Annotated in this window: 40 protein-coding genes (1 of these 40 only partly in view); 11 read left to right on the top strand and 29 right to left on the bottom strand. The window is 55.0% G+C overall.

Features of this window, described 5'->3' with window-relative positions; genetic code table 11:
- The 14 genes from CMO10_RS11680 to CMO10_RS11615 form a co-directional block, all read right to left on the bottom strand.
- The coding region (locus CMO10_RS11680) for an ABC transporter ATP-binding protein (protein ID WP_297022211.1) at positions 1 to 1,789 on the bottom strand (1,789 nt) is incomplete at its 3' end.
- A 2-nt stretch (positions 1,790 to 1,791) separates the two neighbouring features.
- A complete protein-coding gene (locus CMO10_RS11675; RefSeq protein WP_297022209.1) occupies positions 1,792 to 2,463 on the bottom strand; it encodes a hypothetical protein in 672 nt (223 codons plus the stop codon).
- Complete coding sequence (locus CMO10_RS11670; RefSeq protein WP_297022208.1) at positions 2,454 to 3,212, bottom strand: polysaccharide deacetylase family protein; 759 nt, start codon at positions 3,210 to 3,212, stop codon at positions 2,454 to 2,456. Before CMO10_RS11670 ends, CMO10_RS11675 begins: the two co-directional genes overlap by 10 nt.
- A complete protein-coding gene (locus tag CMO10_RS11665; RefSeq protein WP_297022206.1) occupies positions 3,209 to 4,351 on the bottom strand; it encodes a glycosyltransferase family protein in 1,143 nt (380 codons plus the stop codon). Before CMO10_RS11665 ends, CMO10_RS11670 begins: the two co-directional genes overlap by 4 nt.
- Positions 4,348 to 4,953, bottom strand: coding sequence for a histidine phosphatase family protein (locus CMO10_RS11660; RefSeq protein ID WP_297022204.1), 606 nt, complete (start codon positions 4,951 to 4,953; stop codon positions 4,348 to 4,350). Before CMO10_RS11660 ends, CMO10_RS11665 begins: the two co-directional genes overlap by 4 nt.
- Positions 4,950 to 6,092 carry a glycosyltransferase family 4 protein gene (locus CMO10_RS11655; protein WP_297022203.1) on the bottom strand — a complete coding sequence of 381 codons (1,143 nt, stop codon included), beginning with the start codon at positions 6,090 to 6,092 and terminating at the stop codon, positions 4,950 to 4,952. The genes CMO10_RS11660 and CMO10_RS11655 overlap by 4 nt, the downstream gene beginning before the upstream one ends.
- Positions 6,093 to 6,103: 11 nt before the next feature.
- The gene (locus CMO10_RS11650; protein ID WP_297022201.1) at positions 6,104 to 7,381 is read right to left on the bottom strand and encodes a glycosyltransferase family 4 protein; all 1,278 of its coding nucleotides are present in this window, start codon (positions 7,379 to 7,381) and stop codon (positions 6,104 to 6,106) included.
- A 19-nt stretch (positions 7,382 to 7,400) separates the two neighbouring features.
- Entirely contained in the window at positions 7,401 to 8,603 is a 1,203-nt protein-coding gene (locus CMO10_RS11645) for a glycosyltransferase family protein (RefSeq protein WP_044828796.1), read from the bottom strand.
- Between the two features lie 133 nt (positions 8,604 to 8,736).
- Positions 8,737 to 10,311 carry an MBL fold metallo-hydrolase gene (locus tag CMO10_RS11640; RefSeq protein WP_297022197.1) on the bottom strand — a complete coding sequence of 525 codons (1,575 nt, stop codon included), beginning with the start codon at positions 10,309 to 10,311 and terminating at the stop codon, positions 8,737 to 8,739.
- 87 nt (positions 10,312 to 10,398) lie between these two features.
- Entirely contained in the window at positions 10,399 to 11,652 is a 1,254-nt protein-coding gene (locus tag CMO10_RS11635; RefSeq protein ID WP_297022194.1) for a molybdopterin molybdotransferase MoeA, read from the bottom strand.
- A gap of 82 nt (positions 11,653 to 11,734) precedes the next feature.
- Positions 11,735 to 13,444, bottom strand: a complete 1,710-nt coding sequence (locus tag CMO10_RS11630) for an ABC transporter permease (protein WP_472910360.1) — start codon at positions 13,442 to 13,444, stop codon at positions 11,735 to 11,737.
- Between the two features lie 133 nt (positions 13,445 to 13,577).
- Positions 13,578 to 14,603, bottom strand: a complete 1,026-nt coding sequence (locus CMO10_RS11625) for a Fe(3+) ABC transporter substrate-binding protein (protein WP_297022188.1) — start codon at positions 14,601 to 14,603, stop codon at positions 13,578 to 13,580.
- Between the two features lie 236 nt (positions 14,604 to 14,839).
- Positions 14,840 to 15,856, bottom strand: a complete 1,017-nt coding sequence (locus CMO10_RS11620) for a Fe(3+) ABC transporter substrate-binding protein (protein WP_297022185.1) — start codon at positions 15,854 to 15,856, stop codon at positions 14,840 to 14,842.
- A 182-nt stretch (positions 15,857 to 16,038) separates the two neighbouring features.
- Positions 16,039 to 16,872 carry a 3'-5' exonuclease gene (locus tag CMO10_RS11615; RefSeq protein ID WP_297022183.1) on the bottom strand — a complete coding sequence of 278 codons (834 nt, stop codon included), beginning with the start codon at positions 16,870 to 16,872 and terminating at the stop codon, positions 16,039 to 16,041.
- Between the two features lie 354 nt (positions 16,873 to 17,226).
- On the opposite strand from CMO10_RS11615, the gene CMO10_RS11610 reads away from it, so the two are divergent.
- A complete protein-coding gene (locus CMO10_RS11610) occupies positions 17,227 to 18,258 on the top strand; it encodes an ABC transporter substrate-binding protein (protein ID WP_297022180.1) in 1,032 nt (343 codons plus the stop codon).
- A 79-nt stretch (positions 18,259 to 18,337) separates the two neighbouring features.
- On the opposite strand, the gene CMO10_RS11605 is transcribed toward CMO10_RS11610, so the two are convergent.
- A complete protein-coding gene (locus tag CMO10_RS11605; protein ID WP_297022176.1) occupies positions 18,338 to 18,709 on the bottom strand; it encodes a thiol-disulfide oxidoreductase DCC family protein in 372 nt (123 codons plus the stop codon).
- A 195-nt stretch (positions 18,710 to 18,904) separates the two neighbouring features.
- Here CMO10_RS11605 and CMO10_RS11600 point away from each other — a divergent pair, with 195 nt between their 5' ends.
- Both CMO10_RS11600 and CMO10_RS11595 read left to right on the top strand, forming a co-directional pair.
- On the top strand, positions 18,905 to 19,768 hold the full coding sequence (locus CMO10_RS11600) for an ABC transporter permease (protein ID WP_297022172.1): 864 nt from the start codon (positions 18,905 to 18,907) through the stop codon (positions 19,766 to 19,768).
- Positions 19,768 to 20,790 carry a quaternary amine ABC transporter ATP-binding protein gene (locus CMO10_RS11595; RefSeq protein WP_297022170.1) on the top strand — a complete coding sequence of 341 codons (1,023 nt, stop codon included), beginning with the start codon at positions 19,768 to 19,770 and terminating at the stop codon, positions 20,788 to 20,790. Before CMO10_RS11600 ends, CMO10_RS11595 begins: the two co-directional genes overlap by 1 nt.
- Before the next feature lie 18 nt (positions 20,791 to 20,808).
- On the opposite strand, the gene CMO10_RS11590 is transcribed toward CMO10_RS11595, so the two are convergent.
- Both CMO10_RS11590 and CMO10_RS11585 read right to left on the bottom strand, forming a co-directional pair.
- Positions 20,809 to 21,294: a M67 family metallopeptidase gene (locus tag CMO10_RS11590; protein WP_297022167.1), complete on the bottom strand. Its 486-nt coding sequence runs from the start codon at positions 21,292 to 21,294 to the stop codon at positions 20,809 to 20,811.
- Between the two features lie 44 nt (positions 21,295 to 21,338).
- A complete protein-coding gene (locus tag CMO10_RS11585; RefSeq protein ID WP_297022165.1) occupies positions 21,339 to 21,710 on the bottom strand; it encodes a hypothetical protein in 372 nt (123 codons plus the stop codon).
- Between the two features lie 218 nt (positions 21,711 to 21,928).
- On the opposite strand from CMO10_RS11585, the gene CMO10_RS11580 reads away from it, so the two are divergent.
- Positions 21,929 to 22,900: an RluA family pseudouridine synthase gene (locus tag CMO10_RS11580; protein ID WP_297022164.1), complete on the top strand. Its 972-nt coding sequence runs from the start codon at positions 21,929 to 21,931 to the stop codon at positions 22,898 to 22,900.
- A 119-nt stretch (positions 22,901 to 23,019) separates the two neighbouring features.
- Positions 23,020 to 23,886, top strand: a complete 867-nt coding sequence (rpoH, locus tag CMO10_RS11575; RefSeq protein WP_044828785.1) for an RNA polymerase sigma factor RpoH — start codon at positions 23,020 to 23,022, stop codon at positions 23,884 to 23,886.
- A 109-nt stretch (positions 23,887 to 23,995) separates the two neighbouring features.
- Here the strand turns inward: rpoH and CMO10_RS11570 are convergent, their stop codons facing one another.
- The 10 genes from CMO10_RS11570 to CMO10_RS11525 form a co-directional block, all read right to left on the bottom strand.
- A complete protein-coding gene (locus CMO10_RS11570; protein WP_044828784.1) occupies positions 23,996 to 24,490 on the bottom strand; it encodes a hypothetical protein in 495 nt (164 codons plus the stop codon).
- Positions 24,491 to 24,499: 9 nt separating this feature from the next.
- Complete coding sequence (locus CMO10_RS11565; RefSeq protein ID WP_297022159.1) at positions 24,500 to 26,635, bottom strand: serine/threonine-protein kinase; 2,136 nt, start codon at positions 26,633 to 26,635, stop codon at positions 24,500 to 24,502.
- 249 nt (positions 26,636 to 26,884) lie between these two features.
- Entirely contained in the window at positions 26,885 to 28,180 is a 1,296-nt protein-coding gene (locus CMO10_RS11560; RefSeq protein ID WP_297022156.1) for an adenylosuccinate synthase, read from the bottom strand.
- Positions 28,181 to 28,215: 35 nt separating this feature from the next.
- Complete coding sequence (locus CMO10_RS11555; protein ID WP_297022154.1) at positions 28,216 to 29,382, bottom strand: ATP phosphoribosyltransferase regulatory subunit; 1,167 nt, start codon at positions 29,380 to 29,382, stop codon at positions 28,216 to 28,218.
- A 156-nt stretch (positions 29,383 to 29,538) separates the two neighbouring features.
- Positions 29,539 to 30,720, bottom strand: coding sequence for a phosphoserine transaminase (locus CMO10_RS11550; RefSeq protein ID WP_297022151.1), 1,182 nt, complete (start codon positions 30,718 to 30,720; stop codon positions 29,539 to 29,541).
- A 175-nt stretch (positions 30,721 to 30,895) separates the two neighbouring features.
- Positions 30,896 to 32,767, bottom strand: coding sequence for an SLC13 family permease (locus CMO10_RS11545; protein ID WP_297022149.1), 1,872 nt, complete (start codon positions 32,765 to 32,767; stop codon positions 30,896 to 30,898).
- Between the two features lie 268 nt (positions 32,768 to 33,035).
- Positions 33,036 to 33,860, bottom strand: coding sequence for a PhzF family phenazine biosynthesis protein (locus tag CMO10_RS11540; protein WP_297022146.1), 825 nt, complete (start codon positions 33,858 to 33,860; stop codon positions 33,036 to 33,038).
- Positions 33,861 to 33,938: 78 nt separating this feature from the next.
- Positions 33,939 to 35,369 (bottom strand): pyridoxal phosphate-dependent decarboxylase family protein, encoded by a 1,431-nt coding sequence (locus CMO10_RS11535; protein WP_297022144.1) that lies wholly within the window; start codon positions 35,367 to 35,369, stop codon positions 33,939 to 33,941.
- The gene (locus CMO10_RS11530; RefSeq protein ID WP_297022141.1) at positions 35,366 to 36,328 is read right to left on the bottom strand and encodes a threonine dehydratase; all 963 of its coding nucleotides are present in this window, start codon (positions 36,326 to 36,328) and stop codon (positions 35,366 to 35,368) included. Before CMO10_RS11530 ends, CMO10_RS11535 begins: the two co-directional genes overlap by 4 nt.
- Before the next feature lie 109 nt (positions 36,329 to 36,437).
- Positions 36,438 to 36,722 carry a DUF1127 domain-containing protein gene (locus CMO10_RS11525; RefSeq protein ID WP_297022139.1) on the bottom strand — a complete coding sequence of 95 codons (285 nt, stop codon included), beginning with the start codon at positions 36,720 to 36,722 and terminating at the stop codon, positions 36,438 to 36,440.
- Positions 36,723 to 36,801: 79 nt separating this feature from the next.
- Here CMO10_RS11525 and CMO10_RS11520 point away from each other — a divergent pair, with 79 nt between their 5' ends.
- The 3 genes from CMO10_RS11520 (at position 36,802) to CMO10_RS11510 (ending at position 41,885) form a co-directional block, all read left to right on the top strand.
- Positions 36,802 to 38,274 (top strand): aminotransferase-like domain-containing protein, encoded by a 1,473-nt coding sequence (locus CMO10_RS11520; protein ID WP_297022136.1) that lies wholly within the window; start codon positions 36,802 to 36,804, stop codon positions 38,272 to 38,274.
- A 444-nt stretch (positions 38,275 to 38,718) separates the two neighbouring features.
- Complete coding sequence (locus CMO10_RS11515) at positions 38,719 to 41,103, top strand: Lon protease family protein (RefSeq protein ID WP_297022133.1); 2,385 nt, start codon at positions 38,719 to 38,721, stop codon at positions 41,101 to 41,103.
- A 2-nt stretch (positions 41,104 to 41,105) separates the two neighbouring features.
- Positions 41,106 to 41,885: an SPOR domain-containing protein gene (locus CMO10_RS11510; protein WP_297022130.1), complete on the top strand. Its 780-nt coding sequence runs from the start codon at positions 41,106 to 41,108 to the stop codon at positions 41,883 to 41,885.
- A gap of 8 nt (positions 41,886 to 41,893) precedes the next feature.
- Here the strand turns inward: CMO10_RS11510 and CMO10_RS11505 are convergent, their stop codons facing one another.
- A complete protein-coding gene (locus CMO10_RS11505; RefSeq protein ID WP_297022127.1) occupies positions 41,894 to 42,202 on the bottom strand; it encodes a DUF5818 domain-containing protein in 309 nt (102 codons plus the stop codon).
- 146 nt (positions 42,203 to 42,348) lie between these two features.
- Here CMO10_RS11505 and CMO10_RS11500 point away from each other — a divergent pair, with 146 nt between their 5' ends.
- On the top strand, positions 42,349 to 43,053 hold the full coding sequence (locus tag CMO10_RS11500; protein ID WP_297022125.1) for a GGDEF domain-containing protein: 705 nt from the start codon (positions 42,349 to 42,351) through the stop codon (positions 43,051 to 43,053).
- A 33-nt stretch (positions 43,054 to 43,086) separates the two neighbouring features.
- On the opposite strand, the gene CMO10_RS11495 is transcribed toward CMO10_RS11500, so the two are convergent.
- Entirely contained in the window at positions 43,087 to 44,466 is a 1,380-nt protein-coding gene (locus CMO10_RS11495; protein ID WP_297022124.1) for a flavin monoamine oxidase family protein, read from the bottom strand.
- Positions 44,467 to 44,809: 343 nt separating this feature from the next.
- Here CMO10_RS11495 and CMO10_RS11490 point away from each other — a divergent pair, with 343 nt between their 5' ends.
- Complete coding sequence (locus CMO10_RS11490; protein WP_297022122.1) at positions 44,810 to 46,678, top strand: sensor domain-containing phosphodiesterase; 1,869 nt, start codon at positions 44,810 to 44,812, stop codon at positions 46,676 to 46,678.
- Positions 46,675 to 47,894: the 5' portion of a sensor domain-containing diguanylate cyclase gene (locus tag CMO10_RS11485; RefSeq protein WP_297022119.1), read on the top strand. 517 nt of this gene lie beyond the right edge of the window; the window shows 1,220 of its 1,737 coding nt (coding positions 1-1,220); the start codon lies at positions 46,675 to 46,677; its stop codon lies off the right edge, out of view. The genes CMO10_RS11490 and CMO10_RS11485 overlap by 4 nt, the downstream gene beginning before the upstream one ends.

The following is a 47,894-nucleotide window of genomic DNA, read 5'->3' as shown; positions in this document are numbered from 1 at the left end:
TGATCTTTTCAAAATCAAGCAAGTGGTCCAGATCCGCAAACGGCACAGCATGCAGCAACGCCTGGGTGTACGGATGGATCGGATTTTTAAACAGCAACTCACGCGGTGCAGACTCAACAATGCGCCCGGCACACATCACTGCAATCCTGTCTGCCACATAATCCACCACCGCCAGATTGTGCGATATGAACAGATACGTCAAATTAAGATCACGCTGCAAATCCCTCAAAAGATTAAGTATTTGCGCCTGAACCGACACATCAAGAGCAGATGTCGGCTCATCAAAAATCAATAAGTCCGGCTTCAGGCCAAGCGCACGCGCGATGCCGATACGCTGCCGCTGCCCGCCCGAGAAACTGTGCGGATAGCGGTTCAGGAAGCGAGGATCAAGCCCGACCAAATCCATCAGTTCCAGCACCATTTTCTGGCGATAGGCACTGTCCCCGACACCGTGAATAAGCATCGGTTCCGTAATGATATCCTGAACCGTCATCCGGGGATTAAGCGACCCGAACGGGTCCTGAAAAACAAATTGTATCCGTTTTCGGTATGGATTTAGCTGATCTTCATCAAGCCCGGTCAATTCTGCCATCTGACCGCTTTCACCGCGGAACATGATGGAACCTTCGTCGGGGTTCATGGCGCGCATGATCAGCTTGGAAAGCGTCGTCTTGCCACAGCCACTCTCGCCCACCAACCCGACGCATTCCCCGCGATTAACCGTCAGCGAAACGTCGGAAACAGCCGGTATCAAACTTTCTTCGGATTTCAGCCAGTTACCCTTGCGCGTGGTGAAGCTTTTGCTGAGATGGCGAACAGCCAGCACCGGTTCGCTCGCCATTGCCGGATGCAGCGCCAAGGACGCCGGGCGTTCAGGCGTTTCGCGTTCTGCCGGCGTATCGCCCACACTGGCAAGCAAACTGCCGGTTTTGGGCTTGATTTCACGCAGCGGACGCAGCCGCTCATCCGGCCCCATATCAAAGTGCGGTACTGCCGCCAGAAGCGAGCGTGTGTAAGCATGGCCAGGATTGATAAAGACATCCTCGGTCTTACCAGATTCAACAACGCGGCCGTCATAAATCACCACCATCCGGTCCGCCATATTGGCAACCACACCAAGGTCATGGGTGATCAACAGAACCGACATTTGCAGTTCCGACTGCACTTCCTTGATTAGACGCAGGATTTGCGCCTGGATCGTGACATCAAGGGCTGTCGTCGGTTCATCGGCAATCAACAGAGCCGGTCGGCAAACCATGGCCATTGCAATCATCGCGCGTTGGCGCAACCCACCGGAAAGTTCGAACGGATAGGTTTTCAGTGATCTTTTGGGCTGCGGGAAGCCAACCAGTGTTAGCATTTCAACGGCAAGCTCACGCGCCTCTGCCGCGCCGACCTTGCGATGAAGCTGCACGGCCTCGCAAATCTGGTCACCGATGGTATGAAGCGGCGACAGGGAACTCATCGGTTCCTGAAAAATCATTGAAATCCGGCCACCGCGGATGGCACGCATATCTGAACCTGATCGATCCAGCATGGCGATATCAACACGTGTACCCGGCTTCTTGGGATCGGCAAAAATGATTGAGCCGTTGGTTACCTGGGCCACCTTGGGCAGAAGCCCCATAATCGCCTGCGAGATCGTGCTTTTGCCCGATCCGGACTCCCCAACCAAGGCGACGGTTTCCTGCGCACCGATGCGAAAGCTTACATTCTCGACTGCCTTGACGCGCATATGCGGCAGCACGAACTCAACCTTCAGATCCTTGATACGCAGAATATCGGTCATCTCTAGCGCGTCCCACCCCCGAGCCGTTCGGATGCTGCAGCCTTGACCAGAGTGTCGGCCTCATCCATCCGCATCAGATTTGTTCTTGTGACATCATCAACCAGCAGCTGGTTATCCTTCGCCCAATCGCGAGAAATTTCAAGGAGATCGTCAAATCCGTCCAGTGTCGATTCTGCGACAATTTTTGCTTCACCTGCCTGCAGGGTCAGTTCGAACCATCCCTTGTTGCCATCACGCTTGGTACTGAAGTAACGCAAACGGAATTTGGAAAGTTCCGGCCAGGCAAAAGCTGTCCCACCGCGCATGCTTGAAAGACGAATACCGTATTCCGAAACATAGATCTTTGATTGGAACCGGATGATCGTGCGCGCGAAATAGAACACGAACAACAATGCCAACCCGGCCGATGTCCACTGGATGATCTCAAGCATCTCGGGGATCAGGGCAATAACGCCACAAATCAGCAACCCGACAATAGACTTCGCCAAATCCGGCGCCATCAGTTTCGACGGGTAACCCATTGTCTGCACCTGGCTGTCGCCAACCCCGGCCGGTTTGACAGGGTCTATGGTGCTCGGCACGCTAGCGACCTGCTCAGGCGCGGCATCCATAGGCGTCACCGGTTCGGGTGCTACCTGCGCCGGCTCACGGCGTCTTCTGCGATTTACTGCCATGGAAATACTCCGGGTATTCTCAACCAGCTCAAAGCTGAATGGTCCATAGAAAACAGGTTATCAAGGAACTTCGTGGTGGCGTCGTCATGGACAAGATGATGGGTCAGAATGCCGGTCGGCTCATCCGCATCAACCTGCCCTGTTCGTCTTGCAGCAAGGTGGGCAATCATTGCGCCAAGGGCTGCGTCTTCGCCAACGAAACCGCGTGTGCCGCGCCAATCGATGACATCGACATGGGTGTTGACTTGCATGACACCCTTATAGGGCTCTGCGGCCTTGCGTGCGTTGAACGTACTGATCCCACAAAAACCAAGCGAATGCAGGGCGGCAACAACATCCTCGGCCACCCTGTTCCATGGCGGCACCAGAACCGGCAGGAAGCGATTGCCAAAGCGCGATTGCAAAACAGAAAACCCGTTGCGCAGATCGGCAACGACATCGCCCAAATCCCGAACGTCATCAAGTTCCTGCTTCTTGCGGCCTTCCGGCATATGGTTCTGATGCGACCAGCCATGTTGAAGCACACGGGTGTCCAATGTCTCGACCAGACGTTCGACAAGATTGTCCTGCAAGGTGGCGGGAATAACAGCAAGTGCGAGCGGCACCTTGTAGTCCTGCTCAAACGCCAAAAGCGTCTCAAGTGCCGGGGTGACAGATACAGCGTCATCATCACGCCACCATGCTGTAGCGGTCCGTCCCTCGGACTGCCACAGATCAAGCTCTGCGCGTAATTGATCCCAGCTGCTCATGAATTCCCTTTGATCTTATCTGCGATGATTGACGCAGTTTTTTCCGCCCCGTCCAGCGCGATTTTAATCCCGCTTGGCTGTCTGGCGTTATCTATTTGTTTTGCTAATGATTGCGCAGACAGGCCATCAAGATCAAGCAGGGAAATAACCCCTTCTTTTGAAAGGACTTCTGCACGTTCAGTTTGCTCACTTTCCCCGCCTTCGGCGAAGGGCACAATGACTGCTGGTGTCCGCGTCGCCAGCACATCCATCAGGGTGTTATATCCAGCCTGTGAAACCGAAACGGCTGCACCGGCCATCCTTTCACGAAAATCAGACAAGAACCGATGCAACACCACGCCATCCGGCAACTGGCTGCGCAGTTCCTCGAACTGATCGGACGGGAAATGCGGCCCGGTGACAATATCCCAAGTCGCATCATTGTATTTTTGCGAGAACGGGCGGGCTGCGATCGCAAGCCTGATAAGCTCTGCCCCGACAGCGCCGCCACCTGCGGACACAAGAACACCATGACGATGCGCATCCCCCCGCACTGCAAGCGCCTCGTCAATCGTCGGCGCTACATAGCCCGTATAGGTGATCAGGTCCGAAATATCGTCGGTGAACTCAAAACTGCGATCAAACCCGAACAACTGCGGGTCGCCATGCACCAGAACCGCATCGAGATATTTACGCGCTGTATCACGCATCCATTCCGTCTTCTTGATGTCCTTTTTACGTACCAAAAGGTCTCTGACAGAACAAATGACGGGGATACCTGCTTCTTTCGCAGCGTTAAAAAGCGGGATCAATTCAAACCGAAATGCCCGGCGTCCAAACGGGAACATTTCAATCAACAGCAATTTTGGTGCGGTTTCCCTGAACGCCTCCAACAGTTGCTTTTTGCGTGCCTGTTTCCAATCATCACCAACGGCATTGCCATCCGGATCAACGAGACCGGAGAAACCGGTATCGGATGTCTTGCACGGGGAAAGCTGAATAACGTTGCTGGCCGCGAAATCAAGGCCGTCATCCGGAACACCACCACTTGCGACCGTGACGCTTATACCCCGGTCACGAAGCGCCTGATTGATCAGCGCCATCCGGCGTACGTGACCAATGCCAAGCAGGTGCTGCACATAGACCATGACGTCGCTCATCCAAAAATCTCCTGCGCGTCAACGAGCGGGACATTCAGGGCCTCAATCGATAACTCTGCATCATCCGACCAGTTAAACACCTGTAGGCAATGCCAATCGAGCTTATCGGGAATTTTTCCCATCATGTCCCATCCACGTGCGGCCGCGTAAACAGCCCGTATCACGCCCTTATGCGTGACAGCACCAAACTGCAGCAGATCACAGCCTTTCAGAAACCCTTCAACGCGTCCTAGAACATCGCGCGGGCTTTCGCCACCTTCCGGGCGGAAATCCCACCCACGGTCTTCGTTTTCCTGAAGTCTGTCACCCAAGCTTGCGCGAAGCTCTGGCAGCTTTGCGCCTTCCCACGCGCCCCAGTCCATCTCGACAAAGGCAGGCTCGGAACCGATGGGTGCAATCCCCAAGGCATCCGCTGTCTCACGCGTGCGCGTCAAGGGTGACACCATCCACGGCACATCACGCCAAGCAGTCGGCAAACGATGCTGACGATACCAGGCCGCCGTTTCCGGGGTTATCGAAATGTCGGTGCGTCCCTGAATACGTTTTTCCGTATTCCACATCGTGACACCGTGGCGCAGCAATGCAAAACGGATCTGTTTCATACCGCCCCCTGCCCGCCGTAAGCATCTACAACTTTATGGATGGTGGCGGATAACAGGCTAGCCGCAGCCTCCACCGTGTGGTGCTGTACGGCTTTTGATGCCCCGGACTGACCAATCCTGCGCAACATCGCGATATCTGCTGCAACACACTCACCCAAGCGGTTGGCGAATGCTCCAACATCACCGACCGGAACCAACCATCCGGTGACGCTTGGTGACACAATGCCCGAAACGCCACCTGTTTCACCGGCCAGAACCGGCAATCCGGCCGATTGCGCTTCAAGCAAAGCCATGCCGAATGCTTCATTGATTGCGGGCCAAACGAACATGTCGGATTTGGCTAGGACATCTCTGGTTTGCTCGGGTGTTTTCAGCCCAACGAGCGAGACCGCGCTTTCGCCAAGTTCCTGTTCATCAAACAGGTCCTCGACCTTTTGGCGCGCGGGGCCATCCCCAATCACGGTCAGGTGCCAGTTATCCACGCCGTCACGCTGTAGCTGCGCAAGTGCCTTTGCCAGAACCTCATAGGATTTAAGCTTGTCGCCATCGCGCATCATCGCGGTTGCTACCAACTGCACGCAGTCGGGGTCAATGTCCGGACGTTGCGCAACGTACCAGTCCGAAACTCGGGTAAAGGGCGGCAAGAAATGCAGACGATCTTGGGGGCAGACGTTAGCCAGGCATTCCATATCAACACGGTTAAGCGAAAAGACGGCATCCGCCTGCTTAAGCGCAGTCTCAACTGCCGCGTGACTTGGGGCCCATGGACCATCAGCACGCTTGGGTGCAAAGGATGCTTCGGCTACGACATAGGGAATACCAAGTGCATCAGCGACAATCGGCCCGATCCAGTCAGGCGCCTTGTAATAGAGATGGTAGGTGAACCAGACATCGGGCTTGGGTCGCCCACCCGACTGATACTGACGAAGCAGCCTTGCCGCCAGTTTTGTACCGAGCTCCGCCAAGCGTGCCTGTTTCAAAATATTGCCCTCGGCATCCCGGCTGCGCAGGCGTGCGGCGATATCGACTTTCATGCCTGCCGTTTGAAGTGCCTCACAAAGCATGCGGGCAATCAATCGATCCCCGGATGGCACGGGATGATCAATCGGCTTTAACGGGGCGTAAAAGGCAACCTGCAAATGTGTGCCTCCTACTCTGCCGCGGGCTGCTTTACGGAGCTGTCCGCATGTTCGTCAGTCAGCTCCATAACACCAAAGCGTTCCGCCAAATCCTTCATCCCGCGATAGAACGAGAAATCACGTCGAACGATTTCATTACCCTTGCGCCCCATGGCGTCACGAAGCTTGGGATCGACCATCATATCGTTCAGTGCGGTTGCAAGCGTATCCGGATCACGTTCTGGAACAAGTTTCCCATTCACCCCATCCTCGATCAGCTCAGGAATGGCGGAAATCGCGGTTGAGACTGCGGCAAGTCCACAAAGCTGTGCTTCCATCAGGACGTTTGGCAGACCATCACGATCACCGTCCTTTTCGATGCGGCTGGCCAGCACGAACAAATCAGACGACTGGCAGGCAGCAATTACTTCCTTCTGATCACGCGGCCCCTGCCAATCACACCGGTCCGAAATGCCCAGTTCGGTCGCAATTTTCTGGTATTTGTCACCGTCACCTCCCCCGATATGGGTGAACCGCCAATGAAGGCCGTCGGGCAATTTCGCCAAGGCGCGCAGAAGATCGTCATAGCCCTTCTTGCCCACCAGACGGCCGACCGACAGGATCTCTACCGGGTTTTCCGGATCGCTGCCGTCCCGAACGGGGCGTTTAGGCAATTCTTCCGGGAAGCGGGAGAAATCAAGACCGTGATAGAGGAGATTAACCTTGGTCGGGTCTTCGGCAAGGTTGCGCAGATAGTCGACATTGGCCTTTGTACAGGTAACCAGCCAGTCCATATCACGCAGCTTCTCGCGCATATCCCAGTCCTGGCTGGTATAGATATCCTTGGCGTGCGCAGAACAGGACCACGGCAAACCACGCATGATCGCGCAATAGCGGGCCACGGATGCCGGGGTATGCAGGAAGTGGGCGTAAATGCGCGTGACATCTTCAGGCAGTTCGGCTGCCATCACCATTGCCTGGGCAAAGCGCCGGGCACGGTTGGCAGTGCGATCGCGGCGATAATCCTGCCACCAGATATTCACCGAACGGCGATATCCCGGCATCTTGCGGGCCTTGAGCCAGCCGCGCAGAACCCGCATCGGTTCCTGATAGGCATATTCTGGTAAATAATCGACCGCACCTGTGATGCGTTCATTGATGGGATGGCGTTTCTTGTCGGTCGGATGACGCAGCGAGACGATCCGATACGGAATACCTGTCTGCTGAATGCCAAGAATTTCCTGCGCTATAAAGGTCTCCGACAATCGCGGATATCCCTTTACCACGATTGCCAGATTATCGCGTGCCATCAACTTTGTTCCCGATGATTTATTCTGCGGCCATTTGCGGCGGAAGCCAGCGGTCCACAAGCTCCCCAACGCGATCAAGCCCGCCCATAAGGTTCGGAACGGTCACATGCGACGGTTTGGGCTGATGGATAAGCCCCCGAAGCGCATCGGCCATTTCGCGCGGATCACGCCCGCCATCCTCGGTCAGCATCTTGATCAGACCAAGCTTCTCAGCAGCCGATGCACGAACATACTGCTCAAGACGCGGCACAGTGCGCGGCACGATGACGGCAGGCTTGTCAAAGGACAGGATTTCACAAAACGTGTTGTAACCGCCCATGCCAATTACGCCCGCTGATTTGTGCATCAGCACCTCGACATTGGCATCAAAGGTGATGACTGAAAGCTTGTCGATCTTTTCCGCACGTTTCATGAATTCGTTTTGCTGGTTCGGGCTCATGAATGGCCCCAACACCACAAGTGACGGCACCGGGATATCCGGATCGGTTTCATAGGCACTGATCACCCAATCGACCAGATTGACCCCGTCACCACCGCCACCGGTCGTCACCAGATAATATGGCTCTTCCAGCCCCAGCGCACCGTGTTCGGGTGCGGGACGGCGCGTCGCGGTGCGTGGCAGATAGCCGGTATAGGACATCTTTTCTTCAACGCCCGGCGGCAAATCAATGCCTTCGAGCGGATTGCAGATGTCCTTCAGACCATAAACCCAGATTTCATCATAAAGCTCAGCCAGTGCCGGAACGCATTGTTTGCGATCCCATTCTTCACGCAGATTGACCGGGTCATCCATCACATCGCGCAAACCCATCACAAGGCGCGTACGGCGATGGCGGAGCATCTGTAACGTGGACTCGACTTCGCCCCGCAAACCAAGCGGTTCCTTATCGACGATAAAGATGTCCGGGTTAAACACATCGGCCGTGTGTTGAATTATGGATTCCCGCATCGCCAGAATCTGGTCGACATCGATATTGAGATTGAGCGAGGTGTATTCACCATTCGACAGCTTGATCACGCCCGGAATGCGGACAAAGTCAACGCGTGAGCGGAACTCGAAACTGCCAATGATCGGCGAGCCGGACAAAATCAGAACAGAAACATCATCACGGCGTGACACCAGCGCATGCGCAATGGTGCGGCAACGGCGCAAATGCCCAAGCCCGAAAGTATCATGGCTATAAATCAGAACCCGATAACCGGAATTCCCTACGATTGACATATACCCGCCCGTCTGCGTAGTGGTCTCACAGGCCTGCACAACCCGTTTTCAGGGTGACAGGTTCTCTCTTCTTGGCAACTGAATCCGTGAATGCGGGTTTTACGCCCTTCTTTCGGCTCCGGGATAATTGCTCTCATACTGACCCGATATCGCGCAAGACTTTTTCGAGCATCTCTTTTCTTTCTTCTGCCGTTTCCAGCGACCGGAGCTTCTCGGAAAGTGCCGTAACCGTCCCGGCATAAAGATTGTGCCAATCATCACGCGAAAGCTCCTCACCCGAAAGACGTGCTTCGGGAATGGACGGCTTGGCTTCACCCTTCTTGAGCGTAACGGTGTCATCAAGCATTGGCATGGAAATCAGCTTTTCGGCAATTCCGTGCGCCATCAGAACTTCGCGGAAAGCCGCACGCGCGCCTTCCTCGCCATGAGTCAGAAAGATCCGGCGCGTGACCGGCAGGCGGTTCTTCGTCCATTGCAACAGCATGTCCTGATCAGCATGACCGGAATAGACATCGAGTGTGCGAATGCGCGCGCGCACTTCGATTTCATCGCCGTGTATCCGAACATGTTTAGCCCCACCCTGCAAAACGCGGCCAAACGAACCGGCAGCCTGGAAACCGACCAGAAGCACAGTGCTATTCGATCGCCACAGATTGTTCTTCAGATGGTAACGAATGCGCCCGGCATCGCACATGCCACTTGCCGAAATAATGATCGCGCCGCTTGTGACCTGTGCGAGCTGTTTACTGGCCTGCACATCGGGCACCATGTGGAATTTCGGGTGCGACAAGGCCTGCGCATCGCCGCGCTTTAGGTGTTTGGCAAAAACATCGGTTGCGCGCTGTGCCAACGGGCTATCGACAAACACGTTTGCCGGGGGCAGCTCACCACGATTGAAAAGATGAGCCAGATCGACAAGCAGCTCCTGTGTTCTGGCAACCGCAAAGCTCGGAATAACCAGATTGCCACCATTGCCAAGCGCTTCACGCACTTCCTCGCGCAGCAACGCACGACGTTCTTCATCCGTGATTACCGGACGCGTGCGATCGCCATAGGTGGTTTCGACAAACAGGTAGTCGATATCCTTTGGCGCTTCGGGGGCTTCGTTAAACACGGCTTCCCCGGTTCCAACGTCGCCAGAAAATAGCAAACGGGTCGGTTTGCCGTCTTCATCACCGTTTTCAATTTCGACCTCGATCGATGCCGATCCCAGAAGATGACCCGCATCCCAGAAACGGGCGCGCACGCCTTCGATCACCGGCAGCCATTCGTGATATTCCACCGTTTTAAGCTGCGAAAGCGTGTTTTCGGCATCTTCACGGGTATAGATCGGGGTTACTTCCGGGCGCCCACGGCGTGCATTACGTCGGTTAAGGCGCTCAACCTCGCTTTCCTGAATGTAACCTGAGTCCGGCAGCATATAGGTCAGTAGATCACAGGTCGGTTCGGTTGCGTAAATCGGTCCGCCGTACCCTGCCTTGACCAGTTTCGGCACAAGGCCGGTATGGTCGATATGCGCGTGTGTGAGCAAAACAGCCGAAATCCGATCCGCTTCAAACGGGAACTTGCCATAGTTCAGTTCCCGAACCGTCTTGCTGCCCTGGAACATGCCGCAATCGACAAGGAAATTGCCGTGATCGGTCTGCAGGAAATAGCAAGACCCCGTCACACCACCAGCAGCACCACAAAACGTTACCGATATCGTCATTCTATTCACTTTCGCGGATTGGAACCGATCCAACAGTCTTGCAATCCTTGATCGACTGCCATGATGTGGATCACATTTCAGATGAATTCACTGCAGGCCCGTTAGCGGCAGATAAAGCACCTGATCGCCCTTGGAGACCTGCCCGCAATCTTCGGGCACTTCAATCAGACCTTCGGCCCAAACCATGGAGGACAACATCCCCGAACTGGTTGAGGCAAAGGCGATTGCTTCGAATTCACCATCATCATTTTGCACCAGCCGTGCGCGCAGCCATTCCCGCCGGCCAGTCATACGTTTAAAATCAAACCCGGACCGAACCGGAATGCGGGTGGGTGCCAATTGGGACCGATCCGCCCCCATGGCATGGCGCAATAAAGGCATCACATACAACAAACCCGAAACCAGCACCGAGACCGGGTTACCCGGCAACCCGACAACCAGACAATCGCCAATCTTGCCCCGCATCAGCGGCTTGCCCGGCTTGATCGCCAGTTTCCAGGCGGTGATTTCACCCAGGCTTTCGACCACCGGCTTTAGAAGATCCGCCTTGCCGACCGAAACCCCGCCAGAGGTCATGATTACATCATGGGACTTTGCGGCATCGGCCAATGCGCCTTGCAGCACATCAAAATCATCAGCCAGCAAGCCAAGGTCGGTAACGTCGCATCCAATGGAGCGCAGCATCCCGATCATGGCAAAGCGGTTGGAATCATAAATACCACCGGGCGGCAAAGGATCACCGGGAATGGCCAGCTCATCACCGGTCGAGAAAACGGCAACCTTCAAGGCCCGGGCAACCGACAAGGTCCCGCAGCCCTGCCCGGCCGCAATCGCAATGTCTTGCGGGCGCAGGATCGCACCAGCAGACAGGACCGTATCACCGGCCTTGATGTCTTCGCCCTGCCAGCGGATATTCTGATGCGAGCTGGTGCGCGCAATCACGTCAGCATCAATTTCGATGACGCTTTCATCTGCGTTGGCAGTGACATTTTCCTGAATGATCACGCAATCGGCCCCATCCGGGATCGCAGCCCCGGTCGCAATACGAATAGCCGCCCCCTTGGGCAATGTCCCGTCATAGGGATGCCCGGCCAGCGAAACGCCCACAACCGAAACCGGCACCTCAATCGCGGCAAGGTCTGCATGACGCAGGGCATAGCCATCCATGGCCGAGTTGTCGACGGAGGGCACAGAAACCTTCGCCACCACATCCTGACGCAAAACCGCACCATAACAATCACTGATCGGGCGGTCTTCGGTCGGCGCCATCACCGGCACCTCGGCAAAGGCGGTATCGAGCGCGTCGGTAAGTGTGGTCAATCCCGGTTTGATACGTTGCATCTGGATGGTTTCCTGCTGGCCTTTGGTCTTGTTTTGGTTTTGAAATCTGCAATCAGGATAACGTGATCGCAGACACGGCGCATCAGGATTGTCCGCTGTGTCCCGGGCGGGATTTCGAAATTGCACGGCTCAGCATGATTACCGGCACGACACCTACCAGCACGATGGTCAGCGCGCCAAGGGCGGCGTGTTCGATCATTTCATCCTTGGCAAACTGATACACATGGGTGGCCAGCGTATCAAAATTGAACGGGCGCAAGATCAGCGTTGCTGGCAATTCCTTCATGCCATCAACAAACACCAGAACCGATGCCGCCAGAATACCGCCACGTACCATCGGGAAGTGAATACGCTTAAGCGTTCCCCAAGGGCTTTCGCCAAGGGTGCGGGCCGCGTCATCCATACTCGGGCGCACCTTGCCAAGGGCCGCTTCGATCGAGCCATAAGACACCGCCATGAAACGCACCGCATAGGCAAAGACCAGTGCAAACACCGTCCCACTCAGAAGCAAGCCGGTCGACACGCCGAAGGTATCGCGCATGACAGCATCGAGCGCATTGTCAAACCGCGCGAACGGGATCAGAACCCCGATGGCAAGCACGGCACCCGGCACGGCATAACCAACCGATGACAATCGGACAAAGAATTTCAAAAGCGGTTGCGGGAACAAGCGCAGCGCATAGGCCATAAAGATCGCACAGCCGACCGCAACCAGTGTTGCAAGGCCGGACACCAGAAGGCTGTTACGGGCAAACTCAAAGAAATCCGCTGTCCAGCTTTGATCGAAATAACCGATGGAATAATAGATCAGCACCAGTGACGGCACGACAAAGCCCAAGACAATCGGCAGGATACAGACAGCCAGCGCCCCGGCCTTGGCAAGCGGGGTCAGTTCATAACCCGGAAGTTCCTGAAAGCGGCTGGTGGTATCATGGAAACGCTGGCGGCGGCGTGAATAGCGTTCGATCACCATCAGCGCGATCACAACGGCCAGCATGGTCAGCGCAATCTGTGCCGCCCCACCGGCATTGCCCATACCAAGCCAGACGTTGAAAATGCCCGCCGTCAGGGTGTGGACAGCAAAGAAATCAATTGTGCCGAAATCATTGAGCGTTTCCATCAACGCAATCACGACACCAACAACGATGGCCGGTCGTGCCAGCGGCAGGGCCACCGTCAAAAATGAACTCCAGGCACTCCGTCCCAAAATGCGGGCGGCTTCAATCGCGCAGATCGACTGCGACAGGAATGCTGCGCGCGCCAGCATGTAAACATAAGGATACAGTGTCAGGCTAAGCACGATGATCGCACCGCCCTTGGTGCGGATATCGGGAAACCAGTAATCTGCCGCCGATTGCCAGCCAAAGAGATCGCGCAGCATCCCCTGCAACGGACCGGCATATTCCAGAAGATCGGTATAGACATAGGCCACGATATAGGCCGGAACCGCCATGGGTAGCAGCATCGCCCATTCAAAGAACCGCTTGCCGGGAAGTCGGCACATGGTGACAACCCATGCCGATGAAACCCCGATCAAGGTCACCCCGATGCCGACACCCAGCATTAGAATGCCAGTGTTCTTGAGGTAGCGTGGCAACATGGTCGATGCCAGATGCGGCCAGATATTCTCAGTCGGGAAAAAGGCAATCCATGCGACCGCAACAATTGGTGCCGCCACCATCGCTGCAACAATAAACGCCCCGATCAACCAGACAGCCGATTGACCACGCGGCAACCAACGCATCGCCGTACGCCCGGACGGGGAACGCATCGGATCAAAGGTCTCGGTCATGGCGCTCGGCCGGATATCCTCTTCCTTTGGCGTCTGGCAAGCGTTGTTCAAGGCTGTTTCCGTTTCCTGCGTCGCGGATCATGCCACCCTGTACGGGTTGGCCGGTCTTGATACCTTGGGATGGGCGTGCGGTCTACTCGTTAAAGCCGACTTCATCAATCAGGCGGATCGCCGCCCCGCGATTGGCCGCAACCGTATTAAGCGGCAAATCATCATGCACAAAGGTGCCCCATGCCCGAACCTGTTCGGACCATGCAACCCCCGGCTTGACCGGATATTCGAAATTGATGTCGGCATACATGTGCTGGGCTTCGGCACTCGAAAGGAATTCCACCAGCTTGATGGCGTTTTCCTTGTTAGGCGCATGCTTCATCAGCGCCACACCGGAAATATTCACATGCGTGCCACGATCACCCTGATTGGGGAAGACGATGCGAACCTGCTTGGCGGCATCTGCCTTGTTCGGATCATCAAGCATCTTGCCGTAGTAATATGAATTGCCGATCGCGACATCACAGACGCCCTGTGCCACAGCTTCGATCTGATCGGTATCGGCCCCTTGCGGTTTGCGCGCCAGATTATCTTTTACTGCGGTCAGCCAGGTTTTGGTTTCTTCTTCCCCATGATGGGCGATCATCGAGGCGATCAGGGCAATGTTATAAACATGCATGGCGGAACGCACACAAATGCGGCCCTTCCATTTCGGATCGGCGAGCTCTTCATAGGTCGTGATGGCATCGGGCTCAACGCGATCAAGCGAGGTATAAAGCACACGTGCACGCGTCGTCATACCGACCCAAAGCCTATCATCATCGCGGAACTGATCGGGGATGTTGGCGTCCAGAACAGCACTTTCGATCGGCTGGGCGATGTCGGCATCAACCGCGTCCTGAATACGCCCGATATCGACGGTCAGAAGCAGATCGGCGGGGGTATTGCGCCCTTCATGCTTGATGCGTTCCACCAGACCACTTTGCGAGAAGAGCGTATTGACGCGAATACCGGTTTCCTCGGTAAAGCGTTTGAACATCGGTTCGATCAAAAACGGCTGCCGGAGAGAGTAGACATTAACTTCCTCTGCTGCATGGGCGGCGGATAGCGTCGAAAACCCCATCGCGGAAACAACAAGACCAAAAACGGTTTTGCGCAGAGAAATCATAAAAGCCTCATCTGGATCAGCTGCGGGTGGCACAGCAATTAGGAATGATTTGTATTTGCTGGTGGCGAAATTAAAGGGCCAGCATGCTTTTTTGCAAGCACGAAAACCACATAAGAGCCATACCGCAGGTCACAAAACCGCGACGGTGATGCATTTGCAGCCCACCCTTGGAAACAGAAAAAGGGGTGGCATTGCACCACCCCTTTCAAAAAGCCATTCAAGCTCAGTCAGTTTGACTATTCGTTATAACCGATCTCATCGACCATCTTGATCGCATCCGGGCTTAGGCGTGCGATTTCAGCCAGTGACAATTCATCTGCCTTGAACGTGCCCCACGACTTGACGTTATCGGCCCATTCGACGCCCGGCTTGACTGGGTATTCGTAGTTCACTTCAGCATAGATCTGCTGGGCAACGTCACCCGCCAGGAATTCCATCAGTTTGACGGCGTTGTCCTTGTTCGGCGCGCTCTTGATCAGGCTCATGCCCGAAATGTTCATCGACATACCGCGACCATCCTGGTTCGGGAAGACGATATTGACCGACTCTGCCCAAGGACGCTGCTCTTCATTGTCCATCATCTTGCCGAAGTAATAGGTGTTGCCGATTGCGATATCGCACTCACCTTCCTTGATCGCCTTGACCTGACCACGGTCATTGCCCTGCGGCTTGCGTGCCAGATTGTTCTTCAAACCTTCAAGCCACTCTTTGGCTTTTTCTTCGCCGTGAACCGCAATCATCGATGCGAACAGTGCGACGTTATAAACGTGCGTGCCGGAACGGGTGCAAACCTTGCCTTCCCATTTCGGATCGGCCAGATCTTCGTAGGAGGTGATTTCACCTTCTGCCACGCGCTCCTTGGAAGCATAAATCGCACGACCACGCTGGGTCAGTGCAAACCAGTGGCCTTCCGGATCGCGCAAATGCGCCGGGATGTTGGCAGCCAGGGTATCGTTGGAAACGGCTTCGGTCACACCGGCATCAACCGCCTGCTGAATGCGGCTGATATCCACGGTCATCAGGATATCGGCCGGGCTGTTTGCGCCTTCCTGCTTGATGCGTTCAACCAGACCTTTTTCAGCAAAGATCACATTAACGTCGATGCCGGTTTCAGCAGTGAATTTCTCAAACAGCGGTTCGACCAGAAACGCCTGACGCAGGGAATAAACATTAACTTCCTGTGCCGTTGCGGTTGTCGCTGCGATTGCGGTCGCGCCAAACACGGCCCCGCCGATGAGCTTTTTGATATCCATGTGAACGATCCCCGTTGAATTTGCTTTGGGCGTCAGATGCTCTGACGTTGCAACTTACTTGCATCTGCAATGCAATTAAGATCAACTCGCATTTAATTCAACAATGTTTCGCCCTTTTCAACCGGGCAGTGTGACGCACTTCACTTATGCCAATGTGCGCATAAAACGGAATGATGTCGTGCTCACAGCACGTTAAACGACCCGCCACTCGATTGCTTCCAGGCATCAAGAAATTCCTGATAGGCGGGAATGTCCCCTGCCCGTTCTTCGAGCCACCCCACGGTCAGATTGATCGCATGGTTATAGCCATCATGATCGGTCATCCCGGTATGAAGTGCATGCCGGAGATACAACAGATAGGTATTTAAAACATCCGTCTCGCAATAGCGGCGAATGCCATCAATCTCGCCATTGTCAAACATGTCGGACACCTTGCTGCCATCAACCCCGGTCTTGCCGGGCAGATCAAGGGCGGCACAAACCTCGTTCATTTTGGTGCGTGCCGATGCGCCGTAATCCGAAAGAACCTCGGCCAGATCGCAATGCCAGTGTGGGGCGTAGCGTGCCGTATAGTTTTCCCACTTATTCGATGCCTGATGCAACCAGCGCGCCGTTACTCCATGCTTCATCGCACGGTATTTCAAAACCGGCAGATCAAACCCGCGACCATTGAAGCTGACCAAGCGTGGATAGAGCTTACCGCAATAGGCAAAGAAGCCATTCACCAGATCCTTTTCCTCGGACGCCAACTCCCCACCCGATCGCAACTCTTCGATCTCATACATTTCAAGATCGCCGTCGCGCTGAATGGTTGCGCGCAGGAAACTGATCGCCACCACCTTGTGAAACGGCTGACGCGGGAAGCCATTACGGCCATTGGTGATTTCAAGATGATAGTCTTCAAGCATCTTGCGCCCGGTTTCCGGATCGGGTGCAGTTTCACCGGTCAATTGCGGCAAGACATCAATATCGGGCACGGTTTCGATATCAAAGACGAACAGGCTGGAATGCATCATGGCGGCCCTCAATTCAAAATGCCCAGTAATGTGTTTTGCTCAACATAACGACAAAGCCAGACAAATTCACGGGCGGAATTAAACCAATCCCCGCGACAACCGTAAATCACACTACCTGACATCTCCTGCCATCCCTGTCAGGAGCATTGTGCAATGATTTCAACATCACGTCACCGTTACATTTCATACCGGGGGTTGCGCGCATTTGACAGCCAAGTCTAGAATTGCCGCACCTGTATCAGGGGCAGGGTCATATTCAAGTCGGGACCAGAGGGACTCCTGACGATTGCGGACATCCCGCACCGACCATGCATTTGATGCGATTCCGGACCGCAACAACGAAGGGACAGAAGGATGAAAACCCTGCCTACCGGAGCCGCAATGCTTTTGGCCGCTGGCCTTGCATTTATTTCCCATTCAAGCGCAAACGCGCAAAACGCGACCTGCGAGATTGATCGCCCGGTGATGTTTGCCGGACTCAATTACGACAGCGCGCTTTTCCATAACGCCGTCGCCCGCTTCATCATTGAAAAGGGCTATGGCTGTCAGACCGATGCCCTGCCCGGCGATGTCATTCCGCTTCTGACCGGCGCTGGCAAGGGGGACGTGGACGTCGTCATGGAAATCTGGCGCGACAACGTTGCCGAAGCCTGGACCAAGGCCGAGGACGCCGGCAATGTCAGCCAGATTGGGGTGAATTTCGATGACGCCGTCGAAGGCTGGTTCGTGCCAAGCTATGTGATCGAAGGCGATGCAGATCGCGGGATTGAACCGATGGCCCCTGACCTGAAATCGGTCGATGATCTGGCGAAATATACCGAGCTGTTCGAGGACCCCGAAGAACCCGGCAAGGGCCGCTTCTATAACTGCCCGTCGGGCTGGGTGTGCGAAAAGGTCAATTCCGCCAAACTTGGCGCCTATGGCCTTGATGACGATTTCACCAACTTCCGCCCGGGCACCGGTGCCGCCCTTTCGGCGGCCATCGCATCGGCCCATAAACGCGGCAAACCGGCCCTTTATTACTATTGGGGGCCGACCTGGGTCATGGGTCTTTATGACAGCACGCGTCTTGAAGAACCCGCCTATGACAAGGCGATCTTTGATGCGTTGAAAACGGATGAAAACCCGACCAAGGCAACTGCCTACCCGCAAAGCACGATCACGATTGGTGTCAATAACGACTTCAAAGCCGCTGCACCAACCCTGATCAATTTCCTGACCAATTACGAAACCAGCAACGCGCTGGTCTCGGAAATGCTGGCCTATATGCAGGAAAACAACGAAAAGCCAGACGGTGCTGCAATGCATTTCCTGAAATCCAAGCCAGATGTCTGGAAAGACTGGGTGCCGGAGGATGTTGCCGCACGTGTTGAAAGTGCGATGTAAACAACCTCGACCGGAAAACGATCAAACACCCCGCAGGAGAAATCTTGCGGGGTGTTTTTCTATATGGCTTCGAAAATAGTCAGTTGCCCTGCTCCGCAGCAATCTGGCAGTGCTCAAGGCGCTTGAAGCGCCATGCGGCCCATAGCCGATACACAAGGTTTGCAATCTGACGAATGATTGGAAGCGCGACGACCACAGCCAAAACACGCCATCTGTCGAGCTGGCGCCAGATCAAAATGAACGCATCTGCCCCTGCATGCCATTGCCCATCAGAATCCAAGGCGCGCATTTGCTTTAAACCTTGGACAAGCGAGATGCCGTGCGTTTCAAGAACACCGGCATGTTCCGTGACGTCCCGCCATTCGAAAACGCCGCTGGGTGCGATCTTGCGGTAGTAATTGATTTCGCGCGAACACAGACCGCATTTTCCGTCATAGAACACAGTGATCATCGCAACCCCTCAGGAAAACAATGTTGTCTATGATTTACGGCGATGCCTGGCCGCTGGATTATCTATCACTGGAATACACTTCCAAAAGACGTCAGGAGATGTCAGTCAGGGTTCGATTAACGGTCGCGCGCATCAGATGATCTTGTTAGGCTCCTACGCTCATTGATTTTTTGAGCAGATCGGGCCGGTTGCGCCATGTTTCCAGAACAGTTGAATGTGCCGTTGGGCAAGTGGGTCAATCAGTTTGTTGATTGGCTGGTGGTCAATTATGGCGCAGCGTTTGAGGCCTTTGCCGACAGTTTGCTGACCGTTCTGGTCGCGTTGGAGCAAGTCTTGCGCGGTGCCCCCTGGTGGGTGGTTTTGATCGCGATTGCTGCCATCACCTGGCATGCCAGCAAGAACTGGAAGCTTGTTGTCGGGCTTGTGGTGGCGATGTTTGCCATTGGCATGCTGGGTCTTTGGGACAAGGCGATGCAGACGCTGGCGCTGATGATTGTCGCAACATCGCTTTCGGTTCTAATCGGCATTCCGGTCGGGATTGCCATGGCGATGTCCAACCGGCTGCGGGCGGTCATGTTGCCGATCCTTGATACCATGCAGACGATGCCGAGCTTTGTGTATCTGATTCCGGCCCTGATGCTGTTTGGGTTGGGCAAGGTTCCAGCGATCCTCGCCACTGTGATTTATGCCGCCCCGCCTGTCATGCGACTGACCGATCTTGGTATTCGCCTGGTTGACCCGGAAGTTCTTGAGGCATCCCGATCATTCGGGGCCAGCCGCAAGCAGATCCTGTTTGGTGTGCAGCTGCCGCTTGCCCTTCCCAACATCATGGCCGGGATCAATCAGACGACGATGATGTCGATTTCAATGGTGGTGATTGCATCGATGATTGGCGCGCGCGGATTGGGCGAACAGGTCCTGATGGGCATTCAGCGTCTGGACGTAGGTGCTGGTATGGAGGCCGGTATTGCGATTGTGCTTCTGGCCGTGGTGTTTGACCGGATCGGTCAGGCCTATGGCAAGCGATCGCAGCGCAGCCCGAATGCGGAGGACGCGTGATGAGCTATATCGAAATCCGCAATATTTTCAAAATCTTCGGGCCTGATCCAAAGTCTGCACTTGAACTGGCAAAGGGCGGTGCGGACAAGGATGAGATCCTTGCCAAAACCGGCCATACGGTGGGATTGCATGACGTTTCGCTGACGATTGAACAGGGTGAAACCTTTGTCGTCATGGGCCTGTCGGGTTCGGGGAAATCGACGCTTATTCGCCATCTCAATCGCCTGATTGATCCGACGGCGGGCAGCATTTCCTTTGGTGGGGAAGACATCCTTGCCATGGATATTCCGGCACTGAATGCGTTTCGTCGCAAGCGGCTTGGCATGGTGTTTCAACGCTTTGGCCTGCTGCCTCATCGCAACGTGATGGATAACGTCGCCTATGGGCTGGAAATCCAGGGCACCGCGCGCAAGAAACGTGAAGTTGCGGCATCGAAATGGATCGCGCGGGTTGGTCTGGCAGGCTATGAGACCAAGTTCCCAGATCAGCTTTCAGGTGGGATGCAGCAGCGTGTCGGCCTTACCCGGGCGCTTGCGACCGATCCGGAAGTTCTGTTGATGGATGAGGCGTTCTCGGCCCTTGATCCGCTGATCCGATCCGACATGCAGGATGAGTTGATGAAGCTTCAGGCGGAGCTTCACAAGACCATCGTCTTTATCACCCATGACCTCGACGAGGCGCTCAAGATCGGGGACCGGATTGCGATCCTGAAAGACGGCAAGTTGGTGCAGGTCGGTCGACCAGAGGAGATCGTGCTGAAGCCTGCCGATGACTATGTCCAGGCCTTTACCCGCGATGTGAACCGGTCAAAAGTCTTGCGCGCCAAATCGATCATGGCACCGATCAGCGAAACCGAGGATGAGGCAACAACCGACCTGCCCGCCGTTTCGGCCAATGCGCGGCTTGCCGACATCCTGCCCATCGCACTGGCCAATGGCACGGCAATGACGGTATTGGACAGCAAGGATACGCCGATTGGCACCCTGTCACCGCAGCAGATTGTCGAAGCACTGGATGGCTAAGACCGGCGTATTGGTCCGTTAGCCGTCAAGAATCTGGCAACGCCGGAAATAGCGCAGTTCGGGATGATCTGTATTGTCGCCTGCATCCGGATGAATGATGCGATACATGCCGCTTTCGGCCGCGCGGTTATGCTCTGTCGCGATCACCAGCCACAGAAACCCGTTTTCATCGGCTCGCGCCCGGTCCGTTGGCGATGGCAGCGCCTTGCCATTCGGGTGGGAATGGAAACATCCCACAACCCGCTCCCCCTTTTGGCGCGCATTGCGATGGCAATCAATCAGGGTTTGCGGATCAATCTCGAAACTGACAAGCGGGTCTTTGGCGACGTTTTTGGCAAAGACCACGCGTTCTATCCGGTTTGGGCTATCGATCGACGCTATCAGAAGACCGCAAGCTTCCTGGGGCCAATGTAGCGCACAGAAGTCACGGATTTCTTCATGCAGGGCATTGGCTAGCGCGATGTGGGTTTCGTCTTCCGCACCTAATGCTTTGTCGCTTGTCATGCCCTGCCCGTCCCCATCACCGCCACAGACTTTTTGTAATCAGATTACTGCGCATCCTGATCAAGGATGATGCGGCCAAGCACCTTTTTTTCGGTGAGCGAGACGATCACAAGACGCGTACCCTCGCCATGGCGGCCTTCGATATGCAGGGTGGCCTGTGTGCCATAAATGGAATAGCCGACAAGGCGCTCATCATCACCAACGTCGATGGTGATGTCACCAAATGCACCGAGAGCTGCTTGCGAAGTCGTACGTGATGTACCAGCAACCGGAACAGATGGCGTAACAGTTGGTTCGGATGTTTCGGTGACGGCGTCAGGATTGTTCTTATCAAGTGAAAGGCCATAGACGACAAGTCCGATGCCTACCACGATCAGAATGCCCATGAACGCAACCAAAGCCTTAACTACACGCATCGTATTTCCAACTGACAAAGCTTGATGAAACCTGCATGCTCGCCAAAAGCGCGATCATACCAACCCTTATTCAAGGCCATAGCGACAAGCAGGCCCAATTGCAAGGCAACAAACACCGCGCAATGTCGCAATTCGTTGCAATCGCCGGACAAAACGCTACAAGCTGCCAGCACAGGCGCACGACCGCCCCCATGATCAATATAGCCCGATAGCAAGCGATGTCTGAAAACCTGACCTATAAAGCGACCGACGAGGATGAGGGTGCGCGCCTTGATAAGGTGCTGGCAACCGCATGGCCCGATCAGTCGCGTTCGCGCATCAAGGCATTGATCGAGGATGGTCAGCTTAGCGTCAATGGCGCGCCTGCGACCAAGATGTCCGCCAAGGTCAAGACAGGCGATGTCTTTGATTTGATCGTGCCCGAACCGGAAATGGCCGAACCGGTGCCGGAAGACATCAAGCTTGATGTGCTTTATGAGGATGATGACCTTCTGGTGATCAACAAGCCGGCGGGTATGGTGGTCCATCCCGCGGCGGGCAATGAAAGCGGCACGCTTGTGAACGCACTTCTGGCCCATTGTGGCGATAGCCTGTCGGGGATCGGCGGCGTCAAGCGCCCGGGGATCGTGCATCGCCTGGACAAGGATACCAGCGGGGCAATGGTGGTTGCCAAGAACGACACCGCCCATCGCGCGCTGTCAAATCTGTTTGCCGAAGACAAGGACAATATAGATCGCGCCTACATTGCAGTTGTCTGGGGCGTGCCCAAGCCGCTCAATGGCGATATCGAGGGAAATATTGGCCGCAGCCCGCGCAATCGCAAAAAGATGGCGGTGGTCAAAAATGCGGGAAAACACGCACTCACCCACTACAAAACTCTACAATACCGTAACGACTCGTTGGCATCGCTTGTTGAGTGCCGTCTTGCGACCGGCCGCACGCATCAAATCCGCGTTCATATGAACCATATTGGACATTCACTTGTGTGTGATCCAGTTTACGGTCGGAATAGAACCCTTCAAAAGTTCAACCTAGAGACGCAAGAGATTTTGAACGCATTCAACAAACAGGCGCTGCATGCCCGAACTCTAGGCTTTCTGCACCCTCGCACCGGAAAGTACATCTCGACAGAGGCCCCCATTCCGGAAGACCTGTTGGCCCTGATGGAAGCACTAGAACTATACCTTTGAATAGCTAACACTAGCCTTACCGCCTAAATTTCTATTGACGGTATATAATACTCACGTATACCTTTTTAAAAAGTGCAAGGGGATAACAGCACTTTTTGAAAGCAATACGGGAGGCTTCGATGAAACAAGGCAACGCTCTTCCAACCATTTCTCAAGATGGTCTGACGGTATACCTTCAACGTATACGCCGCTACCCGATGCTTACCCCGGAACAGGAAACAACCTATGCCTGCAACTTCCGGGACAAGGATTGTGATAAATCCGCCGAAAAACTGATTACCAGCCATTTGCGCCTGGTCGCCAAGATCGCGATGAGCTACCGCGGCTATGGCCTGCCGATCAACGAACTTATCTCCGAAGGCAATGTCGGTCTGCTCCAGTCAGTCAAACGCTTTGACCCGGACAAAGGCTTCCGCCTTGCAACCTATGCCATGTGGTGGATCCGTGCCGCCATTCAGGAATACATCCTGCATTCCTGGTCGCTTGTGAAAATGGGCACGACGGCAGCACAGAAAAAGCTGTTCTTTAACCTGCGCAAGCTCAAAAGTCAGATGCAGGCAATTGACGAAGGCGATCTTCAGCCTGAACAGGTCGAATTGATCGCAACCAAGCTTAATGTTTCCGAAGACGACGTCATCATGATGAACCGCCGTCTGGCGGGCCCGGACCACTCGCTCAATGCTCCGGTACGCATTGAAGGCGATGGTGAATGGGTCGACTGGATCGAAAGCGAAGATGACGATCAGGAAACCCTGTATGGCAAGCGTGAAGAATTCCTGCAGCGCATGAACATGCTTAAAAGTGCAATGTCGCACCTTAATGATCGTGAACGCGATATACTGACCCAGCGCCGCCTGCTCGAAAGCCCGGTAACGCTTGAAAACCTCAGCCTCGCCTACGGTATCTCGCGCGAGCGTATCCGTCAGATCGAAGTACGCGCCTTTGAAAAGGTCCGAAAATCAATCCATACGGACCTGCCCCACTAACAGCGACAAATATCCCATCTTTATACCCCCCCTCTGGAAACGACTTACGGCGGACAATTGTCCGCCGTTTTTCTTTGGGTTGCATATTGCGGGGAGGAAGGCTCGTCGATCAGTTACCGGAACGATCGACTTCCTTGATCAGGCTATCGCCCCAGGTCTTGATCAGACCGCGCTGTTTCTTGCGCAATTCACTGACCCTGCGCTGTGCCGACAGGTTCAGCACATTGGCAACAATTGGCGGCATCGCAAGATAAAGCAGCCAGCCAAGCCCCGCCGCGCCATACATGATCGACAGGGCAAGCGGCTGAAACACCGCTTGTGTCGCGCCACTGACGGTTTGTGCCGGTTGCATCCAGATTTCGAGGATATAGGGTGCAACACCAGAGAAGTTCAAACCAAACACACAGCGCGCCATAGTCCGCCCCGGACTGCGATCAAAGATGAAGGCAACAAGTGACGGCAAAAGCCCCACCGTCAACGTAATAAAGGTCGGCAGTGCGACCATGAACAGAAGCACGGCAGATGCAATCACCGACAAGCCGGAAAACGCGCTACGACCGCCCTTACCCTTGCCTTTTGAGGCTGAACTTTTACCTTTTGCCATCTCAGCCCCTTAAAAGATATGCATCAAGAACAGTGCGGATACAGTCAGCAGCGCGATCATGGTGGATGCGAATGCTGCGGCCTGCTGGCCGACTTTCTCAGCTAGCTCCATACGTGCAGGCCCCGAAGATTCCAGATCGAACACTTCGCTTTCAGCTTCGGAATATTCCGCGACCGCCTCGACAAACTCGGACTGGTCCTTGCGACGTTCCTGTTCATCATTGATCAGGTTGTAAAGTTCGACCAGATTGCCGCGCTTGGCCAGTTTGGGTATCTCTGTTTCCACACGTTCGCGGCGTGCCTTGCTGTGGAACACCTTGATCGCCGGTTCCATCAAACGCGCGACCCAATGTGACAGGTTTTGCAGATTGTCCGGGCCATGGCGCCATTGGACAATCGCCAGCATGCTAATGATCGCGCGGCTGTATTCAACCTCGTCAGACGGGTTTTGCATCGCCATCAACTGGCCTTCGACATCGTCTTCAAGACGCGTCGCGATAAAGGCCGCGATGTGACGATCCACCGGCCAGCTTTCCTCGGATGCCGTTTCGGCGGCCTTTTCAAGGGCCGGCAGAAGATCAGCAATCTCGACGACATATTCTTCCTCGACCATCGGACTCAGGCAATGCTGATTGCGCACAGTCGCATAAAGGCAGCGTTCATAGCCATAGCCGGCACTTTGCTGCTGAATGTAATAGCGCAGATTTTTATAAAGCTGCTGCTGCTTCTGGACTTCCGGACTGTAGCCTTCCTGCCGGCTGAACCAGAAGGACGGAATATCGCGCACGATGACATCGGCAAAACGTTGCGGTCCACGACCGTGCTGCACATCATAGGACAGCATGAAACCAAGCCCGTCGACCATGGATGCGAAGCCTTTGAACCGCACGGGCCCGGTGGGATCCAGGATCAGGATGGAGCGTGCGACCAGCACATCCTCGGCAGATCGTTTGTCGGCACCCGCCCATTGCAATTGACGCATGGCCTCAGAAAGTGCCTTTGCCCGATCATTGTCGCCCAAACCGCGCCGCAACCAGATTTCCACGGTGCTGTCGCGCAAAGGCGCAAGTGCGGTACTCCAGTTCTTGGCAATGCCCTGCGCAAGCGATCGACAGGTATAGTAATCCCGACCTGCAAGGTTTTGCGAACGCGCCGCACGTTTTTCCGTATTTGATTGCACCGGTTTGGTCCGGCGTCCATCGAGCCAGGCATTCAGTTCGGCAAGGCCCCAGCGTTCTTCGGGATCATCACACAAAAGCCCGCGCACGGGTTCAATCAGAACCAGCGGCAGCTTTTCCTGCGATGCGATGGCCTGGAATGACCCCTTTGAAAGTTTAAGCTCAAGGATTTCCTGATCATTGAGCTTCTTGAGCGGCTGACGCCCGATCCCAAGCTCGGCCAGTGTCATGCCAAGCGCATAGAAATCATCTGCAATGCTACCCGAACCACGCCCAGCCGGATCGGCACCCATACGTGACGCGGTCTCATAGACCGCAGGTTGGTCATAGCCGGGCGGCGCACTGGCGCAATCACCAAGCACGACTTTCTCGTGCATCGGATCGGCAAAGAACAGGTTGTCGGCACGAATATTACGGTGTGCGAGGCCCTTTTCACCAAAGGCCTGCATGGCATTCATCAGCGGTTCGACCACGACCGTCGCAATGTCGTGTTCGTCGATGGGAAGCTTTTTGGTTTGTTTGGCTAAAACCCTACCCCCCGCCGGCTTCTCATAGAAAAGCACCATAGTCTTGCGACCAAAGGGCGGCCAATAGGCGGTTTCATAGTCAATCAGATCAATCTGACCAGCCATATGCATCCCGGTCAGGAAAGTCATGTGATCGTGGCGGGTCGGAAGAACCGGGTCAGTGACAAGCGCAAAGGCGCTTCCTTCATCACGGCGCAGATTGTCCGCGGAATAGGCCTTGCAATGACCCATATCGAATTCCGGCATTCGCAGGTCCAGAAAGACGCGAAAATTGCCGATTTCGACACTTTTGCCACCCGCACTGATGGTGGCTTCATCATTTTCTGAGGTTTCTTCGGGTTCTGCAGGCGCAGGTGCGCCGCCGCCCGGTGCATCCATCACCGGCTCTGTCGCAGCACCATTCGAAACGTCCTGTTCCTGATCTTCTGCTTGCTCTGCCATGATCCCGATATTCTTTTACAGGTTATCATTCCCTGAGTGACGCGCGATCTCCTGATCGACAGTCCTCCTGACCTATCTACCAGAACGCTATCCTCAAAAGGTTGATAAAACGATACTGGTGATCCTCTATGCGGGCAAGCTGTTATGCGGCAGCCTCAGCATTAAGGGACAATCAAGCCCTTAAACCACAAACAAAAAAGCCACCAGCTTGATACTGGTGGCTTTTAAAAATCAGGTATTTTTCAGCAATCAGGCACTGAACGGATCATGTACCAGAATGGTGTCATCGCGTTCCGGGCTGGTTGACAGAAGCGCAACCGGTGCTTCGATCAGCTCTTCGACGCGGCGAACATATTTGATCGCTGCTGCCGGAAGATCGGCCCAGCTACGTGCACCCATGGTCGTTTCCGACCAGCCTTCAATGGTTTCATAAACCGGCTTGGCCTTGGCCTGCAGACGCTGGTTTGCCGGCAGATGGTCATAGATTTTGCCATCGATGTCATAGCCGGTGCAGATCTTGATCTCGTCAAAGCCGTCAAGAACATCAAGCTTGGTCAGGGCGATACCGGTGATGCCATTAACCTTGACCGACTGGCGAACAAGGGCTGCATCAAACCAGCCACAACGACGCTTACGACCAGTGACAACACCGAATTCGTGACCACGCTCGCCAAGACGTTCACCGTCTGCGTCAAACAGTTCGGACGGGAACGGACCTTCGCCAACGCGGGTGGTATAGGCCTTGGTGATACCAAGAACATAACCAACACCCGACGGGCCCATGCCGGAACCAGCGGCCGCCTGACCGGAAACGGTGTTTGACGAGGTCACGAACGGATACGTGCCATGATCAACGTCAAGCATCGTGCCCTGCGCACCTTCAAACAGGATGCGCTTGCCAGCTTCCTTGAACTGGTTCAGGGACTTCCAGACCGTGTCAGAGAACGGCAGGATTTTCGGTGCGATTTCCTTGAGCTGTTCAAGCAGTTCCGCGCCATCAATTTCCGGCTGACCAAGGCCGCGCAGAAGCGCATTGTGATGCGTCAGCAGGTTCTCGATCTTTGCTTTGAGCAAATCAACATCAGCCAGATCACCAACACGGATTGCACGGCGGCCAGCACGGTCTTCATAGGCCGGGCCGATACCACGACCGGTGGTGCCGATCTTGTTATCACCGGAAGCAGCAGCTTCGCGTGCACGGTCAAGGTTGCCATGCAGCGGCAGGATCAGGCAGGCATTTTCCGCCAGACGCAGGTTTTCCGGGGTGATGTCCACGCCCTGCTCTTTCAGGCGGCCAATCTCGGCCAGAAGCGCCCACGGATCGACGACAACGCCGTTACCGATCACAGAGAGCTTTTTCTCACGCACGATGCCAGATGGCAGCAAGCTGAGTTTGTAAGTCGTTCCGTCGATCACCAGAGTATGACCGGCGTTATGACCACCCTGGAAACGCACAACAACGTCTGCCCGTTCGGACAGCCAGTCGACGATCTTGCCTTTACCTTCGTCCCCCCACTGGGAACCGATCACGGCAACATTGGTCATCGCAAAACTCCTTGCGCGATAAAAAGTTCGTTGAATTAGGTGCTCAGCGGCACAACCTGGCCGCCAAGATAAATGTGATTACAACCCATGCCCTGCGCTTCGATGCGCGCAGCAGCTTCGGTTTTGGCTTCAGCCGCCCCTTCAAGGGCAGCAACCGTGTAATGACCTTCGGCGCGCAATTTGCGCGCTTCCCGCTGCGGCGTACCCAGCGGCAGGTAGACCCGGTCTACCGGTTCTGCATCAGGAAGACCACGCAGAATACTATCCATATAAAGCGACATGCCCGTTGCCGCCTCGCCAGAAGCCCCGCCGGCACGATAACGACCACCACGGCCAATCTCGCCACGCACATTGCGGGCAAACAGCGTAAAACTGACACCAGTCTGATAGCGGAAACCAGCCATCTCGACCGGATCAATGGTCAAGGCAGCTTCAAGCCCGGACGCCAGAACACGTTCTGCAACGTCGATCAGACGATAAAGCTCTTCGGATGCGCCGAGCGGCAATTCAAGTTTCTTGAGTTTCGGCAAGGCCGTTTGTGCCGGGCCTGCGGCCTCAAGCAACGCGACCAGAACGCCAGTGACCTTTCCGTCTGCAGCACGAAGGGCCGCAACGTCGCGACGTTCAAGCGCCTCGGTCAAAGCTTCGCGTTCATCGCGTGACACGCCAAAGGCGTCAAACAGACGCACCGGCAGGGTCGGCAGATTAAGATCGACCGAAACATCGGCAAGACCGATGCTATCAAGCGCTTCAAGCGCAAGAAGAACGATCTCAGTATCGGCCGCAGCACTCGAAACACCGATAAGTTCCGCACCAACCTGTGCGAACTGGCGTTCCGGGCGCAGATGCGATCCCTTGATCCTCAGCACATCACCGGAATAGGAAAGACGCAGCGGACGCGGCGCATCAACCAGACGGGTCGCAGCAATCCGCCCAACCTGCGGCGTCATATCGGAACGAAGTCCCATCATGCGTCGCGATTCCGGGTCCATCAGACGAAATGTCTGGGTCGCCAGTTCCGGAGCCGCACCTTCAAGCAGGCTCTCTTCAAATTCGACAAGCGGGGTTTTCACGCGGTCATAGCCCGCATGCGCCAGACTGGCCATCAGCTTTTCACGGATTTCAGCTTCCCGTGCGGCGGTTCCTGGCAGGACATCCTGCAGGCCGGCGGGCAAAAGAGCTTTCCTGGCGAGTTCGGTCATTATGTGTGCTTTCCCGGACGAGGCGCGCAAATTCAAATTGATGATATCCCGAGCAACGCTCAGGGCTCACTATCCGGTAGCGGTTACTACCGCGTTGTGCCGGACAGAGCAACGGGGAAAACCCCTCTAACGCAAATAATACGTACGAATTATTTCCTAGCTGGCCTGAAATTCGGCCTTAACCAGCGCATATGCCCAGTCAAGCCACGGCAGCAACGCTTTGATATCGCTGGGTTCAACCGTTGCCCCGCCCCAGATACGCAGGCCAGCAGGCGCATCACGGTATCCGTTGATATCAAATGCGACATTTTCCGCTTCAAGAAGCTGGGAAATCTTTTTTGGCAGCATCGCCTGCTGATCAGCCGACAAATCCAATGCCCACGGATCGACAATCTTGATACACATCGAGGTATTCGACGCCGTTGTCGGGTCTTCGGCAAGGTCTGCCGCCCAGTCACTGGTGGCAAGCCACGCATCAAGATGCGCGCGGCTTTCGCGTGTACGGCTCAGAAGACCTTCAAGACCGCCAATGTTTTCGGCCCATTTCAGGGCATCGATGGCGTCTTCGACCACAAGCATGGATGGCGTATTGATGGTTTCGCCACGGAAAATACCATCAATCAGCTTGCCGCCCTTGGTCATGCGGAAGATTTTTGGCATCGGCCAGGCCGGTGTGTGGCTTTCAAGGCGTTCAACTGCGCGCGGGCTCAGGATAATGATCCCGTGGCCACCCTCGCCGCCCAGAACTTTCTGCCAGCTATAGGTCACGACATCGAGCTTGTCCCACGGCAGTTCCATGGCAAAAATCGCCGAGGTCGCGTCGCAAATGGTAAGCCCCTTGCGGTCATCGGCGATCCAGTCACCGTTGGGCACCCGCACACCCGCCGTCGTGCCATTCCAGGTAAATACAACATCGCGGTTGAAATCAACCGACGCCAGATCAGGCAGCTTGCCATAATCGGCTTCAAGGGTACGCACATCATCAAGCTTGAGCTGCTTGATCACATCCGCAACCCAGGTCACACCAAAGCTTTCCCATGCCAGCATATCAACGCCACGCGCGCCCAGCATCGACCACAGGGCCATTTCGACGGCACCGGTATCGGATGCCGGAACCACACCAAGAAGATAATCATCAGGAAGGTTCAGGACAGCGCGCGAACGGTCAATCACCTCTTCAAGGCGCTGTTTACCCAGTTTCGCACGGTGCGAACGGCCAAGGACTTCCGTATGCAATGCATCAGCGGACCAACCCGGGCGCTTCTTGCACGGGCCCGACGAAAAATTCGGGTTGTTTGGACGCGTTGTCGGCTTTGCAATTGCGGCAGTCTGGGCCATCTGTAAGTTCCTGAGAAAAAAGAATAACCAATGAAAGTTCATGCAGAACAATCAAGCGGGCTGATCCTATTGCCCCGAAGGCAAAAGTCAAACGCCTTCCACACAAACAAGACAGCCATTTTTGCATGGCTTAACTGAACGGCTGCAACCCGTTAACGGATCGGGTTCACCGGCCTTAGAACGGGATATCGTAATACCAAGGCGCAAACAGGCTGAACGCGATCCAAAGAAGGATAATCAGCGGTGTGCCAGCCTTGAGGAAGTCGATAAACCGGTAATGTCCCGGCCCCATGACAAGAAGGTTGGTCTGATACCCCACCGGTGATGCAAACGAACAGTTTGCCGCCATCACCACCGCAATCGCGAACACATGCGGTTCGACGCCAAGCTGCTGCGCCATGCCGATCCCGATCGGCGTGAACAAAACCGCACAGGCATTGTTTGAAAGGACGTTGGTAAACCCGGCAACAATCAGGAAGAACAGCGACAAGATAACCGGTGCTGGCGCCCCGCGGGTCGCGGCCAACAGCTGATCGGCGACAAACTCGGCCCCGCCGGTTAATTGCAAGGCATTGCCAAGTGCGAGTGCAGCTGCCACCAGCAGTACAATCTTGCGGTCAATCGCGCGCGATGCCTGTCGCAAATTCAGCGCACCAGATGCGATCATCAGACCGGCACCGATAAAGCTTGAAACCATGATCGGTACAATTCCGGTGGCGGCCAATGCAATCACCCCAAGGAAGATTGCAGCAGCACGACGGGCATGGAACGGACGCGGCAAGGTGCGCGTCGACCATTCCAGCAAAACCACATCGCGAATGGTACGAAGCGCCTCGACATCCTCTGAGCGTCCCTGCACCAGAAGAACGTCACCGGCTTCAAGCCGGATTTCGGTCATCTGTGTGCGGATCATGCGTGAGCGCCGCTGAATACCAAGCACGAGGCACTTGTACTGATAACGGAAACCGATCTGCTCAAGGTTAAACCCGATCAGGCGCGAGCCCGGCGGCAACATAACCTCGGCCAAAAGCTGGGTTGATTTTTGCGGGGTATCGTCACCATCCGCACCCACGGCAACTGCGTCGGAATGCAGCAATCCGGGGTCTTTTTGCAACGCCTCGGTCAGGGCCTTGCGCGTCGCTGCCACGACCAGAACATCACCAGCCTGAATTTCCATATCATCTTCGAACGGCGGTAATTCGGCATGTTCGCGGCGCACGATCATCTGGATCGTGATATTGGGCAGGTTCTTGAAGAAACCGGCAACCGGCTTGGTCCCGATCATGTTGGCGGATGGGCCAACCGTGATCTGGGCAATGAACTGTTTGCCGCTGCTATCGGGGTTGGCAAGCTTGCTACGCATCGATGCCAAGGCAGGCAGCAGACGCGGCGCAATCAGAAGCACATAGACAAAACCGACCAGTGCCAGAACGCCACCAATCGTCGTGAATTCAAAGAACTCAAGCCCAGGCATCCCCAATTCGATCAGGGAACTCGACACCAGAAGGTTGGTCGAAGACCCGATCAGGGTCGTCATGCCGCCCAAGATCGCGGCATAGGAAAGCGGGATCATCAAGGCGGATGGTGAACGTTCAATACGCTCGGCAAGTGCCTGAATAATCGGAATAAAGATGACCACGACTGGCGTATTGTTCAGGAAGGCCGACATCACCATCACGACGAAAAGGCCGATGAAAATCGCGATTGAGGCATTCTTGCCGCCATGCTCGGTAATCAGCCCGGCGATATAACTAACCCCGCCTGTCAGAACCATCCCCTGCCCGACGACAAGTAGCGACAACACCGTCAGCAAGGCTGGGTTGGCAAAGCCCGACATGATAGTTGAAGGCCCAAGCAGATTGTCGCCATCCCCATCCAGCAGCGGGAAAAATTCGAAGAAAAGCAAAAGGGTTGCGATCAGCGCCATGCTGGTCAGTTCGAGCGAGATACGCTCCAACCCATACAGAACAAGCGATCCGGCAACGAGTGCAAGAACCACCCACATCTGCATCGGCGTTGCAGAACTGGCAACAACACTTTCGAGCACGATACACTTTCCCCTGTAAAGCCTGCTTTCTTGCGGTTGGCACGCGCTTTTATGGTCGCGCGGTCGATCCACAAGTCTCCTATTTTGCCTTTTACTTAGACGAAAGCCCCATGGCACGGTCAATAAAAAAACAAAGCCATTGGGCTTCAATGCGGATTAATGGGTAGAAACATTCCCTTACGGACGCATGGCATTACCCACAAAAAATGGCGGACAATTGCGATACTGCCCGCCAATTTGAGTGTGACTTTCGTGTGGATCGATCCGCTTAAGCCGGAAGTACGATTTCACCCTTGACGAATAACACCGCCTCGCCCTTCAGATGAACACGGTCACCGTCGATTTTACAGGCAACCACGCCACCACGCGCTGATGCCTGATAGCCAACAACATCAACCTGACCAAGCTTCTCAGCCCAATAGGGCGCAACCACGCAATGCATGTAACCCGTCACCGGATCTTCATCGATACCAAGGGCTGGCAGGAAATACCGCGACACCATATCAAGCCCGGTCTTATCACCCGGTGCTGTCACGATCACACCGCGGTCGGCCAGTTTCGCCAAGGTCGACATATCCGGGCGCATGTTGCGAACAATGGATGCATCATCAAAAACCGCCACGATATCGGTATCACGGCTGACCACGCCAAATGTCTCAACCGGCATCACCCCGCCAAGTGCGTCAATCACGTCACTTGATACAGTTTCTGCCTTGATCGGTTGTTTCGGGAAATTCAGGACAATCGCCTCGCCATCACGACGGGCCGTCAAAACACCGCTCTGGCTTTGCAGTTTGATCAGATCACCCTCAAAGCCAAGCTGATTGAAGATCACGAACGCACTGGCAAGGGTTGCATGCCCGCAAAGCGGCACCTCGACGGTTGGTGTAAACCAGCGAATGTGAAAATCAGCCTCTCCCCCGTCACACGGCACGAAGAATGCCGTTTCCGACAGATTGTTTTCCATCGCAATCTTTTGCATCACGTCATCAGACAACCAGCCTGATAACGGCACAACTGCGGCCGGGTTGCCGGCAAACGGAACATCGGTGAAGGCATCAATCTGATAGATCGGCAGGGTCTGGGTCGTCATCGTATTATCCTGAACTCGGCACATGTTTGATGTGCAAGGCTTTAATTTTCGTCGCTTATCGGTGATTTCAGCAGGCGATTACAAGACCGTTTCAATCGCCTGCTTGACGACCATCAGGTCCTCATCGCGGGTTCGCCAGTTGCTAAAGGCTGCACGGAAACCGAACCGTCCACCATACACAGTTGGCGTCAGGAACAATTTCCCGGTCGCATTGATGCGCTCAAGCAAGGCGCGATTGTCATCATCACTGCCATGCGACCTAAACATCGTCACATTGAGTTTCGGCTCGCTCAGCAGCTCAAGCTTTTCGTGGGTGCGAACCCATGCAGCAAGGTTTGCCGCCTGATCACAATTGGCACGAATGATCGATGCAATTCCGTCACGGCCATAAGCCACCATCATCACCCAGAGCGGCAAGGCGCGGAACCGTCTGGAATTCTCTACCCCGCGATTGATATAGCTATTGCCATCCGCCTTGGTATCAAGATACGGCGCAAAGGCGCGACAGCAGGTTTCGAGCACAGAAATATGCCGGGTCAGGAAGATCCCGCAATCATACGGCACATTAAGCCATTTGTGCCCGTCCGAGGTGATGGAATCCGCCCGTTCAATTCCCTTGGTGAAATGCGCACGACGATCATCAAGGGCAGCAAAGAAACCAAAAGCAGCATCCACATGCAGCCAGGCACCATAGTCCGCACATAATTCAGCAATCGCATTCAGATCGTCGAAATCCGTCGCGTTAACCGTCCCGGCAGATGCAATAACGATCTTGGCGCGCGACGAACTGGCAGCAAGCTTGGCCTTCAAATCTCCGATATCGGTTTCTTCCGATCCGGGCTTTGTCGCCACCTTGGTAAAGTTGTTGCGGCCAATGCCGGTGATCGACAGATCTTTGACCATGCTGGCATGCGGGCTTGCGGCAAAAATCTCAAGATCGGGCAAGACGCCTGCACCATCAGCATCAACATTCACACCGACCTGCTCACCGCACCATTGCCGAGCTGCGACCAATCCCAACAGGTTTGAAACCGTCGCACCGGTCGTAAGCACACCATCAAACCGATTCGATGGCACCCCGCCCAACTCACAGAGCCAGTTGATGACCTGTTCTTCAACAGCGGCATTAACCGATCCTTCCGGACCGGTGGCATTTTGATCAATCGCACTGGCCAACCAATCACCGACAAGGGCGGCTGGCGTTGTGCCCCCGGTTACAAATCCAAGATATCTCGGACCAATTGATGCGGCGAGCAGCGGCAGAATTTCTTCATTCGCTGCCCGCAACGCATCAAGTGCGCCGCGTCCCTGCCCCGGCATGGGGCGCGAGGGGTCAAAGGCAGAGAAATCGCGGCAGGTTACATCCATGTCTTCTGCACCCTGAATGAAGCTGTGCGCGATATCGCCTGTCTCGACAAGGATACGGCCAAGCTTTTCAAGGTCATCAAACATGAGATGACGTTCATCGACAGTGGGGCTGTCATATGAACGATTTGAAATGCGGTTCATTTGTTTTCTCCCGATAGAATGCGGGCATAATCGGCACGATCAATATTCGCGCCAGTCAAAATCAGTGCGACCTTCTTGCCGATATTACTTTCACGCTGCGCAATGGCTGCTGCCAGTGGCACGGCACCAGCACCCTCGGCAATGGTGTGGCACGAGCTGAAATAAAGGCGCATGGCATCGGCAATCTGCTCATCACTGACGGCAACGATATCCGCCGCACCGTTCTTGATGATTTCAAACGCATTTGGGTCAGGGCTTCGACAGGCAACGCCATCGGCAAAGGTATTAGCCGCTGGTGTCGGAATGATTTCGCCGGCAAGGAATGACTGGCGAATGGCATCAGCCCCGGTTGCGACCACACCGATAATCTCGGTTTTCAGTCCCAAGGCATCGCGCACCGTAATCAGTGACGATATCCCCGATCCCATGCCAACCGGCACATAAACCCGATCCAGACCCGAAATCGCGTCAAACAGCTCCAACCCATAGGATGCGACGCCACGAACGAGCTCTCGATGAAACGCCGGCACCATCACAAGGTCTTCGCTGGCAGCAAGCGTCTTGGCGTATTCAGCGGCCTCCTGGAAATCATGACCATGTTCGATCACCTCCGCACCCCAGGCGCACATGGCGGCATTCTTTTCAACGGAATTGCCATGCGGAACAATAATGGTCGCGGGCATGCCAAAACGACTGGCGGCATGGGCAAGACTTTGGCCATGGTTTCCCCGGGTCGCCGAGATAATTCCGCGGTTCACATCGACCGATTTGGCAAGATAGCGACAAAAGGTCAGCCCACCGCGGATCTTGAACGCCCCCAGTCGGGTGTGGTTTTCGTGTTTGACATACAGGGACAATCCGGTCGCGCGATCAAGCAGCGGCCACTGAACTGTCGGGGTCGGCGCAACATATTGATGCACAAAATCCGCCGCCTCACGCAATTCACTTGTATTGAACATGCTATTGTATCCCTGATCGATCCACATCGTGACAATTTGATTTTTTGGCGGCTTCCCGCCGAACGGAGGCACAATGGGAGCAAAGTGCCTCCGTCAAACGCGGCGGTGGCTAGCCGCGCCAGGGGAAGTCGGACAGGAACGGCTTTGCCAGTTCCTGCTCAATGTCTGCGCGTGTCACGCCAATATCCTTAAGCATCTGATCATCAAGATTTTGCAGAGCATGACGGTCACGTGCACGGGCCTGAAGCAACGCAAGGTATTCGACCATGGAGATCACCATACCAGTGATCGCTGCACGCCAGGTCGCCGGCTTGACGCCCGGCTTGCCATCGGCATTTGCGCGATCATTGACATGAATGCCGGGAATCTGGATTGTATCGTTACAATTTACCATTTCCATCTCCTTTCGGTGAATTGTCTCGATATTGTTTTGTCATTGACATTGTGATTATGTCAATTTAAACATTGTCACCATGACAATATGGTTCCCGAAACTTGATGAGGCTGGTGGTCCTGTTTATCGACAGATCGCGCAAGCCATCCGCACAGCAGTCAAAGACGGCTCCCTTAAACCGGGAGACCGACTGCCCACCCATCGCGAACTCGCCTATCAGCTTGGTGTGACGGTCGGAACAATCACCCGATCCTATCGCGAGGCAGAGCGACTTGGACTTGTAGCAGGCGAAGTTGGCCGCGGAACCTATGTTCTTGATAATATCCAGTCGGAACTTGATATGGCGGCCAGCGCCCCTATTCCGATGGCATTTACCAACAATATCAGCCAGTTGGCCAAATCCACCGGCACCGGAATCGCCCCATCAGAGTCCCCGCAAACAAGCGACACCGAAGAAACCGGCCCGATCAATTTCCGGATGAACTGCCCCCTGCCACCGCAGGAAGGCCGTATTCGCGAGAACCTGCTGGATGTCGCCACCACCATGACGACAGACGACATGGTGTCCTACAAATCGGAATATGGCGTCGCCCATCAGCGCGAAGCACTGGCCTTTGCCGCAGGTCGGCTCGGCCTTGATGACAATCCTGATCGCGTGTTGCCGACGGCCGGCGTTCAGCACGGCATGACGGTTTCATTGCTGGCGACCGTCCGCCCGGGTGATCTTGTTCTGTGTGAAGAGCTCACCTACCCCAATCTGCGCAGCCTTGCCAATTTGCTGCAATTCCGTCTGCGCGGTGTCGCCATGGATGACGAAGGCATCATGCCCGATGCGCTGGAAAACATGTGCCGCACCCAAAGCCCGCGCGCCATATATTTGATGCCGACCCTGCACAATCCGCTGTGCAGCACCATGAGCCAGCAGCGCCGCATCGAAATCGCCGAGATCCTGCGCAAATATGATCTGACCCTGATCGAAGATGGCATTTATCACTTCCTCGATCCGGATGCCCCACCGCCGCTGTCCTGCTTTGCGCCGGAACGTAGTATCTATCTGGATGGTGTTTCCAAAAGTATCGGTGGCGGTTTGCGGGTTGGCTACATCCATGCCCCGGGTGAAATGATTGGCAAACTGGCCAGCGCGATCCGTTCGACCTGCTGGATGGTTTCGACCATCAATCTTGAACTTGTTACCCGCATGATCATGGATGGCGGCCTTGCCCAGTTCGAAGTATGGCACCGCGAAGCAGCCGCCCAGCGCCTTGCCATCATTCTTGGCACGCTTAAGGGTTATGACATCCGCTTCCATCCGACGAATTATCACATCTGGCTTGAACTCCCCGAACATATCGATACCGGCGAACTGGTGATGAATGCAGCCAATAACGGTGTGCTTCTGACAGCGGCACAGCAATTCTCGGTCGGGCCGGTTCCACGTGGCTTGCGACTGGCCTTTGGCGCCGAAAGATCTCCCCAACGTTTGCGCCGCGGCGTTCAGACGATTGACCGGTTGCTTCAAAGCAGTGATTTCGGCAACGCAGCTGTCATCTAAACCGTACTTTACCCCAACCTGAAACCACTTGAGATTTTCGGCCAAGATACGGTTCTTGTTGTCATTTCAATTATTTCCGCACGCAACGCTTGACCCCATGAATGCGTTGCTTCCAAGATATGAAAGGGTCAGGGCCTACTAATTTGATTTGAATGGCAGAGCTTATATTTGTGAAATCCAAGGAAAGTCCCGCTGGGCGGGTCGGCATCCCGCACAAGGGATTTGACGCGGGAGTTCGCAAATATAAGCTCTGTCCTTCGGATCGTTCAGATTTGCACGGGCTGCTTTGTCGCAAAACCTTGAAAGATATCCATCTTCCTGCGGTTTCGCTTCGCGCATCCGCACAAATCTGAAAGACCATTCGAACCAAATTAGTAGGCCCTGACCCTAGAGGGGCAAAATTCCCCTGCTTGATTCGTATCTTGGGCAGCAGAAAGTCAGCAGATGCCAGTTTCCCGCCTTGACGCAGAAGATTGCGGATTCCCGCATTTCCGTATTCGCAGCCCACACAAAGACCAACAGCCGAAAATTTTTGATTTTTCATCGCACTATCGCGCGGCAGAGGCTCTTAAATTCGGACTTTCGATGTCCGAACCCGGTTTCAACATTTTTGTTCTTGGTCTGGATCGCGCCGGTCGCATGACGGCGACACTCGATTACCTCAACAAGGCCATGGAAGAACGTGAGGCCCCGGATGACTGGGTCTATCTGAACAATTTCTCGCGCACCAATCGTCCGCGCCCCTATGCCCTTCCGGCTGGTCAGGGGCAGAAGCTGCTATCAGCGATGGAAACGCTGATCACGCATCTGCGCGAGGCTTTTGCGTCCGCCTTCAATGCACCGGCTCACCTGACCGAAACCCAGACACAGACCGAAGAAGCACGAGCGCAACTCCGTGAGAAGTTCGATGCGCTGCGTGAATATGCGCGTGAACGCGGCCTTGATGTTCAGGAGAACGAAAAAGGTGTAATGATCGTCGCGCTGAACGAAGACGGCGAACCGGTTTCACTCGATGAAATCCCCAAGGATCGCCGCCACGAAGCCGAAGACGCCTTTGAAGATGTCGCCGAAGAAGCCCGCAAGACGCTGCTTTCAACCCGCGATCTTGAAGAACAGATTGCTGATACACTCGACAGCCTGCGCCGCGGTGCAGCCAAGGTGGTTTTAAAGCCGCGCATAAAGAAGCTGCGCGACAAATTCACAAGCCCCGGGCTCAAGGCTTGGTTCGAGGCGCTTGAAAAAGACATTCTCGATAATATCGACGCGTTTGAGGAAGCCAGTGACCAACCCGCCATCGAAAGCGGCGATGGCAAAATCCCTGAAACCGTCGATGATCGCTATGCGGTCAACCTGCTGATTGATCATTCGCGCGACAATCACCCGGATGTGGTTCTGGAACCAAGTCCGAGTTACGACAACCTGTTTGGACAAATCCAGTACCGCCCGATGGGTGGTGGCATGCATCCGCATTTCAGCCTGATCAAGCCGGGCGCGCTTCACCGTGCCAATGGCGGTGTTCTGGTGTTGCGCGCCGAAAGCCTGCTTGAGCATGAAGAATGCTGGGGCTTCTTGAAGGCGGCACTACGTGACCGTGAAATCCGTATTGAAGAAACCCACAAAGGCGGCCCGCCGACTGCAGGTGCACCAGAACCACGCCCGATCCCGCTTGATCTTAAGGTCGTGATCGTTGGCGCACCGAAATTCTATTACACCTTCTTCTCACTTGATGTGGATTTCCGAAACCACTTCCGCGTCAAGGCAGATATTGATGCCGATATGCCGGCCGCCGGTCGTAACATTTCGATCTATACCGGACTGCTGCGTGCATCCGCACTTTCGCGTTCGGGGATTCCGGTCGACAATGGCGCGATCCGCCAATTGCTTGGTCAGGCGGCCCGTTGGGCTGGCGAGCGTGACAAGCTCACCGCCCAAATCGAGCGGGTTGAAGATGTTGCGATTGAGGCTGCTGCGCTCAGCAAGGCCGAAGGTCGTGAAAACATCCGGGCTGCTGATGTCAGGCGTGCGATCGAAGAACGCCGCCATCGTAATTCCCGCCTTGAAGACCGATCACATGAACGGGTTCAACGGCGTGAAATCCTGATCGACAGCTTTGGCAGCATCGTTGGTCAGGTCAATGCGCTAACAGTGCTTGATTACGGCGATCATGCCTTTGGCCTTCCGGCCCGTGTTTCTGCACGCTCCTATGTCGGAAGTCTTGGCGTGCTGAATATAGAACGCATGGTTGATATGTCGGGCCCCCTGCAGCAAAAGTCAGTCATGATCATTGAAGGGTTCCTGAAGTCACGCTTTGCGCAGGACTTCCCGCTTTCCTTTGCCTGTAACGTCACGTTCGAGCAAAACTATGGCGGGATCGAGGGAGATTCGGCCTCGATGGCGGAACTGTGCGCGATCATCTCCGCTGTTGCCAACATCCCGATGCGCCAGAATGTCGGTGTCACCGGATCGATGAACCAGTTTGGTCAAGCCCAGCCTGTTGGCGGGATTTCGCACAAGATCGAAGGGTTCTATCGCATTTGTGCCGACCAGGGCTTTACCGGTGATCAGGGTGTGATCATCCCGTCTGCGAACGCGGAAAACGTTGTCCTGCGTGAAGAAGTTGTTCAGGCCATTCGCCAAGGCAAGTTCAACATCTGGACGGTTGAGCACATCAATGATGCGATTGAACTGCTGACCGGGATGGCGTCCGGGGATCGTTCTGACGGTCAATATGCGCCAGACACCGTCTTTGGCAAGGCCATGGAACGCCTGCGCAACAATGACCAGATCCTGCGGGACCGCCACGCCTATGGCCCGCGCACGGAGATGTAGGAATGCACACCCCACCCCGCACATATCCAAGCCGTGTGACCCGCGCGTCACTGGTGTTTGGCTATGACAAAATGCGGGGTGGTCTGCATGCTGCAGGCATCTTGGCGGCTGCGCTGGTTGCAATCTCGCTATCGGATGTCAGCGCCGTGGCACAAACTGCGACGCCAGATACCGGACCAACGGGAATCGACATTATCCCGACCGATCTGCCAGCCCACGCTTCAAGCGTGCAACAGGGCAATGGCCCGGTAAGCCTCCTGCCCGGCACGATCCCGACGGAAACACGGATCGAAGAAGAAACCGAAATCCCCTCGTTAGCCGATCAGTACCAGCGCGTCATCACCGGTCAACCGCCGCTTCGCCCGGTTCGCCAGCAAGCTCCGAAAACTGTCGTGACACCAGCTCAAGCGCCTTCTACCCAAACGAACTCAACACCCAAGCCAGCCAAGCCCACGATGGCGGTGCAACGCAATACGCCATCAACACCGGTTGAAACAGCGGCACCGACGCCCGCAAATGCACCGGCAAGCAAAGGACACTTCCTGATCCAGCTTGGTGCGTTTCGCGATACCTTTACCGCAGAAACCTATTGGGCGAGCTTCAGCATCCGCTACCCGAAGCTCAGCAAATCCCACGAAAAGCAGATCGTGTCAGCCGACCTTGGCAGTCAGGGGATTTATCACCGACTGCAACTGGTCGGGTTTACAGACTCCGAGTCTGCGCAAAAACAATGCCGCCAGCTGAAAGCTGACGGCACGGATTGTTTTGCAACGGGTCACTAGATCGCGGATCAATCAGCTGGGCTAAGCAGGACAATCTTGTCGACGATAAGGGTTGTGGCCTCGGTACAGGTTGTCATCAGGGCCAGATGGCCTGTCACGCGTACCTTGTCACCCGGGCGGAAACGGCTTGCCTTGTTGGCAAGCGCATAGAGGGTTCCGTCCTCGGCACGGAACGTCACGCATTCCTGCCCCTGATCGGTAATTTCACCACCGACCGTAAAGTTTTCTTTCTGCAGGAACGAGCACCCCGCCAACGCCAGAGCTACACCAGCAACAGCGATTTTCCGCGTTAATCCGGCCCCAAAAAGGTTTTTCATCCGTCGTGCTCCTTTGCGTGATCGACAGTGCTTCGTCACAAATACGCCTCATGCGCGTTAATGTTCTTGTAACGCCATGAAAGATAGAATGGTTCCACCCCTTGTAAGGGTTTCGTCATTCAATGTCATTGATAACAAGACAGCCAATGGAAAAGTCGCAAATAGATTTGTTGATCGAGCTTGCTGCTGATTTTCAGCATCAGACAGCAATCAACAACCGTGCGACCGAAGAAACGGACGAAAGCAAACAACGCAGTGCGCTTTCAACCCTGGTTGATCTTGCCCGTGACATGCAGACCCGCCTTGATCAGCAACAAAACCGTATCCGCCAGCTTGAACTCATGGTCGAAACCGATGAGTTGACCGGGTTGTATAATCGGCGCGGTTTCATGCGCCGCACACGCGAAGCGATTTCGCGCGCTGCACGTACCGATGAATGCGGTCTTCTGGTGATTGCCGATCTTGACGGCTTCAAGCAGGTCAATGATGTGCATGGCCATGCTGCCGGGGATGCGGTTCTTCGCCACTTCGGCCAGAACCTGCGCACCCATACGCGATCTGACGATTTTGTCGCCCGTTTTGGCGGTGATGAATTCGCCATCCTGATGACCGGCAGCAACCCGGCCGCGGCCGAAAAACGCATTGCCCAGCTCCAAAAGGCAACCGCACGTTTCCCGCTGATCTGGCAGGGCAAGGCACTGTCGATCAAGGCAAGCTTTGGTCATGCTGCCTATCGCGCGAAATGCGATATCGCCGACCTGATCCGCCAAGCTGACGACGCCATGTATGATCAAAAACACAGCCGTCGTGACGTGACGGAGTCCCGCAAGGCAGATCACAACGCAGCCTGATCAGATACGCATCTGATCGGCCACGCCCAATCCCTAGCCTTCCTCATCAATAATGTATTCCGCTGCGCGCAGGCCAGTCATATAGGCCCCATGCGTCGTCCCGGCATAATCAAAGATCGTGTGTTCACCAGCCAGAATCAGCCGATCAGCAATCGGTTCTCCCAGGCCATCAAAATCGGATTTGCTATTGCCCGGCTGCGGGAAGGCATAAGCGCCAAGCGTGTAGGGATCGGTCGCCCAATGAGTTGCCAGAACTTCAATGGGCTCGGTCACGTCATCTTCCCAGACGGTGCGCAGCACTTCGAGTGCGTCCTTAACCATTTCAGCATCCGACATGCGATCTGCAATCAGGGCATAATCACCAACACTCAGGCCAAGCAGAATATTCTCATTGGAGAAAGTCCGGTAGCTCAGCCAATAGTTCCAGCGGCCTTTCGGCTCTGTCGTGATACCGAAATACTGGGTTTCAATATCCCAGAACGGTTCTTCGAATTTGAGCGCAAGCTTTGTCACACTGCCAAAACCAAGCTTTGCAATGGAATCGCGATAATCGCCAGGAAGCTCCGGCACAAAGGTAATGTTGCCCGCTTTCAGCACACCAAGCGGCACCGTACAGATGCAATAATCGGCTTCAAAAGCGCCCTTGTCGGTTGTGATCGCAACACCCTCGTCCGAACTGTATTCGATGGCCGACACCGCGTGAGAAAGCCTGATATCAAGCCCTTCTTTCAGGGGTTTGAGGATTTCATCATAACCGGACGTCACGACAACATCGGCACCGTCAAAGGCCTCATCCCAGTTAAACAACGGTGCTGAAAGCTTTTCGATCGCCCCGCCCTTTGAAAACTCGGTAAAGGCGGAAAAGACCCACATGATCCCCGGATCATCAAGATATGCCGGACGGTAATCCTTGATCGCCTGCAAGAGACTGCGCGGGTCATTCACCTCATAGGTGTTGTCGATATGCTCAAGCACGCCTTCCCACGCTTCAACAATGCGTTCAACTTCATCCTCGTCATATTCATTCCCGTTAAGATCAAAGAAAACCGCGTTTTCGTCATCGGTCACGACATATTGCGCGTTAACCGCATCCGCCAGCTGTTTTGTCGGATTATCCGAAGATGGACCGTGGATCCAGCCTGCGCCAACCTCAAACGGGGGCCCCATTGACCAATCTGTCAAAAGACGACCACCAGTATGGTCCTTGGCTTCCAACACTGTCACAGTCGCACCGTGTTTGCGCAGCATGCTTGCCGCACCAAGGCCTGCAATACCGGCGCCGACAACCACCACTGAGGTATTTTCCAATGCGCGCGCATTCTTGATCCCGAATTTGGATGCCAAGGCGACAGCGCTACTTGCCATCAGAACAGATTTGATAAACCGGCGGCGATTGATGTTGCGGCTCGACACAGCGACCTCACTAGGCTGTTGATACGTTTTTCTGGACAGGAACTGGAAAGCGCAAGGAACCGCCCCCATTCAGAGTTGATAGAACAATCCAAAAAACATCAAGCCATAATGTCGCAAAACCCCATTCGATGGTGGTATTTAGCTCCATACCAACGGCTAATATCAAGCGATGGTTTGATGGTTGCGTTTTGTTAAAAAAATGATCTTCTGTCAGGGAGATGTTTTTTTTGCCATATCGAGTGCAAATCCTTCATATCCTTTGTAAGATCGCTATTTATTAGAGATAGGCAAAGCTGCGGCTTAGAAGAAAAATAATCGGGCGGCTTACGATGACGGTTCGCAAATGACAGACAATACCGGCTATTCGGCGGAAACGAATGACCAAGATCTTTTGGCAGCCATGGCTTTCTGCTGGGCCGACATGCTTCTTGAGGTCGACGAGAACGGCTATATCCTGTTTGTCGCTGGCGCGACCGAAAGCCTTCTGGGCTGCACACCGGACCGCCTGATTGGCGAAGCATTCGAGAAGATCGTTGTCAAATCTGAACGCCCGCTCCTACGTGCCTACCTTCACGGTGGCAGCGGCCTGAAACGCCTCGAAGAACTTGATCTTGATTTTCAGCTTTGCGAATCCGACGGCAAACCGGTGCAGGAAGCCGTTCCCCTGTCGCTTAGTGGTTATATGATCGCCGATCCTTCCAGCCGCTATTACATCGCGGCCCGCCATCGCGCCATTCGGCCGCGCGCACGATCGGGAATTGATCGCATCATTTTGCAAAATGCCGTCATTCGCCAGAACATGAATGCCGAGACCAACCAGACCGGTTCGGTCGGCGATATTTCCACCATGAGCTATCATAGCGAAGCGCTGGTCGTGCTTGAGAACCTGGCGGCATCCCGGTCCCAGGCCGAAACGGCGGCGACGAATGAGCTGGCCCGCCTGATCGGGATTGGCGCCAAGCAGTTCAGCTCATCTGCCGTGAAGGAACCCAAACCTTCGGAAAAGCCCGCCAAAATGCACCCGGTCGATGAACCAATGATCGAACTGGAACGCCGTATTGTGGCTTACGCCAGTGCGCTGCGCGCTGATCTTGAAGACATTGCCGAACCTGCCCCGGTTGATAACATTGACGGCCTGATGTCGCTGACCAATGGTCCGGGCACAAAAGACAAAACGGGCAAGAAAGCCAAGACAAACGATCTGTTTGGCACGGATTATGATAGTGCCCGCAACATCCATCATTTTGACACCGACAATGATGAAAACGACCGCGAAACCAACCTGACGCGCGCGGTTGCCTATGCGCTGAACCGCATGCAGCGCAAGGCGCAGAATGACGTCACCGCGGCCCGCCTGTCGGCAAGCCTGCCGCACCTGATCAACGAAACGCTGAAATCAGTGCGCGCCTTCCGCGAAATTGTTGAAAACGGCTCCTTTGCCGTCGCTCTGCAACCGATTGTCCATCTCGGCAGTCGGGAAATGCACCATTTCGAGGCGCTCGCACGCTTTAACATCGGCGAAAGCCCGCTTGCGGTTGATCAGATCATTCACTTTGCCGAGGGCACCGGTCTGATCACGGAATTCGATCTGGCCATGTGCAGCAAGGTTCTGGATCATTTGAACGACAATCCTGACAGCATCCCCTATCCGGTTGCGGTGAACCTTTCGGGGCATTCTCTTGAACAGGCGGGCTTCATGCCGGCCCTGATCGAGTTGCTTGATTCCTATGATATTGCCTCAAAACACGTGTTGTTCGAGGTGACCGAAACCTCGCGCATTCGCGGGCTGACCGATGTGAATAACGGCCTTCAGATGCTGCGCGAACGCGGTCATGAAATCTGTCTTGATGACTTTGGTGCGGGCGCTGCCAACTTTGAATATCTGAGCGCCCTTGATGTCGACATCATCAAGTTTGACGGTGGTGCGATGCGCACCGCCCTTGCCAACCCCAAGGGTCGCGCGTTTCTTAAGGCAACTGCCCTTCTCTGTCGCGACTTGGGCATTTGCACCATTGCCGAGATGATCCACGATCAGGCCAGCTATGAGCTGGTGCGTGATCTGGGTATTGATTACGGACAGGGCTATCACCTTGGCCCGCCGATCACGATCGGCAGTGATGATGACTATCACAAGACCAATATCGTAAACCCGACCAGCAGTGCCGACACAAACGAGCAGACCGCGTCGACCACAACAGGAGGACGCGCATGACTTCCCGTCATCCTGTGGATCCCCAGAACAAGAAAACAGACGTGACCGAAGACCTGACCCACTATGATGCGGATGTCTTTACCCTTGACCCGAAAGTCATGGCAGAGGCCGAAGCCCCCGTCATCGTCATGGACGCCCATGGCGTACCGCTTTTTGCAAACAAGAACGCTATCGGGTTTGCCAATGGCATTCGCGATGGCCTGTTCCCCGAAATTTATCAGCTGATCCGCCGCACACTGACGACACCGGGTGGTGTGGTTGAAATGATGACCTTTGAGGTCCAGCGCGGGACGGCAACGCTTGAACTGACCGCCCTGCCAACCACCAAAAATCAGGTCATGATCCTGCCGCGCGATGTCAGCATGGATCGCAACCTGCGTGAGGCGCTGATTGATTCGCGCCAGCGCTACCGCGACATTGTCGAAGTCTCATCCGCCTTTGCCTGGGAAACCGACGAAACCGGCAAGTTCATCTTTGTCTCCCCGCGTGGAGCGCTTGGATATCGCGCCGATGACATTGTCGGCCGCTTTCCGGGCCACTTCCTGCTTGATACTGCGGACAAGGACAGCGAACACGTCTTCCGCAGCCAGAAGGCCGTGCGTGACGTGCCGATATGGTTCAGACGATCAAACGGTCGTGACGCATGCCTTTCAGTTTCCTCCACACCAGTCTATTCCCGCGACGGCGTCTGGATCGGGACCCGTGGCCTTGCTCATGACATCACCGAACAGCGCCGCCGCGAAAGCGAAGTTGCAACCGCACGTAACCGTGACCGGCTGATGACCTATATCGTGCGGACCATGCGTGACGAGATTGATCCGCTTCTGGTCCTGAAAGGCGCATCGGAGGCCAGTACGCGGGCGCTTGCCTGCTCCTATTGCATCATTTTCAAACGCAATGATGAAACGGGCGAGATGGAACTGGCTGCAGGCGACGAAAACAAGGGGGCAAACGAGATCGCCCAGCAGGCGCTTGCAAAGCTGCAAGGTGCAAACGAAACATTCGAAGCCCAGATTGGCAATTTCCGAATCCTGGCACTGCTTTGCCATTATCACCAGCGCAACAATGGTGCGGTTATCTTCATGTTTGATGCCGACCATCCCGAACCGACCGATGGCGAACGCGCGATCATGACAGAAGTCTCTGATCAGGTGGGTATCGCCATCGAGCAGGCCATTCAGCATGAACGCATTCTGACCCTGTCGCGCACCGATGG

It is taken from the genome of Thalassospira sp., assembly GCF_002709775.1.
GTDB lineage: Bacteria > Pseudomonadota > Alphaproteobacteria > Rhodospirillales > Thalassospiraceae > Thalassospira.
This window is presented reverse-complemented; position numbering and strand designations above follow the sequence as displayed.

What these genes read in the sequence shown, in the direction of transcription:
- CMO10_RS11630 (WP_472910360.1), bottom strand. Translation starts at nt 13,444, where the DNA reads ATGACCGAGACCTTTGATCCGATGCGTTCCCCGTCCGGGCGTACGGCG.
- CMO10_RS11525 (WP_297022139.1), bottom strand. Translation starts at nt 36,722, where the DNA reads ATGGTAAATTGTAACGATACAATCCAGATTCCCGGCATTCATGTCAAT.
- CMO10_RS11665 (WP_297022206.1), bottom strand. Translation starts at nt 4,351, where the DNA reads ATGAGCGACGTCATGGTCTATGTGCAGCACCTGCTTGGCATTGGTCAC.
- CMO10_RS11565 (WP_297022159.1), bottom strand. Translation starts at nt 26,635, where the DNA reads ATGGCAGAGCAAGCAGAAGATCAGGAACAGGACGTTTCGAATGGTGCT.
- CMO10_RS11640 (WP_297022197.1), bottom strand. Translation starts at nt 10,311, where the DNA reads ATGACGATATCGGTAACGTTTTGTGGTGCTGCTGGTGGTGTGACGGGG.
- CMO10_RS11540 (WP_297022146.1), bottom strand. Translation starts at nt 33,860, where the DNA reads ATGACGACCCAGACCCTGCCGATCTATCAGATTGATGCCTTCACCGAT.
- CMO10_RS11650 (WP_297022201.1), bottom strand. Translation starts at nt 7,381, where the DNA reads ATGGCACGCGATAATCTGGCAATCGTGGTAAAGGGATATCCGCGATTG.
- CMO10_RS11580 (WP_297022164.1), top strand. Translation starts at nt 21,929, where the DNA reads ATGTCTGAAAACCTGACCTATAAAGCGACCGACGAGGATGAGGGTGCG.
- CMO10_RS11530 (WP_297022141.1), bottom strand. Translation starts at nt 36,328, where the DNA reads ATGTTCAATACAAGTGAATTGCGTGAGGCGGCGGATTTTGTGCATCAA.
- CMO10_RS11570 (WP_044828784.1), bottom strand. Translation starts at nt 24,490, where the DNA reads ATGGCAAAAGGTAAAAGTTCAGCCTCAAAAGGCAAGGGTAAGGGCGGT.
- CMO10_RS11500 (WP_297022125.1), top strand. Translation starts at nt 42,349, where the DNA reads ATGGAAAAGTCGCAAATAGATTTGTTGATCGAGCTTGCTGCTGATTTT.
- CMO10_RS11645 (WP_044828796.1), bottom strand. Translation starts at nt 8,603, where the DNA reads ATGTCAATCGTAGGGAATTCCGGTTATCGGGTTCTGATTTATAGCCAT.
- CMO10_RS11550 (WP_297022151.1), bottom strand. Translation starts at nt 30,720, where the DNA reads ATGGCCCAGACTGCCGCAATTGCAAAGCCGACAACGCGTCCAAACAAC.
- CMO10_RS11605 (WP_297022176.1), bottom strand. Translation starts at nt 18,709, where the DNA reads ATGATCACTGTGTTCTATGACGGAAAATGCGGTCTGTGTTCGCGCGAA.
- CMO10_RS11520 (WP_297022136.1), top strand. Translation starts at nt 36,802, where the DNA reads ATGACAATATGGTTCCCGAAACTTGATGAGGCTGGTGGTCCTGTTTAT.
- CMO10_RS11590 (WP_297022167.1), bottom strand. Translation starts at nt 21,294, where the DNA reads ATGACAAGCGACAAAGCATTAGGTGCGGAAGACGAAACCCACATCGCG.
- rpoH (WP_044828785.1), top strand. Translation starts at nt 23,020, where the DNA reads ATGAAACAAGGCAACGCTCTTCCAACCATTTCTCAAGATGGTCTGACG.
- CMO10_RS11585 (WP_297022165.1), bottom strand. Translation starts at nt 21,710, where the DNA reads ATGCGTGTAGTTAAGGCTTTGGTTGCGTTCATGGGCATTCTGATCGTG.
- CMO10_RS11620 (WP_297022185.1), bottom strand. Translation starts at nt 15,856, where the DNA reads ATGGATATCAAAAAGCTCATCGGCGGGGCCGTGTTTGGCGCGACCGCA.
- CMO10_RS11635 (WP_297022194.1), bottom strand. Translation starts at nt 11,652, where the DNA reads ATGCAACGTATCAAACCGGGATTGACCACACTTACCGACGCGCTCGAT.
- CMO10_RS11600 (WP_297022172.1), top strand. Translation starts at nt 18,905, where the DNA reads ATGTTTCCAGAACAGTTGAATGTGCCGTTGGGCAAGTGGGTCAATCAG.
- CMO10_RS11505 (WP_297022127.1), bottom strand. Translation starts at nt 42,202, where the DNA reads ATGAAAAACCTTTTTGGGGCCGGATTAACGCGGAAAATCGCTGTTGCT.
- CMO10_RS11515 (WP_297022133.1), top strand. Translation starts at nt 38,719, where the DNA reads ATGCCAGTTTCCCGCCTTGACGCAGAAGATTGCGGATTCCCGCATTTC.
- CMO10_RS11675 (WP_297022209.1), bottom strand. Translation starts at nt 2,463, where the DNA reads ATGGCAGTAAATCGCAGAAGACGCCGTGAGCCGGCGCAGGTAGCACCC.
- CMO10_RS11625 (WP_297022188.1), bottom strand. Translation starts at nt 14,603, where the DNA reads ATGATTTCTCTGCGCAAAACCGTTTTTGGTCTTGTTGTTTCCGCGATG.
- CMO10_RS11610 (WP_297022180.1), top strand. Translation starts at nt 17,227, where the DNA reads ATGAAAACCCTGCCTACCGGAGCCGCAATGCTTTTGGCCGCTGGCCTT.
- CMO10_RS11660 (WP_297022204.1), bottom strand. Translation starts at nt 4,953, where the DNA reads ATGAAACAGATCCGTTTTGCATTGCTGCGCCACGGTGTCACGATGTGG.
- CMO10_RS11670 (WP_297022208.1), bottom strand. Translation starts at nt 3,212, where the DNA reads ATGAGCAGCTGGGATCAATTACGCGCAGAGCTTGATCTGTGGCAGTCC.
- CMO10_RS11510 (WP_297022130.1), top strand. Translation starts at nt 41,106, where the DNA reads ATGCACACCCCACCCCGCACATATCCAAGCCGTGTGACCCGCGCGTCA.
- CMO10_RS11560 (WP_297022156.1), bottom strand. Translation starts at nt 28,180, where the DNA reads ATGACCAATGTTGCCGTGATCGGTTCCCAGTGGGGGGACGAAGGTAAA.
- CMO10_RS11615 (WP_297022183.1), bottom strand. Translation starts at nt 16,872, where the DNA reads ATGATGCATTCCAGCCTGTTCGTCTTTGATATCGAAACCGTGCCCGAT.
- CMO10_RS11490 (WP_297022122.1), top strand. Translation starts at nt 44,810, where the DNA reads ATGACAGACAATACCGGCTATTCGGCGGAAACGAATGACCAAGATCTT.
- CMO10_RS11595 (WP_297022170.1), top strand. Translation starts at nt 19,768, where the DNA reads ATGAGCTATATCGAAATCCGCAATATTTTCAAAATCTTCGGGCCTGAT.
- CMO10_RS11535 (WP_297022144.1), bottom strand. Translation starts at nt 35,369, where the DNA reads ATGAACCGCATTTCAAATCGTTCATATGACAGCCCCACTGTCGATGAA.
- CMO10_RS11555 (WP_297022154.1), bottom strand. Translation starts at nt 29,382, where the DNA reads ATGACCGAACTCGCCAGGAAAGCTCTTTTGCCCGCCGGCCTGCAGGAT.